The 55,537-nt window shown below is 67.2% G+C and carries 50 protein-coding genes and 1 tRNA gene (1 of these 51 cut by a window edge); 19 read left to right on the top strand and 32 right to left on the bottom strand.

The features are described from left to right. Positions 1 to 473: 473 nt before the first annotated feature. From queF to yaaA, 4 genes are read right to left on the bottom strand one after another with little or no spacing between them, the layout of a single operon-like run. Positions 474 to 1,331, bottom strand: coding sequence for an NADPH-dependent 7-cyano-7-deazaguanine reductase QueF (queF, locus tag AC1DYD_RS11240; protein WP_478172818.1), 858 nt, complete (start codon positions 1,329 to 1,331; stop codon positions 474 to 476). Continuing rightward, complete coding sequence (locus tag AC1DYD_RS11245; protein ID WP_478172819.1) at positions 1,328 to 2,221, bottom strand: alpha/beta fold hydrolase; 894 nt, start codon at positions 2,219 to 2,221, stop codon at positions 1,328 to 1,330. Before AC1DYD_RS11245 ends, queF begins: the two co-directional genes overlap by 4 nt. A 10-nt stretch (positions 2,222 to 2,231) precedes the next feature. Further along, on the bottom strand, positions 2,232 to 3,074 hold the full coding sequence (locus tag AC1DYD_RS11250; protein WP_478172820.1) for a 2OG-Fe(II) oxygenase: 843 nt from the start codon (positions 3,072 to 3,074) through the stop codon (positions 2,232 to 2,234). Next, complete coding sequence (gene yaaA / locus AC1DYD_RS11255; RefSeq protein ID WP_478172821.1) at positions 3,071 to 3,880, bottom strand: peroxide stress protein YaaA; 810 nt, start codon at positions 3,878 to 3,880, stop codon at positions 3,071 to 3,073. The genes AC1DYD_RS11250 and yaaA overlap by 4 nt, the downstream gene beginning before the upstream one ends. Positions 3,881 to 3,968: 88 nt before the next feature. Between yaaA and AC1DYD_RS11260 the strand changes: the two genes are divergently transcribed. From AC1DYD_RS11260 to galU, 3 genes are all read left to right on the top strand, one after another. Continuing rightward, positions 3,969 to 4,946 carry an MBL fold metallo-hydrolase gene (locus AC1DYD_RS11260; protein WP_478172822.1) on the top strand — a complete coding sequence of 326 codons (978 nt, stop codon included), beginning with the start codon at positions 3,969 to 3,971 and terminating at the stop codon, positions 4,944 to 4,946. A gap of 89 nt (positions 4,947 to 5,035) precedes the next feature. Then, positions 5,036 to 7,906 (top strand): valine--tRNA ligase, encoded by a 2,871-nt coding sequence (locus AC1DYD_RS11265; protein WP_478172823.1) that lies wholly within the window; start codon positions 5,036 to 5,038, stop codon positions 7,904 to 7,906. A gap of 93 nt (positions 7,907 to 7,999) precedes the next feature. Beyond that, a complete protein-coding gene (galU, locus tag AC1DYD_RS11270; RefSeq protein WP_478172824.1) occupies positions 8,000 to 8,890 on the top strand; it encodes a UTP--glucose-1-phosphate uridylyltransferase GalU in 891 nt (296 codons plus the stop codon). Here galU and AC1DYD_RS11275 read toward each other — a convergent pair. Genes AC1DYD_RS11275 through cysM form a run of 4 tightly spaced genes read right to left on the bottom strand, consistent with a single transcriptional unit; the run spans position 8,871 to position 11,691 of the window. Next, the gene (locus tag AC1DYD_RS11275; RefSeq protein ID WP_478172825.1) at positions 8,871 to 9,980 is read right to left on the bottom strand and encodes an SGNH/GDSL hydrolase family protein; all 1,110 of its coding nucleotides are present in this window, start codon (positions 9,978 to 9,980) and stop codon (positions 8,871 to 8,873) included. The genes galU and AC1DYD_RS11275 overlap by 20 nt on opposite strands. 15 nt (positions 9,981 to 9,995) lie before the next feature. Further along, positions 9,996 to 10,223, bottom strand: coding sequence for a sulfurtransferase TusA family protein (locus tag AC1DYD_RS11280; RefSeq protein WP_478172826.1), 228 nt, complete (start codon positions 10,221 to 10,223; stop codon positions 9,996 to 9,998). Between the two features lie 26 nt (positions 10,224 to 10,249). After that, positions 10,250 to 10,780 (bottom strand): NUDIX domain-containing protein, encoded by a 531-nt coding sequence (locus AC1DYD_RS11285; RefSeq protein WP_478172827.1) that lies wholly within the window; start codon positions 10,778 to 10,780, stop codon positions 10,250 to 10,252. Positions 10,781 to 10,788: 8 nt separating this feature from the next. Next, complete coding sequence (cysM, locus tag AC1DYD_RS11290) at positions 10,789 to 11,691, bottom strand: cysteine synthase CysM (protein WP_478172828.1); 903 nt, start codon at positions 11,689 to 11,691, stop codon at positions 10,789 to 10,791. Between the two features lie 40 nt (positions 11,692 to 11,731). Here cysM and AC1DYD_RS11295 point away from each other — a divergent pair. Both AC1DYD_RS11295 and AC1DYD_RS11300 read left to right on the top strand, forming a co-directional pair. Next, positions 11,732 to 11,816, top strand: a tRNA-Leu gene (locus tag AC1DYD_RS11295). 310 nt (positions 11,817 to 12,126) lie between these two features. Next, the gene (locus AC1DYD_RS11300) at positions 12,127 to 13,095 is read left to right on the top strand and encodes a sigma-54 interaction domain-containing protein (RefSeq protein WP_478172829.1); all 969 of its coding nucleotides are present in this window, start codon (positions 12,127 to 12,129) and stop codon (positions 13,093 to 13,095) included. 98 nt (positions 13,096 to 13,193) lie between these two features. Here the strand turns inward: AC1DYD_RS11300 and AC1DYD_RS11305 are convergent, their stop codons facing one another. Further along, on the bottom strand, positions 13,194 to 14,126 hold the full coding sequence (locus AC1DYD_RS11305; RefSeq protein WP_478172830.1) for an NAD-dependent epimerase/dehydratase family protein: 933 nt from the start codon (positions 14,124 to 14,126) through the stop codon (positions 13,194 to 13,196). Positions 14,127 to 14,165: 39 nt separating this feature from the next. Between AC1DYD_RS11305 and AC1DYD_RS11310 the strand changes: the two genes are divergently transcribed. Beyond that, complete coding sequence (locus tag AC1DYD_RS11310) at positions 14,166 to 15,230, top strand: CDP-6-deoxy-delta-3,4-glucoseen reductase (protein WP_478172831.1); 1,065 nt, start codon at positions 14,166 to 14,168, stop codon at positions 15,228 to 15,230. A gap of 10 nt (positions 15,231 to 15,240) precedes the next feature. Further along, positions 15,241 to 16,224, top strand: a complete 984-nt coding sequence (locus tag AC1DYD_RS11315) for a Bug family tripartite tricarboxylate transporter substrate binding protein (RefSeq protein WP_478172832.1) — start codon at positions 15,241 to 15,243, stop codon at positions 16,222 to 16,224. A 133-nt stretch (positions 16,225 to 16,357) separates the two neighbouring features. On the opposite strand, the gene AC1DYD_RS11320 is transcribed toward AC1DYD_RS11315, so the two are convergent. The 8 genes from AC1DYD_RS11320 to AC1DYD_RS11355 all read right to left on the bottom strand — a co-directional run bounded on the left by AC1DYD_RS11320 (position 16,358) and on the right by AC1DYD_RS11355 (position 25,423). Then, positions 16,358 to 17,074 carry an ABC transporter ATP-binding protein gene (locus AC1DYD_RS11320; RefSeq protein ID WP_478172833.1) on the bottom strand — a complete coding sequence of 239 codons (717 nt, stop codon included), beginning with the start codon at positions 17,072 to 17,074 and terminating at the stop codon, positions 16,358 to 16,360. After that, positions 17,074 to 17,844, bottom strand: coding sequence for an ABC transporter ATP-binding protein (locus AC1DYD_RS11325; protein ID WP_478172834.1), 771 nt, complete (start codon positions 17,842 to 17,844; stop codon positions 17,074 to 17,076). The genes AC1DYD_RS11320 and AC1DYD_RS11325 overlap by 1 nt, the downstream gene beginning before the upstream one ends. Before the next feature lie 14 nt (positions 17,845 to 17,858). Continuing rightward, positions 17,859 to 19,040, bottom strand: coding sequence for a branched-chain amino acid ABC transporter permease (locus AC1DYD_RS11330; RefSeq protein ID WP_478172835.1), 1,182 nt, complete (start codon positions 19,038 to 19,040; stop codon positions 17,859 to 17,861). Between the two features lie 10 nt (positions 19,041 to 19,050). Further along, on the bottom strand, positions 19,051 to 19,980 hold the full coding sequence (locus AC1DYD_RS11335) for a branched-chain amino acid ABC transporter permease (protein WP_478172836.1): 930 nt from the start codon (positions 19,978 to 19,980) through the stop codon (positions 19,051 to 19,053). Between the two features lie 242 nt (positions 19,981 to 20,222). Beyond that, positions 20,223 to 21,515 (bottom strand): replication-associated recombination protein A, encoded by a 1,293-nt coding sequence (locus AC1DYD_RS11340; RefSeq protein WP_478172837.1) that lies wholly within the window; start codon positions 21,513 to 21,515, stop codon positions 20,223 to 20,225. Positions 21,516 to 21,586: 71 nt separating this feature from the next. Continuing rightward, complete coding sequence (lolA, locus tag AC1DYD_RS11345) at positions 21,587 to 22,219, bottom strand: outer membrane lipoprotein periplasmic chaperone LolA (protein ID WP_478172838.1); 633 nt, start codon at positions 22,217 to 22,219, stop codon at positions 21,587 to 21,589. A gap of 17 nt (positions 22,220 to 22,236) precedes the next feature. Then, the gene (locus AC1DYD_RS11350; protein WP_478172839.1) at positions 22,237 to 24,621 is read right to left on the bottom strand and encodes a DNA translocase FtsK; all 2,385 of its coding nucleotides are present in this window, start codon (positions 24,619 to 24,621) and stop codon (positions 22,237 to 22,239) included. 127 nt (positions 24,622 to 24,748) lie between these two features. After that, positions 24,749 to 25,423, bottom strand: a complete 675-nt coding sequence (locus AC1DYD_RS11355; RefSeq protein WP_478172840.1) for a Crp/Fnr family transcriptional regulator — start codon at positions 25,421 to 25,423, stop codon at positions 24,749 to 24,751. A 166-nt stretch (positions 25,424 to 25,589) separates the two neighbouring features. Between AC1DYD_RS11355 and trxB the strand changes: the two genes are divergently transcribed. From trxB to rpmG, 3 genes are all read left to right on the top strand, one after another. Further along, positions 25,590 to 26,537, top strand: coding sequence for a thioredoxin-disulfide reductase (gene trxB / locus AC1DYD_RS11360; protein WP_478172841.1), 948 nt, complete (start codon positions 25,590 to 25,592; stop codon positions 26,535 to 26,537). Between the two features lie 287 nt (positions 26,538 to 26,824). Continuing rightward, positions 26,825 to 27,058 carry a 50S ribosomal protein L28 gene (gene rpmB, locus AC1DYD_RS11365; RefSeq protein ID WP_028251282.1) on the top strand — a complete coding sequence of 78 codons (234 nt, stop codon included), beginning with the start codon at positions 26,825 to 26,827 and terminating at the stop codon, positions 27,056 to 27,058. An 11-nt stretch (positions 27,059 to 27,069) separates the two neighbouring features. Then, entirely contained in the window at positions 27,070 to 27,243 is a 174-nt protein-coding gene (gene rpmG / locus AC1DYD_RS11370; RefSeq protein ID WP_007830291.1) for a 50S ribosomal protein L33, read from the top strand. 128 nt (positions 27,244 to 27,371) lie between these two features. On the opposite strand, the gene AC1DYD_RS11375 is transcribed toward rpmG, so the two are convergent. The 3 genes from AC1DYD_RS11375 to AC1DYD_RS11385 form a co-directional block, all read right to left on the bottom strand. Next, positions 27,372 to 28,586 carry a DesA family fatty acid desaturase gene (locus AC1DYD_RS11375; protein ID WP_478172842.1) on the bottom strand — a complete coding sequence of 405 codons (1,215 nt, stop codon included), beginning with the start codon at positions 28,584 to 28,586 and terminating at the stop codon, positions 27,372 to 27,374. A 130-nt stretch (positions 28,587 to 28,716) separates the two neighbouring features. Beyond that, positions 28,717 to 29,988, bottom strand: a complete 1,272-nt coding sequence (locus tag AC1DYD_RS11380; RefSeq protein WP_478172843.1) for an RsmB/NOP family class I SAM-dependent RNA methyltransferase — start codon at positions 29,986 to 29,988, stop codon at positions 28,717 to 28,719. A gap of 123 nt (positions 29,989 to 30,111) precedes the next feature. Then, positions 30,112 to 31,977, bottom strand: a complete 1,866-nt coding sequence (locus AC1DYD_RS11385) for a M48 family metallopeptidase (RefSeq protein ID WP_478172844.1) — start codon at positions 31,975 to 31,977, stop codon at positions 30,112 to 30,114. Between the two features lie 35 nt (positions 31,978 to 32,012). Between AC1DYD_RS11385 and AC1DYD_RS11390 the strand changes: the two genes are divergently transcribed. Beyond that, entirely contained in the window at positions 32,013 to 32,252 is a 240-nt protein-coding gene (locus AC1DYD_RS11390) for a DUF1653 domain-containing protein (RefSeq protein WP_478172845.1), read from the top strand. A 22-nt stretch (positions 32,253 to 32,274) separates the two neighbouring features. On the opposite strand, the gene purN is transcribed toward AC1DYD_RS11390, so the two are convergent. Next, on the bottom strand, positions 32,275 to 32,859 hold the full coding sequence (gene purN / locus AC1DYD_RS11395) for a phosphoribosylglycinamide formyltransferase (RefSeq protein ID WP_478172846.1): 585 nt from the start codon (positions 32,857 to 32,859) through the stop codon (positions 32,275 to 32,277). Positions 32,860 to 33,002: 143 nt separating this feature from the next. On the opposite strand from purN, the gene AC1DYD_RS11400 reads away from it, so the two are divergent. The 3 genes from AC1DYD_RS11400 to AC1DYD_RS11410 all read left to right on the top strand — a co-directional run bounded on the left by AC1DYD_RS11400 (position 33,003) and on the right by AC1DYD_RS11410 (position 36,855). Beyond that, positions 33,003 to 34,184, top strand: a complete 1,182-nt coding sequence (locus AC1DYD_RS11400; protein ID WP_478172847.1) for an acyl-CoA dehydrogenase family protein — start codon at positions 33,003 to 33,005, stop codon at positions 34,182 to 34,184. A 94-nt stretch (positions 34,185 to 34,278) separates the two neighbouring features. Then, complete coding sequence (locus AC1DYD_RS11405) at positions 34,279 to 35,394, top strand: acyl-CoA dehydrogenase family protein (RefSeq protein WP_478172848.1); 1,116 nt, start codon at positions 34,279 to 34,281, stop codon at positions 35,392 to 35,394. Between the two features lie 81 nt (positions 35,395 to 35,475). Then, entirely contained in the window at positions 35,476 to 36,855 is a 1,380-nt protein-coding gene (locus AC1DYD_RS11410; protein ID WP_478172849.1) for an alpha/beta fold hydrolase, read from the top strand. A gap of 18 nt (positions 36,856 to 36,873) precedes the next feature. Here the strand turns inward: AC1DYD_RS11410 and AC1DYD_RS11415 are convergent, their stop codons facing one another. After that, positions 36,874 to 37,431, bottom strand: a complete 558-nt coding sequence (locus AC1DYD_RS11415; protein WP_478172850.1) for an HNH endonuclease — start codon at positions 37,429 to 37,431, stop codon at positions 36,874 to 36,876. A gap of 165 nt (positions 37,432 to 37,596) precedes the next feature. Here AC1DYD_RS11415 and AC1DYD_RS11420 point away from each other — a divergent pair, with 165 nt between their 5' ends. The 4 genes from AC1DYD_RS11420 (at position 37,597) to AC1DYD_RS11435 (ending at position 43,804) form a co-directional block, all read left to right on the top strand. Next, positions 37,597 to 38,634 (top strand): bifunctional riboflavin kinase/FAD synthetase, encoded by a 1,038-nt coding sequence (locus AC1DYD_RS11420; protein ID WP_478172851.1) that lies wholly within the window; start codon positions 37,597 to 37,599, stop codon positions 38,632 to 38,634. 108 nt (positions 38,635 to 38,742) lie between these two features. Further along, the gene (gene ileS, locus AC1DYD_RS11425; protein WP_478172852.1) at positions 38,743 to 41,586 is read left to right on the top strand and encodes an isoleucine--tRNA ligase; all 2,844 of its coding nucleotides are present in this window, start codon (positions 38,743 to 38,745) and stop codon (positions 41,584 to 41,586) included. Next, positions 41,586 to 42,083 carry a signal peptidase II gene (gene lspA / locus AC1DYD_RS11430; protein WP_478172853.1) on the top strand — a complete coding sequence of 166 codons (498 nt, stop codon included), beginning with the start codon at positions 41,586 to 41,588 and terminating at the stop codon, positions 42,081 to 42,083. The genes ileS and lspA overlap by 1 nt, the downstream gene beginning before the upstream one ends. Positions 42,084 to 42,148: 65 nt before the next feature. Beyond that, positions 42,149 to 43,804: a Na/Pi cotransporter family protein gene (locus AC1DYD_RS11435; RefSeq protein WP_478172854.1), complete on the top strand. Its 1,656-nt coding sequence runs from the start codon at positions 42,149 to 42,151 to the stop codon at positions 43,802 to 43,804. Between the two features lie 50 nt (positions 43,805 to 43,854). On the opposite strand, the gene AC1DYD_RS11440 is transcribed toward AC1DYD_RS11435, so the two are convergent. From AC1DYD_RS11440 to AC1DYD_RS11460, 5 genes are all read right to left on the bottom strand, one after another. Continuing rightward, a complete protein-coding gene (locus AC1DYD_RS11440; protein ID WP_478172855.1) occupies positions 43,855 to 44,841 on the bottom strand; it encodes a quinone oxidoreductase family protein in 987 nt (328 codons plus the stop codon). Between the two features lie 190 nt (positions 44,842 to 45,031). Beyond that, positions 45,032 to 45,829 (bottom strand): SDR family oxidoreductase, encoded by a 798-nt coding sequence (locus tag AC1DYD_RS11445; protein ID WP_478172856.1) that lies wholly within the window; start codon positions 45,827 to 45,829, stop codon positions 45,032 to 45,034. 16 nt (positions 45,830 to 45,845) lie between these two features. Continuing rightward, entirely contained in the window at positions 45,846 to 46,763 is a 918-nt protein-coding gene (locus AC1DYD_RS11450; protein ID WP_478172857.1) for a DMT family transporter, read from the bottom strand. Positions 46,764 to 46,864: 101 nt separating this feature from the next. Further along, positions 46,865 to 48,478, bottom strand: a complete 1,614-nt coding sequence (locus AC1DYD_RS11455; protein WP_478172858.1) for a gamma-glutamyltransferase family protein — start codon at positions 48,476 to 48,478, stop codon at positions 46,865 to 46,867. Between the two features lies 1 nt (position 48,479). Further along, entirely contained in the window at positions 48,480 to 49,451 is a 972-nt protein-coding gene (locus AC1DYD_RS11460; RefSeq protein WP_478172859.1) for a Bug family tripartite tricarboxylate transporter substrate binding protein, read from the bottom strand. Between the two features lie 97 nt (positions 49,452 to 49,548). On the opposite strand from AC1DYD_RS11460, the gene AC1DYD_RS11465 reads away from it, so the two are divergent. Next, the gene (locus tag AC1DYD_RS11465) at positions 49,549 to 50,475 is read left to right on the top strand and encodes a LysR family transcriptional regulator (protein WP_478172860.1); all 927 of its coding nucleotides are present in this window, start codon (positions 49,549 to 49,551) and stop codon (positions 50,473 to 50,475) included. Between the two features lie 51 nt (positions 50,476 to 50,526). Here AC1DYD_RS11465 and AC1DYD_RS11470 read toward each other — a convergent pair whose 3' ends face one another. The 5 genes from AC1DYD_RS11470 to AC1DYD_RS11490 all read right to left on the bottom strand — a co-directional run. Continuing rightward, positions 50,527 to 52,038, bottom strand: a complete 1,512-nt coding sequence (locus AC1DYD_RS11470) for a tripartite tricarboxylate transporter permease (RefSeq protein ID WP_478172861.1) — start codon at positions 52,036 to 52,038, stop codon at positions 50,527 to 50,529. A 10-nt stretch (positions 52,039 to 52,048) separates the two neighbouring features. After that, positions 52,049 to 52,537, bottom strand: coding sequence for a tripartite tricarboxylate transporter TctB family protein (locus AC1DYD_RS11475; RefSeq protein ID WP_478172862.1), 489 nt, complete (start codon positions 52,535 to 52,537; stop codon positions 52,049 to 52,051). A gap of 102 nt (positions 52,538 to 52,639) precedes the next feature. Then, complete coding sequence (gene tfpB, locus AC1DYD_RS11480) at positions 52,640 to 54,421, bottom strand: type IV pilus assembly ATPase TfpB (RefSeq protein WP_478172863.1); 1,782 nt, start codon at positions 54,419 to 54,421, stop codon at positions 52,640 to 52,642. A 122-nt stretch (positions 54,422 to 54,543) separates the two neighbouring features. Continuing rightward, positions 54,544 to 55,287, bottom strand: coding sequence for a class I SAM-dependent methyltransferase (locus tag AC1DYD_RS11485; protein ID WP_478172864.1), 744 nt, complete (start codon positions 55,285 to 55,287; stop codon positions 54,544 to 54,546). Continuing rightward, a protein-coding gene (locus tag AC1DYD_RS11490) for a DNA-deoxyinosine glycosylase (protein WP_478172865.1) crosses the window boundary here: on the bottom strand, positions 55,284 to 55,537 show its 3' portion. The gene runs 280 nt beyond the window's last position; the window shows 254 of its 534 coding nt (coding positions 281-534); the start codon falls outside the window, past its right edge; its stop codon occupies positions 55,284 to 55,286. Before AC1DYD_RS11490 ends, AC1DYD_RS11485 begins: the two co-directional genes overlap by 4 nt.

Raw genomic sequence — 55,537 nt, forward strand, 5'->3', positions numbered from 1 at the left:
ACGATCACCGCAAAACAACTTCTTGTTTTACGCTTGCTTCGCTGCGATCAGCGGAGCCTTCGATTATGACACGGTTTTTTAAGAACCGGCAAACTTTTTTCGCTTTCTTCGACTCTTGCAATCAACTTCACTCGGAAGTCACTGCAATCACCGTTTTCTGCGGAGCCTTCGATTATGACACAGTTTTTAGAACTTCGTCAAACCCGTAGGCTTTTTTCTTCCCCCGCCGTCTGCTTCGATCACCGCACCACCCAAGGAAAGCACCGCGCCGTCGTTTTCAGCGGAGCCTTCGATCATGACACAGCTTTTGATCGTTGCGCCAGCCTCGAGGGCCTTTTTTCTTTTCTGCCGCCTGGCTTTGGTGACTGCGCCTCCCRCAGGAGGATCAACCACCGAGTCATCTCAGCAGAGCCTTTAATTATGGCACGGTTTTCAGGGTTTTCCCGCCCTTCGACTCTTTTCTGCGAAACGCCCTACTGCCTCGCCGTGCGCGTGTTGGCGGGAAGCGCCTGGGGCCAGCTGGTGCGGAAGGGATTGATGTCCAGCCCGCCGCGCCGCGTGTAGCGCGCGTAGACCGCCAGCTGGGTCGGCTGGCAACGCTTCCAGATGTCCGTGAAGATGCGCTCGGCGCAGGGCTCGTGGAATTCGTTGTGGTTGCGAAAGCTCACTATATAAGCGAGCAGGCCGGCCTGCTCGATCGGCGGGCCGTTGTAGCGGATCTGCACGCTGCCCCAGTCGGGCTGGCCGGTCACCAGGCAATTGCTCTTGAGCAGGCGGCTGCTCAGGGTCTCGGTCACGGGCGGCTGGGTCAGGTCGCTCGACAGCAGTTCGGGGGCCGGCTGGTAGTGCGTGCACTCGATGTCCAGGCGATCGAGATCGAGGCCATCGAGTTCATGGACCGGCTCGAGGTCGAAAGCATCGGGCGCCAGCAGCCTGACCCCGATGCCGGCCGAGCGCTCGCTGCCGCGCCACAAGGCCTCGCCGAGGTCGGTCCGCAAGCGCTCCCGCACCGCCTGCGCATCCGTGAACACGGTGCTGTTGAAGCTGTTCAGATAGAGCTTGAAGGATTTGCTCTCGATGATGTTGGGCGTTTCGCAGGGAATCGTGAAGTGCGCGATCGCCACTTGCGGCTTGCCGCGCGGATTGAGCCAGCTCAGCTCGAAGGCGGTCCAGAGGTCGGCGCCGAAGAATGGCAGCCTGTCGCCAGCGATGCCCATGGCCTCGCGTTGCGCCGCCCGCGGGATCGGGAACAGGAGGCTGGCGTCGTACTGGTCGACGTAGGCGGAAGCACGGCCCAGCTGCGATTGCTCCGGGGTGTTGTCGAGGCTCATGGGCGGCTCTGGGCGTGGTCGAGGAAGGGAAGGATGTGTTGCATGAGGATGTCGACCACCGGCGGCGGAAGGTCGTGGCCCATGCCCGGAATCGAGACGAAGCGGGCACCCGGAATGCGCCGAGCCGAGTCCCGGCCGCAGGCGATCGGCACCAGCGCGTCGGCCTCCCCGTGCAGCACCAGCGCCGGACTGGCGATGCGCGGCAACATCTCGGAACGGTCGCTGTCGGCGACGATCGCGAGCATCTGCCGCACCACGCCGGCCGGCCGATAGGCGCGGCGCATGGCTCGCCGGATGCGATCGGCGACCACTTCATCGTCTTGCGGATAGGCCGGGCTCTGGATCCGCCGCACCATGCTCAGGCTGTGGGCCACCAGCGCCGCCTCGGTCCGGCTCGGCGGGCGCCGCAGCAAGGCAGCCGCGACGTCGGGACGCGGGCCCGGCAGCTTGCGGGCACCGCTCGAGCTCATGATGCTCACCAGGCTGGCCGTGCGCTGCGGCGCACTGGCCGCAAGGCGCTGGGCGATCATGCCGCCCATCGAGGCGCCGACCACGTGGGCGCGCGGGATACCCAGCGCGTCGAGCACGCCGAGCGAGTCGTTGGCCATGTCCTGCAGGCTATAGGCCGAGCGCACCGGCAGCCCGATGCGCTGGCGCACGCTCTGCCAGAGCAGGCTGCCGGCACCGGCCTCGTCGAAACCCTGGCTCAGGCCGATGTCGCGGTTGTCATGGCGCACGACCCGGAAGCCCGCATCGACCAGCGCCTGGACGAAATCGTCGGGCCAGCCGATCAGCTGCATGCCGAGTCCCATGACCAGCAGCGCCACCGGCCGCCCTTCCCCGCCGCTGTCCTCGACCTCGATCTGAATCCCGTTGGCTGTGATCTTCATGGCGGCGGCGTCAGGTGAATTCGCGCTCGCGCAGCCACTTGGTCGCGACCCACTTCTCGCCGGCCAGCACCGGCGCGCCGCCGTGCAACGTTCGGGTCGAGGGGTCGGGCCGGTCGTAGCCGAAGAAGACCCCGGTGCCGCGCTTGGGCGCGACTTCGAGGCCGACGTCGGGGAAAGTCGTGGCGCCGCCCTGCTCGGGCTCGTACAGGTACATCACCAGCGTCGCCACGCGCTGGCCGCCCCGGCGCAGGATGGTCGGCGTGCCGGGCTCGGCCGGATCGAAGTAGTCGTAGTGCGGGCGATACTGGGCGCCCGGCGCATAGCGCAGCACCTGCAGGCCCTCGCCGAATTCGACCGGCCATCGAAGCAGCGTCGAGATGCGCTGCTCGAGACGGGCGACGATGGGGTTCTCGCCGCGCTCGAAGAACATGCCGTCGCTGGTCCGATCGATATTGAGCGCTTCGCCACCGGTCTGCGTCTCGACGGTGAGCGAGCGCGCGAGGCGCTGGCGCGCGGCAGCGATCAGGCCTTCGCATTCCTCGTCGGACAGCAGGTCGCCGAAGACGATGACCCGCGGATGGCGCATCGTCTGCAGCACTTGCACGCGGCGATCGCCGGCGTCGACATAGAGCGGGGAGGCCGACAGGTCGGGGCCCGGCAGGCCGGGGCGGGAAGGATCCGCGGCGGGCTCGGCCGCACCTTGCACCTCGATGCCCAGCAAGGCGGCATCGGCGGCATCGTCATGCCAGCCGGCGGCGCGCATCGAAGCGCGCAGGCTCGGCACCGAATGACCGGCCGCGAGCTGGGCCGCGACCCATTCGCGCAGCTCGGGGCTGATGGCCTGGCCGGTCATGCGGGCCTCCGCCGGAACACCATCCGATCCGGCTTCGACGCCGCGGCGTCGAAGGCATAGCCCTCGAGGTCGAAATTCTCCAGCGACCTGGGCGTGGCCGCCTTGTGCAGTGCGGCCCAGCGCGCCATCAGGCCGCGCGCCCGCTTGGCGAAGAAGCTGATGATCTTGTAGCGTCCAGGATCGCCCTTGGCACCCGTCCCAGCCTTCCATTCCTCGAACACGCACTCGACCACGCGGGCCTTGAGCACCCGCTGGTCGACCGACTTGAAATACTCCTGGGAGGCCAGATTGATGACCACCGGCGTGCGGTCGGCGGCCAGCCGCCCGTTGAGATGCTCCGCGATGCGCGGTCCCCAGAAGGCATAGAGATCCTTGCCGTGGCGGTTCTCGAGTTGCGTGCCCATCTCGAGCCGGTAGGGCTGCAGCAGATCGAGCGGGCGCAGCACGCCATAGAGGCCGCTGAGGATGCAGACGTGCGCCTGCGCCCAGGCCAGCTGCCCGGCATCGAGGGACTTGGCGTCGAGCCCGCCGTAGACGTCGCCGTCGAAGGCCAGCGCGGCCTGTTTCGCATTCTTCGCACTGCCCTTCGAAGCCCAGGCCGCATAGCGCGCCACATTGAGCGCCGACAGCTTGTCCGACAGGTGCATGAGTTCGGCGATCTCCTGTGGCGATTTCTCGCGCAGGATCCGGATCAGTTCGGCTGCGGGGCTCTTCGGGCCTTCGAAGCGGGCTTGCGTGGCAGGCACCGTCTCGGGCACCGGCGTGTCGTAGTCGAGTGACTTGGCAGGGGAAAGCAGGAACAGCATCGTCGAATTATCGGCCGCCCGCGCCAAAGGCCGCGGCCCGGTATAGAGTGCGCCTGCATTCTCAACCCCATTCGTCTGGAGATCCGCGATGAAGGCTGCTTCCCTGTGCCGAACCGCTGCATTCGTGCTGGCGGCCAGCTGTGCCGGCACGGCGTTCTGGAGCCCGACCGCGGCCCATGCCGCGGCGCCGCTCGCCAAGGAACCGGCGCCGGGCTTCTACCGCGTGATGGTCGGCGATTTCCAGGTCACGGCCCTTTCGGACGGCACGGTCGCGCTGCCGGTGGACCAGTTGCTGACTCGCACCACCCCGGCCCAGGTGAAGAAGATCCTGGCCCGCTCCTACCTTCAGAGCCCTCTGGAAACCTCCGTGAACGGCTATCTGATCAACACCGGCAGCAAGCTGGTGCTGGTGGACACCGGTGCGGCGGGCCTGTTCGGGCCCACCCTGGGCAAGCTGGTGGCCAACCTGAAGGCGGCCGGCTACCAGCCCGAGCAGGTCGATGAGATCTACATCACCCACTTCCACCCGGACCACATCGGCGGCCTGATGGCGGGCGACAAGCCGGCCTTCCCCAACGCGACCGTGCGCGCCGACCAGCACGATGCCGATTTCTGGCTCAGCCAGGCCAACATGGACAAGGCGCCGGCCGACGCCAAGGACTTCTTCCGGGGCGCGATGGCGTCGCTGAATCCGTACATCGCGGCCGGCAAGTTCAAGCCCTTCGACGGCGACACCGAACTGATGCCCGGTATCCGGGCCCAGGCCGCCCGCGGCCATACGGCCGGCCACAGCCTCTTCGTCGCCGAGAGCAAGGGCCAGAAGATCGTCTTCTGGGGCGACCTGATGCACGTCGCGGCGGTCCAGTTCGAGAACCCCTCGGTCACGATCCAGTTCGACACCGACTCCAAGGCGGCCGCGGCACAGCGCCGCAAGGCCTTTGCCGACGCCGCCCGCCAGGGCTACCTGGTGGCGGGTGCCCACCTGCCCTTCCCCGGCATCGGCCGCCTGCGGGCTCAGGGCTCGGGCTACGTCTGGCTGCCGGTGAACTACGCGCCGCCGCAGTGAGCACGGCGCCCGCGCAGTCGAATAAAATCCCCTGACCTTCACCCCCACAAGCGGCATCCTGCGGGATGCCGTTCGTCTTTTGCAACGCCATGAGCGACACCCTGCCCCAACCCGGCCTCGAGAGCCTTTCCAAATCCTTCGAACCCGTTGCCATCGAGGCGCACTGGGGACCCGAATGGGAGCGCCGCGGCTACGCCGCCGCCGGCTACCGCGGGACGCAGAAGCCCAAGGAAGGCGCGTCCTCGTTCGCGATCCAGCTGCCGCCGCCGAACGTCACCGGCACGCTGCACATGGGCCACGCGTTCAACCAGACCATCATGGACAGCCTGGCGCGCTACCACCGCATGGCCGGCGCCAACACGCTGTGGGTGCCGGGCACCGACCACGCGGGCATCGCGACCCAGATCGTGGTCGAGCGCCAGTTGCAGGAGCAGAAGATCAGCCGCCACGACCTGGGGCGCAAGAACTTCGTCGCCCGGGTCTGGGAATGGAAGCAGCAGTCTGGCAACACCATCACCCAGCAGATGCGCCGCATGGGCGACACGGTGGACTGGAGCCGCGAATACTTCACGATGGACGAAGACCTGTCGAAGGTCGTCACGCAGACCTTCGTGCAGCTGTATGAGGAAGGGCTGATCTACCGCGGCAAGCGGCTGGTCAACTGGGATCCGGTGCTGAAGACCGCGGTCAGCGACCTCGAAGTCGAGAGCGAGGAGGAAGACGGCTTCCTCTGGCACATCGCCTATCCGCTGGAAGACGGCTCGGGCACGCTCACGGTCGCGACCACGCGGCCCGAGACCATGCTCGGCGACACCGCGGTGATGGTCCATCCCGAGGACGAGCGCTACAAGCACCTGATCGGCCAGCGCGTGAAGCTGCCGCTGGCCGACCGGCTGATCCCGGTGATCGCCGACGACTACGTCGACCGCGAATTCGGCACCGGTGTCGTCAAGGTCACGCCGGCGCACGACCCGAACGACTATGCCGTGGGCCAGCGCCACAAGCTCGAGAACCTCTGCGTGCTGACGCTGGACGCCACCATCAACGACAACGCCCCGGAGAAATACCGCGGGCTCGATCGCTTCGTCGCCCGCAAGGCCGTGGTGGCCGATCTCGAGGCGCTGGGCCTGCTGGTCGACACGAAGAAGCACAAGCTCATGGTGCCGCGCTGCGCCCGCACCGGCGCGGTGGTCGAGCCGATGCTGACCGACCAGTGGTTCGTCGCCATGAGCAAGCCCGACGCCAACGGCCAGTCGATCGCCCAGAAGGCGATCGAAGCCGTGCGCTCGGGCGAGGTCAGCTTCGTGCCCGAGAACTGGGTCAACACCTACAACCACTGGATGGAGAACATCCAGGACTGGACCATCTCGCGCCAGCTTTGGTGGGGCCACCAGATCCCAGCCTGGTACGACGCCGAGGGCAAGGTCTACGTGGCGCGCAGCGAGGAAGAGGCGCAGGCCCAGGCACCGGGCAAGACGCTCGTGCGCGACGAGGATGTGCTCGACACCTGGTACTCGTCGGCGCTGATTCCGTTCTCGTCGCTGGGCTGGCCCGCGAAGACCGAAGACCTGGATCTTTACCTGCCCTCGACCGTGCTGGTCACGGGCTACGACATCATCTTCTTCTGGGTCGCCCGGATGATCATGATGACCAAGCACTTCACGGGCAGGGTGCCGTTCAGGCACGTCTACATCCACGGCCTGGTGCGCGACTCGCACGGCAAGAAGATGAGCAAGTCCGAGGGCAACGTGCTCGACCCGGTCGACCTGATCGACGGCATTGCACTGCCCGAGCTGCTCGACAAGCGCACCCAGGGCCTGCGCAAGCCCGAGACGGCGCCGGCGGTGCGCAAGAACACGCAGAAGGAGTTCCCGGACGGCATCCCGGCCTTCGGCGCCGACGCGCTGCGCTTCACCTTCGCCTCGCTGGCCTCGCTGGGCCGCAACATCAACTTCGACGCCAAGCGCTGCGAGGGTTACCGCAACTTCTGCAACAAGCTCTGGAACGCCACCCGCTTCGTGCTGATGAACTGCGAAGGCCAGGACTGCGGCCTGCGCGAGCACACCAAGGAAGAATGCGCGGTCGGCGGCCCGGCCCACGGCTACCTGAAGTTCAGTCAGGCCGACCGCTGGATCAGCTCGAAGCTGCAGCGCGTCGAGGCCGAGGTGGCCAGGGGCTTCGAGGAGTACCGGCTCGACAACGTCGCCAATGCGATCTACCAGTTCGCCTGGGACGAGTTCTGCGACTGGTACCTCGAGATTGCCAAGGTCCAGATCCAGCAGGGCGATGCGGCCCAGCAGCGCGCCACGCGCCGCACGCTGATCCGCACGCTCGAGACCCTGCTACGCCTGGCGCACCCGGTGATCCCCTTCATCACCGAGGAACTCTGGCAGAAGGTGGCGCCGGTGGCCGGCCGCGCGGGCGAGTCGGTCATGATCGCCGCCTACCCGAAGAGCCAGCCCGAGAAGATCGACGAGGCCGCCGAGGCCCACGTGGCACGGCTCAAGTCGCTGGTCGACGCCTGCCGCACGCTGCGCGGCGAAATGAACGTCTCGCCCGCCACCCGCATGCCGCTGTACGCGGTGGCCGACGATGCCGCCAGCAGCGCCTTCCTGCGCGACGCGGCGCCGGTGCTGCAGGCGCTGGCCAAGCTCAAGGAGGTGAAGGTGTTCGACGACGCGGCGGCCTGGTCGGCCGCGGCCGAGGCAGCGCCGGTGGCGGTGGTCGGTTCGGCGCGCATCTGCCTGCACATGGAAATCGACAAGGCCGCGGAAAAGGCCCGGATCGGCAAGGAGCTTGCGCGAATCGAGGGCGAAATCGCCAAGGTGAATGCCAAACTCGGCAACGAGGCCTTCGTCGCCAAGGCGCCACCTGCGGTGATCGAGCAGGAGCGCAAGCGGCTGACGGACTTCAGCGTCACGCTCGATCGGCTGCGCGACCAGCTTGTCCGCCTCGGCTGACAGACTGGCGGCAGCCGCGGCCTTTAGTATCCCGGGTGGGCGCCTCGCGGTGCCCACCTCCCCCCTTTCATCCTCCAGATCAGACGAAAGCCCATGTCCCACACTTCGACGCGCATTCGCAAGGCCGTGTTTCCCGTAGCAGGCTTTGGCACCCGATTCCTACCGGCCACCAAGGCCCAGCCCAAGGAAATGCTGCCGGTGGTGGACAAGCCGCTGATCCAGTATGCGGTCGAAGAGGCCTATGCCGCGGGCATCCGCGACATGATCTTCGTCACCGGCCGCAACAAGCGCGCCATCGAGGACCACTACGACACCGCCTACGAGCTCGAATCGCAGCTCGAGGCCAGCGGCAAGGTCGAACTGCTCAACATCGCCCGCTCGGTGATGCCCGAGGACATGACCTGTTCCTACGTGCGCCAGCCGCGCATGCTGGGCCTGGGCCACGCGGTGCTGTGCGCCGAGCACCTGATCGGCGACGAGCCCTTCGCAGTGCTGCTGGCCGATGACCTGATGGTCGGCCCGGCCAACGGCGAACCGGTGCTGGCCCAGATGACGCGGGTCTTCGATCGCCTCGGCGGCTCCCTGCTGGCCGTGCAGGAGGTGCCCCTGGCGCACGTCAAGCGCTACGGCATCGTGGCCGGCGACACGGTCGAGTCCGGGCTGGTCAAGGTCAATCGCATGGTCGAGAAGCCCAAGCCCGAGGAGGCGCCCTCGCGCCTGGGCGTCGCCGGCCGCTACATCCTCACGCCGGGCGTGTTTGCCGAGATCCGCAACCAGCCCAAGGGCGCCGGCGGCGAGATCCAGCTGACCGACGGCATCGCCGCGCTGATGAAGAAGGAATCGGTGCACGCCTTTTCCTACGAGGGCACGCGCTACGACTGCGGCAGCAAGGAGGGCTTCCTGCAGGCCACGGTCGAGCTGGCCCTGGCACACCCGGAAGTGGGTGCGTCGTTCCGCGACTACCTCAAGAGCCTGGCGCTCTAGGCGAATCGAACAACGGCGTCAGGAAKCGCACGACCTCCGCATCGCTGATCGGCGTCAGCTTGAGGCCGAAAGCCTCGTTGAGGCGTGCCACCAGCGATTGCGCCCACAGGGTGTTCAAGGCCACGCCGGGATGGAGGTCCGCCACCATGGCGTTGTGCGGCTCGTCGCCGGCGGTGTTCGTGATGCGCAACGCCGATCCGATCGACACCGTCCTGTAGGCGGGCTTGCCCTTTGCGTCTCGCCCGCCCCATCGTTCGTCGAACCAGGCGAAATCGTCAAAAAAGGCCAGGCGCGGATCGCCCTTGGCCAAGCCTCGGACAGCGCCGTTGAAGGCATCGAGCGCCGTCCTGATGTTGGCGGTTTCAGCGGCCGACTGCCAACGATCGAACTTGTCGGGGTCGTCCGCCGTGTTGGTGATCCCGACCAGCAGGATGCGAGTCTTTGGGTGGGACGCATGGATCAGCGCGACGGCGCGGCCGATCTGCTCGGTGCAGTAGGCCGTGACAGACCGCGGTTCGGCCGCGGACGGGTCACGCGCCTGCAGATCGACAAGGCCGCTCCAGTTGTTGAGACCGACCCGGATCACGACCACGCCGCGGCTCCATCGCTTCGGATCCTTGTCCATCAACGCCACCAGCGGCGGCGCTTGGTGCCGTCGACCCTCCATGAGGTCGTAGCAGGTGGCGCCGGAGTTGGCGAAGTTGTAGAGGTAATCTTCCTTCTTCGGCGCCCGCCCCCCCTCGCGCCCAATCCATTCGAGCGACTGTGCCACCGCCGCGGAACGCCCCCAGCGCCCCCAGGGCCCGAGGTCAAGTTCCTGGCCGCGCAGCCGGGCCAGCACCTCCGTCCATTGAAAGGTTCGGCCGCGCAAGGCCCCGCCGCGCTCGGGCGAGCCGTCGGGAAAAGCGATGCGATCCTGGTAGGAGTGGCTGTTCGAATCGCCCAGCACGGCAAGCGGAATCGCAGCGGAGGGCGCAGCGGCATCGCCAACGTTAGAAGCCATTCCATCGCTCCAGCGGATCAAGACGAACACGACGGCCAGCAACGCCAGCGAGGAGGCCCCGAGGGCCACGCGAATGCCTCGTCTCATGGCGCCTCGCATGGGTCAGCGGCGCCGCAGCACGTGGATGAAATCGCCGCCGACCGTCTGCTGGTCGACCAGGTCGTTGCCGGTCTGGCGGGCGAATGCCTGGAAATCGCGCACCGACCCCGCATCGGTCGACACCACCTTCAGCAGCTCGCCGCTGTGCATCTCGTTGAGCGCCTTCTTGGCCTTCAGGATGGGCAGGGGGCAGTTGAGGCCGCGGGTATCGAGCTCTTTATGGATTTGCATGGCCGTTCCTTGAGACTGCGGCGATTTTAGGAGGCTGGCCGCGGCCACTCGATGAATTCGGGTTCATGACCCCGCGTGCGAAGCCAGTCGGCCAACGCGTAGCCCGTGCCCGCGGGCCAGCAGCGCAGCGCGGGCAGGTCGTAGAGCCGATAGTCCACCAGCTCGGGCGAGAGCCGCACCTCGCCGTCGGCGACGGCATGGAAGGCGATGATGATCTGGTTCATGCGCTGGAAATCGTAGACACCCACCAGGTTCAACTCGCTCGCATCGAGATTGGTCTCTTCCTTGATCTCGCGCGCGATGCCTTCCTGGGGCGTCTCGCCGGCCTCCATGAAGCCGGTGATCAGTGCATACATCTTGTGCGGCCAGGCCGCATTGCGTGCCAGCAGCACCTGGCCGCGGTATTCGATGATCGCGGCCAGCACCGGCGTCGGGTTGTTCCAGTGCGTCCAGCCGCAGGCCGGACAGCGCAGGCGCGACTTCGGGCCGCCATCCTCGGCGAGTTCGATGTGAGTCAGCGGCGTGGCGCAGTCGGCGCAGAACTTGGGTTGGGGCATGATTCTTCTCAAGCCGGAAAGACACCCGTCGACAGGTAGCGATCGCCCCGGTCGCACACCACGAAGACGATGGTCGCGTTCTCGACCGTCCTGGCGATCTCGAGCGCCACCCAGAGCGCGCCCGCGGCCGAGATGCCGCCGAAGATGCCCTCCTCGCGCGCCAGCCGGCGGCACATCTCCTCGGCGTTGTCCTGGCTCACGTTGACCACCTGGTCGACCCGGCTCGGTTCGTAGATCTTCGGCAGGTACTCCTGCGGCCACTTGCGGATGCCCGGGATGCGCGAGCCTTCGTCCGGCTGGGCGCCGACGATGCGCACCGCCGGGTTCTTCTCCTTCAGGAACCTGGACACGCCGGTGATGGTCCCGGTGGTGCCCATCGCGCTCACGAAGTGCGTGATGCGCCCGCCGGTGTCGGCCCAGATCTCGGGGCCGGTGGTCTCGTAGTGGATGCGCGGATTGTCGGGATTGGCGAACTGGTCGAGCACCCGGCCCTTGCCCTGCTGCATCATCTGCTCGGCAAGATCGCGCGCGTACTCCATGCCGCCGCTCTTCGGGGTCAGCATGAGTTCGGCGCCGAAGGCCTTCATGGTCTGGGCGCGCTCGACCGACAGGTCCTCCGGCATGATCAGGACCATGCGGTAGCCCTTGATGGCCGCCGCCATCGCCAGCGCGATGCCGGTGTTGCCGGAGGTCGCCTCGATCAGGGTGTCGCCGGGCTTGATCTCGCCGCGCTCCTCGGCGCGCTTGATCATCGACAGGGCCGGCCGGTCCTTGACCGATCCGGCCGGGTTGTTGCCTTCGAGCTTGCCGAGAATCACGTTGCCGCGCTGCGCATTGGCTGCCGCGTCGATGCGCTGCAGCGTGACCAGCGGCGTCTTCCCAATCGCGTCTTCAATCGTCGGATATTGCATGGAGCCACTGTGCCATAATTTTGGGCTGCCTTCCTTCCGTGCCCGGGTGGTGAAATTGGTAGACGCAGGGGACTCAAAATCCCCCGCCGCAAGGCGTGCCGGTTCGATTCCGGCCCCGGGCACCATGGGTCGCGCCATGAATCCCCGCACGCGCGCGGGTCGCATTCGCGCATTGGCCGCGAACGCTTAAATCTTGTGGCCTAGAAGACGGGCCCCCGCCACCAGTCAACGAATACTTAGGGCCACTTTCTCGAGGCAAGGCCCGCCTGTCCCGTACGCCGTCAGTGATATTGCACTTCATTGCGAGCCGAGTAGATTCGCCCTCGAAGGCCGGCTGTTGGCCCTCACTTTCGAAGACCCCGAATCGCCACCTCGCCTCGCGTCCTCATGCCGCAACCCATTCCAAAGCCAGCCCCGTGTGCATCGGAAGGATGGATGCGACGCCACGACGAGATCGTCGGCGCGTCGGCGGCTCACCAGCGGATGGTCGCGCAGCTCGAGCGGATCGCAGCGACCGAGGCACCCGCGTTGATCGAGGGCGAGACCGGCTCGGGCAAGGAACTCGCCGCCCGTGTGATCCACTACGGCGGCATGCGCAGCGCCCGGCCCTTCGTGCCCGTCAACTGCGGCGCCTTGCCCGAAACGCTGATCGAATCGGAACTCTTCGGCCACGAGCGCGGCGCCTTCACCGATGCGCGCCAGGCACGCGCCGGTCTGGTCGCCGAAGCCAACGGCGGCACCTTGTTCCTCGACGAGGTCGATGCACTGAGCGGCAAGGCCCAGGTGACGCTGCTGCGCTTCCTTCAGGACCAGCGCTACCGGCCGCTGGGCACGGCACGCGAGCTCAGCACCGATGTCCGGGTGGTGGCTGCCTCCAATCGCCCGCTGGCGGCGCTGGTCGCCCAAGGCGCATTTCGCGCCGACCTGATGTACCGGCTCAAGATCCTCCATCTGGTGCTGCCGCCGCTGCGGGAGCGCGTCGGCGACATCGACCTGCTGGCTTCGCATTTCATCCGCCGCTTCAGCGCCAAGTACGGCTTGCCCGCAAAGACGCTGTCGGCGCAGGAACTCCAATGGCTGCGCAGCCAGGCATGGCCCGGCAACATCCGCGAGCTCGAGAACTGGGTCCATCGGGAGTTCCTGATGGGCGGCGGCATCCCGGTGCGCCATGAGCCGTCGCCGCGGGCAGAGCCCGCGATGGCCGACGAGTGGGACGACAGCGGCCTCGTGCGCTTCCAGCTCGCGAAGGCCGAGGCCGTTCGCCTTTTCGAGCAGGACTACCTGCAGCGCGCGCTGCGCCAGGCCGAGGGCAATGTCACGCGTGCCGCGCAGATGGTCGGCAAGGAGCGGCGCGCCTTCGGCAAGCTGCTGAAGAAATACGGCATCGAGCGCGACGCCGCCTGACGAGGCGCCGGCCCCAACGCCGCGTCACTGCATGTACTCGCTGCCCCCGAGCGGTGCAGTCCGCCTTGGGGCGGCCCTGGGGCCTGCAGCCGGATGTTTCAGCGCTCCGATCGCAGTCCCGTGGCCACGGTCGGATAAAGCAGGCGCACGCGCAGTTCGCGCTTCAACCGCGTGTTGTCGAGCCGCCGCGATTCACCCATGAAGCTCAGCAGCGACAGCGGCAGCTGGGCCTGCGCCTCGTCGCGCGCGATCCGCGGCGGCAGCGGCAGTCCATAGAGACGGGCCGCCAGGTCGATGTAGTCGCCCATCCTGATCTCGCTGTCGTCACTGGCGTGGAACACGCGCTGCGGCCCGCCGCGCCAAAGCGCCGCGACGCAGGTGCGGGCCAGGTCGTCGGCGTGGATGTGGTTGGTGTAGACGTCGTCCTCGGCCCGCAGCACCGGCGTGCCCCGGCGCAGCCGCTCGCGCGGGGTGCCGCCCTCCCGGTCGGGCGCATAGATGCCGGGAATGCGCAGGATCCGCACGGCGACACCGGCGCGGCCCAGCCAGCGCACCGTGCGCTCGGCATCGACGCGGCGATGCGCACGCGGCGTATCGGGCCGCAGCGCGCGCGTCTCCGAAATCCGGGCCCCGCCGCAGTCGCCATAGACACCGCTGGTCGAGCCGTAGACGAAGGCCGAGGGCAGCGATCGCAGCCGCAGGGCGCGTGCCAGCGCCAGGCTGCGCGCATCGCGCCACCATTGCGCGCCCTCTTCGACGCGGGCCGGCGGGGCCAGGTGCAGCACCCGCGTGGCGAGTCCCGAGAGTCGCCGCAGCGAAGCCGGCTGGTCCAGGTCCGCCACGATCGGCGTGATGCCTGCCTGGCGAAGCAGGGACACGCGCCCGGGCGAGGAAGTCAGCGCGACCAGTTGCACGCGGCCCCGCAGCAGCCGGGCCGCGCGAAGCCCGACGTCGCCGCAACCGACCACGAGCACGCGCTCGCGCCGGAAGCGCGAAGGCCTCGCACCGAGGGGGCTGTTGATTGAGGGCAAAATCCGTTCTCCCTTTTGAGCAGAGAACGAAGAATACCCATGACCAGCGCAGCGCCGAGCGAAGCGGGCTTTCAGATCACGGTAGAGCCGAGCGGGCGCCATTTCGCGGCCCTGGCCGACGAGACCATCCTGGCCGCCGGCATCCGCCAGGGCATCGGCCTCCCCTACGGCTGCAAGGACGGCGCCTGCGGGTCCTGCAAGTGCAAGAAGCTGTCGGGCACCGTCAGCCTGGGCCCGCACCAGAGCAAGGCCCTGAGCGCCGAGGAACAGCTGGCCGGCTACGTGCTCACCTGCTGCGCCCGGGCCGAGAGCGACGTGGTGCTCGAATCGCGCCAGGTCACCGAGGCAGGCGCCTTCCCGATCCGCAAGATGCCGGTGCGGGTGCAGGCGCTCGCGAAACAGTCGCACGACGTGATCCTGCTGCGCCTGCAGCTGCCCGCGGGCGAGCCGCTGCAATTCCATGCCGGACAGTACGTGGAGTTCATCCTGCGCGACGGCACGCGTCGCAGCTACTCGATGGCCAACGCGCCCCATACGCTGCAGCAGGCCGGCACCGGTCTCGATCTGCACATCCGGCACCTGCCGGGCGGCAAGTTCACCGACCATGTCTTCGGCGCCATGAAGGAAAAGGAAATCCTGCGCATCGAAGGCCCCTATGGCAGCTTCTTCCTGCGCGAGGACTCCGACAAGCCGCTGATCCTGCTGGCTTCGGGCACCGGCTTCGCGCCGATCAAGGCACTGCTGGAGCACATGAAGTTCAAGGGCATCGAGCGCCCGGCCACCTTGTACTGGGGCGGCCGTCGGCCAGAGGATCTGTACATGGACGACTGGGTGCGCGCCCAGCTGCAGCAGATGCCCAAGCTGCGCTACGTGCCGGTGGTCTCCAACGCGGTGCCCGAGGACGACTGGCACGGCCGCACCGGCTTCGTCCATCGCGCCGTGCTGGAGGACTTCGACGACCTCTCGGGCCACCAGGTCTATGCCTGCGGCGCACCGGTGGTGGTCGACGCCGCCAAGCACGACTATGTCGCGCAGCGCGGCCTGCCGGAAGAAGAGTTCTATGCCGACGCCTTCACCACCGAGGCCGACAAGGCCCTGCCCTGAGACACACCCGATGGAATCCCTACAAGCCAGACACTTCCTGCTGATCCTCCTGTCGGCCGCCGCCCTGCTGGCCACCGGCCAGGCGAGCGCGCAACAACAGCGGCCGATCCGGCTGATCGTGCCCTATGCCGCGGGCGGGCCGATCGACGTCACGGCGCGGGTGCTGGCCGAGCGCGTCAAGGACTCGCTGGGCACCGTCATCATCGACAACAAGCCCGGCGCCGGCGGCAACATCGGTGCCGACGCCGTGGCCAAGGCCGCGCCCGACGGCCTGACGATCGGCATCGCGGCCACCGCCACCAACGCGGTCAACCCCTGGCTCTACGCCAGGATGCCCTTCAACGCCGCGACCGACTTCGCGCCGGTGACGCAGATGGTGCGGGTGCCCAACGTGCTGGTCATGAATGCCGAGACCGCGCAACGGCTGAAGATCAACACGCTGGCCGACTTGATCGCCTACGGCAAGGCCAACCCGGGCAAGCTCAACTACGGCAGCGGCGGCAACGGCAGTGCCGGGCACCTGGCGGGCGAGATGTTCAAGAAGGAAGCCGGCATCTTCGCGGTCCACATCCCGTACAACGGCGGCAACCCGGCGCAGCTCGCGCTGCTGTCGGGCCAGGTCGACTTCAATTTCGACAACCTGGCAACGGCAGCGCCGAACATCCGCTCGGGCAAGCTGAAGGCGATCGCGGTCACGACCGCGAAGCGCAGCAGCGCGCTGCCGGAGGTGCCGCCCGTGGCAGACACGCTCAAGGGCTTCGCGATCGACACCTGGTGGGGCCTGGTGGCGCCGGCCGGCACGCCGCCCGACGTGGTCGCCAAGCTCAACCACGCCTTCGTCGCCGCGCTCGACTCGCCGGAGACCAAGACCCGCTTCGCATCGCTGCTCGCGGAACCGGTCGCCAGCACGCCCGATCAGTTCGGCGCCTTCATGAAGAGCGAACTGGCCAAGTACGAAAAAGTCGTGAAAGCGACCGGCGCAAAGGTCGACTGACCACGCCGACGCGGCCGGCGAAGCCTGGCCCCTTCGTGAAACACCGCGGAACCGGCTTTGCCGGGCCGCTGGTGTTGCCCCCGGTAGGGGGTGGGCGGGCTACACGAAGTGAGCCCAACCTGGGGGCGAGCAACTACTCCCCAAGGTACGCAGCGCGTACCTTGGGGTCGCTGAGCATGATCTTGGCGTCGCCGCTCATGGTGATCAGGCCCGACTCCATCACGTAGCCGCGGTCGGCCAGCTGCAGTGCGCGGCTGGCGTTCTGCTCGACCAGCAGCACCGTGACACCCTGGTCGTAGACCTGCTTCACGACCTCGAAGATCTTGTCGACCATGATCGGCGACAGGCCCATCGAGGGCTCGTCGAGCAGCAGCACCTTGGGGCGCGCCATCAGCGCGCGGCCCATGGCGAGCATCTGCTGCTCGCCGCCCGACATGGTGCCGGCCAGCTGCGTGGCGCGCTCCTTCAGCCGCGGAAAGGTTGCGAAGACGCGATCGATGTCCTTCGCGATCTCGGCCTTGTCCTTGCGGATGTAGGCGCCGATCTGCAGGTTCTCGGTGATCGTCATGCGCGTGAACACGCCGCGGCCCTCGGGCACCATCACCAGGCCCTCGCCGACCAGGTCCCAGGCGCCGCGGCCCTTGATGCTCTTGCCGAGGAACTCGATGTCGCCGCCGAGGAAGGGCAGCGTGCCGGTGATGGCCTTCATGGTGGTGGTCTTGCCAGCACCGTTGGAACCGATCAGCGACACCAGCTCGCCCTCGCGGACCTCGAAGTCGATGCCCTTGACGGCCTGGATGCCGCCGTAGGCGACCTTGACGCCGCTCACCTTCAACAATGTCTGTGCCATCAGTGTCCTCCCGTGCCGAGGTAGGCCTCGATCACTTTTTCGTTCTTCTGTACGTCCGCCGGCGTGCCCTCGGCGATCTGCTTGCCGTAGTCCAGCACCGTCACGCGATCGCACAGGCCCATCACCAGCTTCACGTCGTGCTCGATCAGCAGGATGGTGCGGTTGTCCTTGCGGATGCGGTCGATCAGCTCGCGCAGCAACATCTTCTCGGTCGCGTTCATGCCGGCCGCCGGCTCGTCGAGCGCGATCAGCTGGGGGTCGGTGGCCAGCGCGCGGGCGATCTCGAGCCGCCGCTGGTCGCCGTAGGACAGCGTGCGGGCCTTGTAGTCGGCGAACTTGCCGATGCCGACGTACTCGAGCAGCTCGTGCGCGCGCTCGGCGATCGCAGCTTCCTCGGCCTTGAATCCCGGCGGGCGGAAGATCGCGCCGAAGACGCCCGAATGGGTGCGCACGTGGCGCCCCACCATCACGTTCTCGAGCGCGGTCATTTCCGCGAACAGGCGGATGTTCTGGAAGGTGCGCGCGATGCCGGCCTTGGCGACCTCATGGACCGCGGTCGGCTGGTAGGGCTTGCCGGCCAGCTCGAAGCTGCCGCTGTCGGGCGCGTAGAGCCCGGTGATGACGTTGAAGAAGGTGGTCTTGCCGGCGCCGTTGGGGCCGATCAGCCCGTAGACCTGGCCGCGCAGGATCTTGATGCCGACATCGGAGAGGGCCTGCAGGCCGCCGAAGCGCTTGGAAATGCCGCGGACGTCGAGGATGGTTTCTGTCATGTTGCGTCCCTGGCTCACGGATTGATCGACATCGGACGCGAGGCGGCACCGGGCACTTCATCGGCCGGCGTCTCGATCCCCGGCGCTGCCGCCGGCATGCCCGAGGCCGGCTGCACGCCCCTGCGTGCCAGCGACTTGCCGTGATCCGGCGAGGGCCAGAGGCCGCGCGGCCGCACCAGCATGATGATGATCATCGCCAGCGCGATGAACAACTGGCGCAGGATCGAGGCGTCGAGCCGGCCGCCGGTCATCGACTGCAGCGGCGCGGCGACGTAGCGCAGCACCTCGGGCAGCGCGGACAGCAGGATCGCCCCCAGGATCACACCCGGCAAGTGGCCGATGCCGCCCAGCACCACCATCGAGACGATCATCACCGACTCCATCAGGCTGAAGGACTCGGGCGAGACGAAGCCCTGGAAGGACGCGAACATCGCGCCGGACACGCCGCCGAAGCTGGCACCCATGGCGAAGGCCAGCAGCTTCATGTTGCGGGTGTTGATGCCCATCGCCTTGGCGGCGATCTCGTCCTCGCGGATCGCCATCCAGGCGCGGCCGATGCGCGAGAGCTGCAGCCGGTGCGAGATGAGGATCGTGAAGACCACGAACATCAGGAACAGGTAGTAGTACAGCGTGACCGACGAGATCGTGAAGCCGTCGAACTTGAGCGACTTGCCCAGGTTGAGGCCCCAGAAGTGCACCGGATCGATCGCCGTGATGCCCTTGGGCCCGTTGGTGATGTTGACCGGATGGTCCAGGTTGTTCAGGAACACCCGGATGATCTCGCCGAAGCCGAGCGTCACGATCGCCAGGTAGTCGCCGCGCAGCTTGAGCGTCGGCGCGCCCAGCAGCGCGCCGAACAGGCCGGCCACCAGCAGCGCCAGCGGCACCACCACCACCAGCGACACGTGCAGCCCGTTCGGGAACATCGCCTTGATGGCCGGGAAGGTGTCGGTCAGGTGCGGCGACCCCAGCAGCGCGAACAGGTAGGCCCCGATCGCGAAGAAGGCCACGTAGCCGAGGTCGAGCAGGCCGGCATAGCCGACCACGATGTTGAGGCCGAGCGCCAGCATCACGTAGAGCAGGGCGATGTCGCAAATCCGGACCCAGGCATTGCCCTGGGTCTGCAGCAGCAGCGGCAGTGCGAGCACCAGAACGATGCCCACGGCGTACAGGAAGGTGTTCTTGCTGTTCTTCATCGCGTGCTCCTCAGGCCCGGTCCGCCACACGCTCGCCGAGCAGGCCCGAGGGCCGTAGCGTGAGCATGATGATCAGCACGATGAAGGCGAAGATGTCGCTGTAGTGGCTGCCCAGCACATCGCCCGTCAGCGCCCCGATGTAGCCCGAGCCGATGGCCTCGATCAGCCCCAGCAGGATGCCGCCGACCACCGCCCCGGCGAGGTTGCCGATGCCGCCGAACACCGCCGCCGTGAAGGCCTTGAGCCCGGGGATGAAGCCCATCGCGTGCTGCGCGATGCCGTAGTTGGACGCGTACATCACGCCCGCGACCGCCGCCAGCACGGCGCCGATGATGAAGGTGGCCGAGATCACCATGTCCGGGCGGATGCCCATGAGGGCGGCCACGCGCGGGTTCTCGGCGGTGGCGCGCATCGCGCGGCCGAGCTTGGTGTAGTTGACCAGCCAGGTGAGGATCGCGAGGCAGATCGCCGTCACGCTGAGGATCATCACCTGGGTCGGCGAGATCACTGCGCCGCCGATGTGGATCGGCGTGGTCGACAACAGGTTCGGATACGCCTTGTTGGTCGGCTTCCAGATGATCATCGCCAGCGTCTGCAGCAGGATCGACATGCCGATGGCGGTGATCAGCGGCGCCAGCTTGGGGCTGTTGCGCAGCGGCCGGTAGGCCACCTTCTCGATCACGAAGTTGAGCGTGGCGGCGACCACGCAGGCGATCAGCAGCGCGATCAGCAGGATCAGCCAGCCCGGCGTGCCGGGCATCGACTCCTGCATGAGGCCGATGATGCTCCAGCTGGTCAGTGCCCCGACCATCAGAACTTCCCCGTGCGCGAAATTGATGAGGTTGATGATGCCGTACACCATGGTATAGCCCAAGGCTATCAAGGCGTACATGCTGCCCAGAACCAGACCGTTGATGATCTGCTGCAGCAAGATGTCCATAACGAGAATCCCTTTTTGTGTTGACGCCCTCGAGAGGCGCCCGGCTGACCCGGCGCACTGGATAGGGCGCTAGGCTTCACTTAGCAAAAAACCCGCCAGCATGTGTCGACGGCGGGTTTGTGGCGGGATTGTAATTTCGCGGGAGCGCCCATCTGGTGCGCTTTCGACGGGGTTTTCCCGCTGGCGCACATTCGAAGTGCAGCGGTGGCGCAAGGAAGTATCGGCGCCGATGCAGGGCGGTATCAGCCTGCAGCGTCCTTGTTCCGATTTCGCAGTTCGCGCAGCTTTTCCGCAATGCGGATTTCGAGCCCCCGTTCCACCGGGCGGTAGAAGCCGGGCGCATCGAGGCCGTCGGGAAGATAGGTCTCGCCGGCAGCGAATCCGCCCTCCTCGTCATGCGCATAGCGATAGCCCTTGCCGTAGTCGAGCTGCTTCATCAGCGTCGTCGGCGCGTTGCGCAGATGCATCGGCACCGGCCGCGTGCCGTCCGACTTGATGAAGGCCTTGACCTCGTTGTACGCCTTGTAGACTGCGTTCGACTTCGGCGCCACCGCGAGGTAGACCACGCACTGGGCCAGCGCCAGTTCGCCTTCCGGGCTGCCGAGCCGCTCGTAGACCTCGGCCGCATCGAGCGCGAGCCGCAGCGCGCGCGGGTCGGCCAGGCCGATGTCCTCGCTCGCCATGCGCACCAGCCGGCGCGCCATGTAGCGCGGATCGGCACCGCCGTCGAGCATGCGCACGAACCAATACAGTGCCGCATCGGGGTCGCTGCCGCGCACCGACTTGTGCAGCGCCGAAATGGTGTCGTAGAACTGCTCGCCGCCCTTGTCGTAGCGCCGCAACCGCTCGCCGAGCACGCGCAGCAGCCAGGCATCGGTGATGTTGTCGAGCTTCTCGGCGCCGGCGGCGACCGCCAGCGTCTCCAGCGTATTGAGCAGTCGCCGGGCATCGCCGTCGGCATAGGCGACCAGGCGGTCGACCGCCTCGGCGGCGATCGCCGGCACCGCCTGGATGTCCTGCGCCCGTTCGACGATCTTCTTGAGATCGGCCTCGGCGAGCGGCTGCAGCACGTAGACCGCGGCCCGCGACAGCAGCGCCGAATTGACCTCGAAGGAAGGGTTCTCGGTGGTCGCGCCGATGAAGGTGAACAGGCCCGACTCGACGTGCGGCAGGAAGGCATCCTGCTGGCTCTTGTTGAAGCGATGGACCTCGTCGACGAAGACGATGGTGCGGCGCTGCTCGAGTCCGTCGCGTGCCGAGAGGGCGCGCTCGACCGCGTCTCGGATGTCCTTCACGCCGCCGAGCACTGCGCTGATGCTCAGGAACTGGGCATCGAAGGCGTCCGCCATCAGGCGCGCGATGGTCGTCTTGCCGACGCCGGGCGGGCCCCAGAGGATGCACGAATGCGGCTGGCCGGACTCGAAGGCGATGCGCAAGGGCATGCCGGGGCCCAACAGGTGCTGCTGCCCGATCACCTCGCCGAGGGTGCGCGGGCGAAGACGTTCGGCAAGGGGAGTGTGGGTACGGGTGGCCATCGGAAACATAGTGTCGCCCCGGATCCTAGCCGTGCGGGCTTGAGATGCCCGCGCAAGGCGCCGAAGGCGCGCTACTGGCGAATCACGTCGGCACCGACCGGCACCTTGAACTGGAAAGTCGACGGCGGCAACGACGGGTTGACCTCGACCTTGCCGAACTTGAGCACCGAGCGCTGGCCGAAGCTGTCGAGGATCTCGAGCGCCGACAGCGCTTCGCCCTGGAAGCCGAGCTGCACACTCTGGAGTTGCCCGTCCTTGCTCTTGGGCGTTGCCTTGACCCACTGCAATCCGTCGCGCTCAGGTCCGGCTTCGAGCGTGAAGTCGGCCTGCAGCGCGCGCAGGTCGGGCGCCGCCGCGATCAGCGCCGCGGGCGTGGAACCCAGCGCCTGCGCCTGCTTGCGCTGCGTGACCTGATTCAGGTCGGCATCGTAGACCGACAGCGTCTCGCCGTCGGCGACGATGCTCTGGACGAAGGGCTTCTCGTAGTCGAACCTGAACTTGCCCGGCCGCTGGAATTCGAAGCGGCCGGTCGAGACCTTGGGGCGCGACGCCTGGCCGTCCTTCGGCGGTGCCGTCACGGTCTGGGTGAACCCGGCGCGACCCGACTTCACGGTCTTCACGAAGGCCTCGAGGCTCTCCATGCCGCCGGCCCACGCACCGGCCACGGTCACGGCGAACAAGGCGCCCACGACCAGCTTCTTCATCGTCATCTTCGACCCGTTCATTCCGTCCTTGCAGGCACCAGGATCTCGCGCTGGCCGCTGCCGCTCATCGCGCTCACCAAGCCCGCGTTCTCCATGTCCTCGACCAGCCGCGCCGCGCGGTTGTAGCCGATCTTCAAGTGGCGCTGAACCAGCGAGATGCTGGCCTTGCGGTGCTTCAGCACGACCTCGACCGCCTGGTCGTACATCGGGTCCTTCTCGCCGCCCTCGCCGCCGCCCTCGCCCAGCACGTCGCCGTCGCCATCGACGGTACCGCCTTCGAGCACGCCCTCGATGTAGTCCGGCTCCCCTTGCGACTTGAGGTAGGCGACCACACGGTGCACTTCCTCGTCGCTCACGAAAGCGCCATGGACGCGCACCGGCAAGCCGGTGCCGCTCGGCATGTAAAGCATGTCGCCCATGCCCAGCAGCGCCTCGGCGCCCATCTGGTCGAGGATGGTGCGGGAGTCGATCTTGCTCGACACCTGGAAGGCGATGCGGGTCGGGATGTTGGCCTTGATCAGGCCGGTGATCACGTCCACGCTGGGCCGCTGGGTCGCCAGGATGAGGTGGATGCCGGCCGCCCGCGCCTTCTGCGCCAGCCGGGCGATCAGCTCTTCGATCTTCTTGCCGACCACCATCATCAGGTCGGCCAGTTCGTCGATCACGACCACGATGTGCGGCTCGCGTTGCAGCGGCTCCGGACTGTCGGGCGTCAGGCTGAACGGGTTGTAGATGAACTCCTCGCGCGCCTTCGCCTCGTCGATCTTGACGTTGTAGCCGGCCAGGTTGCGCACGCCGAGCTTGCTCATGAGCTTGTAGCGCCGCTCCATCTCGGCCACGCACCAGTTCAGGCCGTGCGCGGCCTGCCGCATATCGGTCACCACCGGTGCCAGCAGGTGCGGGATGCCTTCGTAGACCGACATCTCGAGCATCTTGGGGTCGATCATCAACAGGCGCACGTCACGCGCCTCGGCCTTGTACAAGAGGCTCAGGATCATCGCGTTGATGCCGACCGACTTGCCGGAGCCCGTGGTGCCCGCCACCAGCACGTGAGGCATTTTCGCCAGGTCGGCGACCACCGGATTGCCGATGATGTCCTTGCCCAGGCCCATCGTGAGCATCGACTTGCCCTCGTTGTAGACCTGCGAGCCGAGGATTTCGCTGAGCTTGATCGACTGCCGCTTGGCGTTCGGCAATTCGAGCGCCATGTAGTTCTTGCCCGGGATCGTCTCGACCACCCGGATCGACACCAGCGACAGCGATCGCGCCAGGTCCTTGGCAAGTCCGACGATCTGCGAGCCCTTGACGCCGGTGGCCGGCTCGATCTCGTAGCGCGTGATGACCGGACCCGGCGAGGCCAGCACCACGCGCACCTCGACGCCGAAGTCCTTGAGCTTCTTCTCGATCATCCGGGAAGTCATCTCGAGCGTGTCGGGCGACACGGTTTCCTGGCGCATCTGCGCGGCGTCGAGCAGGTCGACCTGCGGCAGCTTGCTGTCGGGCAGTTCGCGGAACAGGGGCTTCTGGCGTTCCTTTGCCACGCGATCGCTCTTCGGCACCTCGGCCAGCGCCGGTTCGATCTGGACCGGCGGCGACGGTGCGCGCCGCTTGGGCCGAGGCAGGATGCGCAGCTCTTCATCGGGCACCTCCGGCTCGGGCCCGGTGTCGACCGCGGACAGTTCCTCGCGCTCGCGCACCGCCTGCTTGCCCATCGCGATGTCCTGCGCGATCTCGCGCTTTTCGCGCCGCGACTCGAACAGCGAATACAGGCGCGTGCCGATGCGTTCGGCGATCTGGCCCCAGGAGAAGCGGAACACCAGCGCCGAGCCGATCACGCCGCCGGCGATCGCGATCAGGGCCGAGCCGGTGAAGCCCATCCACTTGACGCTGGCCGGCCCGACGAGGTAGCCGAGCACCCCGCCGCCATGCCCCGGCAGGCGGAACTCGAGCCGATACAGCCGCGACCATTCGAGCACCGCGCTGGCGCAGAGCAGCAGGATCAGCCCGAACCAGAAGGCCAGGCGGCTGCGGTTGAAAGGTCCGCGCGGCGTCTGTTCGCCCGCCGCCGCCTCGCCGCCCCGCATCCAGCCGGCCAGCGAGGACAGCCAGACGCGCAGGCCGGCCGCCAGGCACCACCAGACCGAGTAGCCGGCCAGGAAATAGCTGGCATCGGCCAGCCAGGCGCCGATGCGGCCGCCCCAGTTCTTGACTTCGCCGCCGGTGCCCGAGGTCGACCAAGCGGCGTCCGAGGGCGTGAAGCTCAGCATCGCGAGCAGCCAGAACAGCAGCACCACGAAGCCGGCGATCAGCGTGATCTCGTGGGCGAATCGCATCGCGCGCAGTCGCACCGGCTGCGGCTCGCCCGATGAGGAGTTTTGAAGAGTATTGAGCGAATAGGTCATGAAAGGCACGCCGTGCAGCCCGCGGGGGCGGGCTGGAGATCCGGCAAAACTACAACGAAAACGCCCACGGCCGCATTGTCGGGGCGGGCGACGTCGTGGCCGGCCCGCGACGCCGCCGGCCAGCCTGTCAGGTGAGCGATGAAAGTCGTTCCTTGACGATCATCGAGCCATCGATCTGCGTCTGGACGAAGCCACGCTCTTCGAGATCCTTCATGACGCGGCTGACCATCTCGCGCGAGGCGCCGACCATCTTGGCCAGATCCTGCCGCGAGATCTTGTCGCGCACCTTGAGGTTGCCTTCGCCATCGTCGACCGCGAATTCGAGCAGCGAACGGGCGACACGGCCATAGACGTCCATCAGTGCCAGCGACTCGATCTTGCGATCGGCATGGCGCAGGCGCGCCACCAGGCCACGCATGATGTTGTAGGACATCGAGGAATTCTCGGGCAGACAGCGCGCGAAGGCCTCCCGGTCGAGCATCAGGACGTCGGTCTGGATCTCGGTGCGCACGGTGGCCGAATGCGGCTCATCGTCGATCATGCTCATCTCGCCGACGTAGTCGCCCGGCTGCAGAGTGGCGAGGATGACCTCCCGCCCGCGGCTGTCGGTGCTCATGACGCGGGCCCGCCCGGTCAGGATGATGTAGAGCGCATCCGACTTCTTGCCCTGTTCGACCACCACCTCGGCACGCTTGAAACGCTTCTTGACGATCGCGTCGGCGATGCTCGCGGACTGGGCAGGTGTCAGCGCTGCGAACAACGGCACGCGACGGAGCAATTCAAGATTGGACAGCATCGACATTCATCAATCCCCGATTTGGCGCGATTGCATCATCGATGGATTCATACAATCGCGCCCATTGAAAGGAGCCGCCATCCGGGCTTGAACCGAACGGTGATACTCCATATCTATAAAACACCCTGAAAATGTACACGCTGCTGCAGCGTCAATCCTAGGTTTTCTACTCATGTCATCCACTCCGCACGCTAAGGTTCTCATTCTCGGCTCCGGCCCGGCCGGTTATACCGCGGCAGTCTACGCCGCCCGCGCCAATCTCGAACCCATGCTGATCACCGGCATGGCCCAGGGCGGGCAGCTCATGACGACGACCGACGTCGACAACTGGCCGGCCGATGTCCACGGCGTGCAGGGGCCCGACCTGATGCAGCGCTTCCTGGAGCACGCCGAGCGCTTCAAGACCCGAATCGTCTTCGACCATATCAACAAGGTCGACTTCAGCAAGCGCCCCTTTACCCTGACCGGCGACAGCGGCACCTACACCTGCGACGCGCTGATCATCGCCACCGGCGCCTCGGCCAAGTACCTGGGGCTCGAATCCGAGCAGCACTTCATGGGCCGCGGCGTCTCGGGCTGCGCTACCTGCGACGGCTTCTTCTACCGCGAACAGGAAGTCTGCGTCATCGGCGGCGGCAACACCGCGGTCGAGGAAGCGCTGTACCTGTCGAACATTGCCAGCAAGGTCACGCTGGTGCACCGGCGCGACAAGTTCCGCGCCGAGCCGATCCTGATCGACAAGCTGCACGCCAAGGTCGCCGAAGGCAAGATCGAGCTCAAGGTCCACAACACGCTGGACCAGGTGCTGGGCGACGATTCGGGCGTGACCGGCATCCGGCTCAAGAACACCCAGACCGGCGCCACCGAGGATCTACGGCTCAAGGGCTGCTTCATCGCCATTGGCCACCACCCCAACACCGACATCTTCCAGGGCCAGCTCGAGATGAAGGACGGCTACATCCTGACCCGCTCGGGCCTGCAGGGATTCGCGACGATGACCAGCGTGCCGGGCGTGTTCGCCGCCGGCGACGTGCAGGATCATGTCTATCGCCAGGCGATCACCAGCGCCGGAACCGGCTGCATGGCCGCACTGGACGCCCAGCGCTTTTTGGAACAATAGCTCGCCCCCAGGTTGCCCGCACTTCGTGTCGGGCGCCCACCCCCTGCCGGGGGCAACACCAGCGGCCCGGCGAAGCCGGTTCCGCGGTGTTTCACCAACGGGCCTGGCTTCGCCGGCCTGTTTGGATGCTTTTGGCATATAATCCAAGGCTTTGCCGAATTTGACGCCCTGCGTCGGTCGGTGATATCGGGGTACCGCCACCCGTTTCTGGCGAGGTCAAGCTGCAAACCACCCACGCAACCCTGCTGCGTTGCTTTGGTGCCAGCTGTTCAAGAAAGAGTGTCCACATGGCACGCGTCTGCGAAGTCACGGGCAAAGGCCCGATGGTCGGAAACAATGTTTCCCACGCCAACAACAAAACCAAGCGCCGGTTCCTGCCGAACCTGCAATACCGTCGTTTCTGGGTCGAAACGGAAAACCGCTGGGTTCGCCTGCGGGTTTCGAGCGCTGCCCTGCGCCTGATCGACAAGAACGGCATCGACGCCGTGCTCGCAGACCTGCGCGCACGCGGCCAAGCCTAAGGAGCTGAATCATGGCAACGAGCAAAGGCGGACGCGAGAAGATCAAGCTGGAATCCACCGCGGGTACCGGCCATTTCTACACGACCAGCAAGAACAAGAAGACGATGCCTGAAAAGATGTCGATCATGAAGTTCGACCCGAAGGCGCGCAAGCACGTCGAATACAAGGAAATCAAGCTGAAGTAATTCGGCGCTTTCCAATAAAAAACCCGCTGCGATCCAGCGGGTTTTTTGTTGCCTGCCTCGGCCTTCCTTGCGGGCACAAAAAAGCCGGCTCGGAAGCCGGCTTTTCACGAGACGCGAATGCGCGGTCGTTATCCGCGGGCGGCCCGCAGACGGGTCGAAAACTCGCGCAAACCGGCAATGCCACTGGCCTCGGCGCGGTGGCACCAGGCCGCCAGGTCGGCAGCCAACTGCTCACGCGAATGCGAGGTGTTGAGCCACAGCTGGCGCAGCTCTTCGCGCATGGTCACCATCTTGTCGAGCACCGGGTGGGCGGCACGTGCCTGGACCAGGTTCGAGCGCACGGCAGCGGGCACCTTGTCGTCGTCGCGGTGCAGCCAGTTCTTGGCCGCCTTGAGCGCCGACAGGTCGGCCCCCTTGGCCTTGAGCTGTGCCAGCTCGACGCGGGTGGCGCGGCGCATTTCGCGCGCATAGCCGGCCATCACTTCGTAGCGGTTGGCGATCACGGCCTCGAGGGTCTTCTCGTTGGCCACCGGCACCACGTCGCCCATCTGCATCTTGGGCGGCAGCTTCTTGACCTTGGCCCAGCCGATCTTCTGCATCAGGCTGATGTAGACCCAGCCGATGTCGAACTCGTACTTCTTGACCGAGAACTTGGCCGAGGTCGGGTAGGTGTGGTGGTTGTTGTGCAGCTCTTCGCCGCCAATGATGATGCCCCACGGAATCAGGTTGGTGCTGGCATCGGCGGCTTCGAAGTTGCGGTAGCCCCAGTAGTGGCCGATGCCATTGACGACGCCGGCGGCCCAGAACGGAATCCAGAGCATCTGGACGGCCCACACGGTCAGGCCGAGCATGCCGAACAGGGCGACATTGAGAATCAGCATCAGGCCCACGCCCTGCCAGCTGTAGCGCGTGTACAGGTTGCGCTCGATCCAGTCGTCGGGCGTGCCGTGGCCGAAACGCTCCATCGTTTCCTTGTTCTTCGATTCCTTGCGGTACAGCTCGGCGCCGCGCCACATGACTTCGTCGATACCCTTGACCTGCGGGCTGTGGGGGTCGTCCACGGTTTCGCACTTGGCGTGGTGCTTGCGGTGGATGGCCACCCATTCCTTGGTCACCATGCCGGTGCCCAGCCAAAGCCAGAAGCGGAAGAAATGCGAGGGGATCGGGCCCAGATCCATGGCCCGGTGCGTTTGCGTCCGGTGCAGGAAGATCGTGACCGCCGCGATCGTGATGTGCGTGGTGACGAGCGTGTACAGCACGACTTGCCACCATGTGAGGTCCCACAAGCCGTTTCCGAGCCAATCGATGGCCGCGCTCAGTACGGCAGAGTCAGGAAGCAACATTGAAATCAGTACTCCATGGCCACACGAAGGTGCAGCCTCTAGGTAACACGCGATTTTAAAGGTTGGGGCCTGGAAAGGGGCCTAAATCCTTGATTTATCGCAAGTTTTCCCACGCTTTGGAGCCTGCGGCCTATTTTCGGTTCCACACGGCGGCAAAAAAGCCGTCGGTGGCGTGGCGATGGGGCCAGAGCCGAAGGTAGCGCGTCCCGCTTTCGCCGCCCGCGCACAGGGTCTCGGCGCCCGCCACCTTGAGGCCGGCCAGCAGTTCCGACGCGTCCTGCAGCTCGAAATCCGGGTTGGCGGCGCCGAAGGCCTCGGCGATGGCCTCGTTCTCTTCCGGCAGCACGCTGCAGGTGGCGTAGACCAGCCGGCCACCCGATTTCACCAGCCGGGCCGCACTCTGCAGGATCGCCGCCTGCTTGACCGTCAGTTCCTGCACCGATTGCGGCGACTGGCGCCATTTCAGGTCCGGATTGCGCCGCAGGGTGCCGAGCCCCGAACACGGCGCGTCGACCAGCACCCGGTCGATCTTGCCGGCCAGCCGCTTGATGCGGTCGTCGCGCTCGTGGGCGATGGCCGCCGGATGCACGTTCGACAGGCCGCTGCGGGCCAGCCGCGGCTTGAGGGCGTCGAGGCGATGGGCCGAGGTGTCGAAGGCATAGAGCCGCCCGGTGTTGCGCATGGTGGCGCCGATGGCCAGGGTCTTGCCGCCGGCGCCGGCGCAGAAATCGACCACCATCTCGCCGCGCTTGGCGTCCAGCAGCAGGGCCAGCAACTGGGAACCCTCGTCCTGCACCTCGACCGCACCGCGGGTGAAGGCATCGAGCTTGTTCAGAGCGGGCTTGCCGTCGATGCGCAGGCCCCAGGGCGAGAACGGCGTGGGGACCGCCTTGATCGCCGCCTTGGCCAGTTCCTTCTGGACCTCTGGCCGCTTGTCGCTGAGGGCGTTGACCCGGAGGTCGAGCGGCGCCGGCTGCTGCAGGCTTTCCACCAACGGCCAGAACTGGTCGCCCAGCTGCGCCTTGAGCGGCGCCACCAGCCATTCGGGCAGGTTGTGACGATGCCGTTCGAGCAGGTCGTCGGGCTTGACGGCATCGCAGTTGTCGAGCCAGCGCTTCTCGGTGTCATTGAGCGCGCTCTTGAGGAAGTCGCGCGGGCCATGGAAGCCGAGGATCGCCATCCGCCGCTCCTTCGGCCCGCTGCCGGAGGGCGACAGGTGGTCGAACAGCAGCTTCTTGCGCAGCACCGTGTAGACGGTCTCGGCCAGGGTGGCGCGCTCGCGCGGCCCGAATTCGCGATGGTCGCGGAAGAAGCGCGAAACGACCTGGTCGGCCGGGTGATCGAATTTCAGAACCAGGCCGACCAGGTCGGCGGTGGCGTCAAGCAGGGCTTTGGGGTGCATCCCCGCATTGTCTCAGTCAAGTACATGGCCCCCACGCTCCGTCACTTCGTGTACTCGCTCCCCCCCGAGGGGGCCGCAGGCCGCCTTGGGGCGGCCCGGCGCCGGCCTGGTCGCGCGCTCCCCTCAGGATGAGACGGCGGTTCGGGCCCAGATCGCGCCGAAGGCCTGGCGCTCGATCTGCTCCAGAGTCGGCGAATGGCCGGCCCACAAGACCAGCACGGCGCCCGGCAGGCCCAAGGTCTGCTCGAGCTGGCGGCACAGCTGCCAACGCTCGTCGTCGCTCATTTGCGGCAATTCGAGGAACAGCACGTAGGCGCGCCGCCAAGGGAATTCGCGCAGGTTCTTGCGTACCAGCCAGGCCCGCCAGACCGGGATGCAGCGCACCAGATCGGCCCGCAGTTCGCCGAGCTCGAACTCGCTCAGGTCGTGGCGCGCGATCTGGGCGAAGAAGGGCGTGGCGGTGATCTCTTCCCAGGCGCGTTGCTCGGCCTCCTCCGCCGTCCTGGCCCGCTCGCGCCAGAGCTTGAGCGCGCGCTCGTCGTGCCCGCCGGCATCCGGGTCCTCGAGCAGGCCGACCGCCGTCTTGGCGGCCCACCAGCGGCTGGCCATGCTCGATTCGTGCAGGCGCTCCAGCACCGCGAGGCGCGCGCCGCGGTCGCGGGCCGGCAACAGCTGCGCCAGGCCGCGCAGGGCGCCCGGATGGTTGTCGGTCAGTTGCAGGGCGCGCTCATAGAGGCCGCGAACCTCGGCCGATGCATCGAGCCGACGCGCGCAGTCGGCCCACTCGACCATCTCGTCGGCGTTGTTGCGGCCGGCGCTGGCGGCCAGGACGGCGACCCGCTCGCGCACCCGGACCAGGTAAGCATGGTGCTGCTTCCAGTCGTTGGCATGGTCTCGGCGCCATTCGCTGTCGAAATGGGCGGTCCATCGGGGTGCATCGGCGAGCATCCCCAGCGCCGATTTCGCCGACCAGGACGGCAGGACGGGCTTCTCTTCGAGCGCTTCGAGCCGATCGCGCAGCACCGGGTGGGTGTCATCGACATCGCTGACGCTGCGTAGCGCGCCGCGCAGCGCCGAGCGCGCGAAATCCGGCGCCATCGGCGCGCGCAGCTGCGGCGCCATCGCCGAGAACGGGCCGACCGGGATCGGCTCGTCGACCGCCCGCGACCAGTGCGCGGGCCAGAAATTCTCGGCGTACCAGGCGCTCTTGACCACGATCTCGGTCAGCGCGCCGGCCACCACCCGGGTGCCGAGAAGGCGAGCAGCGACGCGATCGGCCTCGTACTCGTCCTGCCGCGCCAGCGCGAAGGTCTTGGCGGCGAAACGCGGAAAGTACCAGCGGAAGAAGGCCTGCGAGGCGAAGGCCATCACGCCCTCGTCGCGCTGGAAGCTGGCGTCCAGCTTGAGCCACGACATCCGCGTGCGATAGATCCAGGCGCTCAGCTTGCCGTGATTGCCGCGCAGATGCCCGTATTCGTGGGCCAGCACCGACAGCAGGCGCCGGCGGTCCAGCGCCATCAGCAGCGGCAGGCCGACGCTGAGATGGTTGACCGCACCGCCGAAGAGCCCGAAGCGCGGCAACTGCCGGATGCTGGCGTTGAACTCGCTGTCGAGGTAGACGCGGTGCACCGGCGGGCCGTCGATCCGTTTCCGAATGCGGTCCAATGCCTCGAACAGCGCTGGCGCGTCCTCGCGCTCCAGGGCCACGCCCTCGGGCTCGTCGAAGCTCACCCACAGGGCGCGCAGCGTGGCCCACAAGAGGCCGAGCGCGAACAGCAGCAGCCAGCCACGGCTGAAGTTGAAGCGCCCGCCGTGTGCCAGCCCGCCGACCACCCAGGCGATGATGCCCATCGCCAGCGCCAGGCAGGCGATCACCCAGAGGTAGCCCAGGGCGGCGAAGATCGCGACGCCGCGCCGGTAGCCGCTGCTGTCGTCGGCGCTGGCATGCTCGCTCAAGCGCACGAGATGAACAAAATCCGCCCTATCCATCCCGACCTTTCAGTTCCACCAAGGAAACACACAGCGTGAACGACGACGACCTGCCACCCCTGATCGAGACCCCGCCCGGGCGCTACCGCCACTACAAGGGCGGCGAGTACGAAGTCCTGGGCACCGTGCGGCACAGCGAGACGCTGGAGCCGATGACGCTCTACCGCGCGCTCTACGGCGAGCGCGGGCTCTGGGTGCGCCCGGCCGCCATGTTCGGCGGCCGCGTGGACATCGACGGCTCGTCACGGCTGCGCTTCGCGAGGCTCGAAGAATAAAAACCAGACTCCGCGGATTGTGTCATTCTGTTTCTCTGAGCCAAGCCGCAATCGCTTGCGGGTAAACCCGATGTTCGTGCACCAGAACGCGTTCCGCCAGGCTTGCGGCGGTGTCGTCGGGCAGCACCGGCACCACCGCCTGCGCGAGGATCGGCCCATGGTCGAGTTCGACCGTCACCTGGTGCACCGTGAGCCCCGCCACCTTGCAGCCCGCCTCGATCGCACGCTGGTGGGTATGAAGCCCCGGGAACGCCGGCAGCAGCGACGGGTGGATATTGAGCAGCCGGCCGGCGTATCGGGCCACGAAGCCCGGGGTCAGGATGCGCATGAATCCGGCCAGCACGACCAGGGCGGGCGCATGCGCGTCGATGGCCTCGGCCAGCGCGGCGTCGAAATCCTCGCGGCTGGCGAAGTCCTTGTGCGGAACCACCGTGGTGGCGACGCCGTGGGCGCGGGCCCATGCGAGGCCCGCAGCCTCCGGCTTGTTGCTGATGACGGCGGCGACCCGGGCATCGAAGCGGGCGGCCCAGCGCTCCTGCTCGGCGGCCCGCACGATGGCCGCCATGTTCGACCCGCCGCCGGAGATAAGGATCACAATATTCTTCATCGGACGCGGGATTATCCGTGCTGCTTTTCCGAGGCTGCATTGTCGCGGCGCGGACACCCCGGAAGCGCACGACCGTGCTAAAACCGGCGGTTCCGGAGACACGCCGCGTCCGTGGCGGTTCGATTCAACACAGCGAGGCACGCATGGATTTGAGCTTCACGCCCGAAGAACAGAAGTTCCGCGAAGATATTCGCGCCTGGGTCAAAGAAAACCTTCCCCAAGACATCTCGCACAAGGTGCACAACGCGCTCGAACTGACGCGTGACGACCTGCAGCGATGGGCCAAGATCCTCGGCAAGAAGGGCTGGCTGGGCTACGGCTGGCCGAAGGAGTTCGGCGGCCCCGGCTGGACCGCGGTCGAGAAGCACCTGTTCGAGGAAGAGGCCGCGCTGGCCGGCGCGCCGCGCATCATCCCCTTCGGCCCGGTGATGGTGGCGCCGGTGATCATGGCCTACGGCAATGCCGAGCAGCAGAAGCGCTTCCTGCCCGGCATCGCGAGCGGCGAGGTCTGGTGGAGCCAGGGCTACAGCGAACCGGGCTCGGGTTCCGACCTGGCCTCGGTCAAGACCAAGGCCGAGCGCCAGGGCGACAAGTACATCGTCAACGGCCAGAAGACCTGGACCACGCTGGGCCAGTACGGCGAGTGGATCTTCTGCCTGGTGCGCACCAGCAACGAAGGCAAGCCGCAGACCGGCATCAGCTTCCTGCTGGTCGACATGAAGTCCAAGGGCGTCACGGTGCGCCCGATCAAGCTGCTCGACGGCGGCTACGAGGTCAACGAGGTCTTCTTCGACAACGTCGAGGTGCCGGCCGAAAACCTGATCGGCGAGGAGAACAAGGGCTGGACCTACGCCAAGCACCTGCTCTCGCACGAGCGCACCAACATCGCCGACGTCAACCGCGCCAAGCGCGAGCTGGAGCGGCTCAAGCGCCTGGCCAAGAGCGAAGGCGTCTGGGAAGACACCCGCTTCCGCGACGAGATCGCCAAGCTCGAGGTCGACGTGGTCGCGCTCGAGATGCTGGTGCTGCGGGTGCTGTCGGCCGCCACCTCGGGCAAGAACTCGCTCGACATCGCGGGCCTGCTCAAGATCAAGGGCAGCGAGATCCAGCAGCGCTACTCCGAGCTGATGATGCTGGCCGGCGGCCCCTATTCGCTGCCGCTGATCCGCGAGGCGATGGAAGCCGGCTGGCAGGGCAACTTCCCGGGCGGCCACCCCCAGCTGGCACCGCTGGCCTCGACCTACTTCAACATGCGCAAGACCACCATCTACGGTGGCAGCAACGAAGTGCAACGCAACATCGTCGCGCAGACCGTTCTCGGCTGAAGCCGTAGAACGGCCTGCGCTGCGCGCTGAATGTTTGACTCCCCCGCACCCCCTCCGGGAGGGGGCTCCAGCGAGGCTTACGCAAGGATTTGATATGGACTTCAATTTTTCGGACGACCAGCAGCAGCTTCGCGACGCCGTCGCCAAGTGGGTCGAAAAAGGCTACGGCTTCGAGCGCCGCCGCGCCAACGAAGCGGCCGGCGGCTTCTCGCGCGAGGCCTGGGACGAACTGGCCGAGCTCGGCCTGGGCGGCCTCTACATTCCCGAGGACGAGGGCGGCCTGGGCATGGGCCCGGTCGAAGGCATGGTCGTGATGGAAGAGCTGGGCCGCGGCATCGTGCTCGAGCCGCTGGCGCAATCCTTCATCGCCGGCGCGCTGCTGGCCGGACATGCCGATGCCGACACCAAGGACAACTGGCTGCCGCGCATCGCCGGCGGCCAGGCCCTGGTGGTGCTGGCCTACCAGGAGCGCAAGGCGCGCTACCGGCTCGACGTCTGCGAGGCCAAGGCAGAGAAGGCCGGCGACGGCTTCAAGCTGCATGGCACCAAGAGCCTGGTGCCGGCCGGTGACGAGGCCGATGCCTTCCTGGTGCCGGCGCGGCTCGAAGGCCAGATCGCGCTGTTCCTGGTCGAACGGGCCGCCGACGGCGTCGCCGCCCGCGGCTACGGCACGCAGGACGGCAGCCGCGCAGCCGAAGTCGTGTTCGACGGCGCGGCCGCCACGCTGCTGACCCGCGACGGCCTGGCCGCACTCGAATACGGCGTCGACATCGGCATCGCGTCGACCTGCGCCGAAGCCGTCGGCGTGATGGACCAGACGCTCGCGGCCACGGTCGACTACATGAACACGCGCAAGCAGTTCGGCGTCGCGATCGCCACCTTCCAGGCGCTGCGCCACCGTGTCGCCGACATGAAGATGCAGCTCGAGCTGGCCCGTTCGATGAGCTACTACGCCAGCCTGAAGCTCAACGCACCGGCCGCCGAGCGCCGCCTGGCGCTGGCCCGCGCCAAGTACCAGCTCGGCGTCTCGATGCGCTTCGTGAGCCAGCAGTCGGTGCAGCTGCACGGCGGCATCGGCGTGACCGACGAATACATCGGCAGCCACTACTTCCGCAAGCTCACGCAGCTCGAGATGACCTTCGGCGACAGCCTGCATCACCTCGGCGAAGTGTCGGCCCGCATGCAGGACACCGCGGGAGTGTTCGCCTGAACATCCACAGCTGTCCGACCCGATAGCCCCTCGCGCCCGCCGGCCTCGCCGGCGGGCGTTTTCATTGGAGAAAGTCTTTCCATGTACGCTCGCCGCCAACTGATCGCACTCGGCCTTTCCACCGCCATGCTCGCTGCCTGCTCCACCCCTCCCTCGGCCAGCGAGCGGCCGCCGATCGTGTTCGTGCACGGCAACGGTGACTCGGCGGCCCTCTGGCAGACCACGATCTGGCGCTTCGAGTCGAACGGCTGGCCGCGCGAGCGCCTGATCGCGCTCGACCAGCCTTTCCCGCTGGCGCGCGACGACGACGGCGTGGCCCAGCCGGGCCGTAGCTCGACCGCCGAATCGATGGCCTTCCTCCAAGGCGAGGTCGACCGGGTGCTGAAGCGCACCGGCGCCACGAAAGTAGTGCTGATCGGCAACTCGCGCGGCGGCAACACGATCCGCAACTACGTGCAGAACGGCGGCGGCGACCGGGTGGTGAGCCACGTGGTGCTCGGCGGCAATCCGGCGCACGGCATCTGGGCCGTCAAGGGGCGGCTGGAGGGCAGCGAGTTCTCCGGATTGAGCCCTTTCATGCAGCGGCTCAATGCGCCGAAGAACACCGAGGGCCACGAAGTGACGCCCGGCGTGAAATGGCTCACGCTGCGCTCGGACAACAACGACAAGTACGCCCAGCCGGACGGCCTGTGGATCGGCAGCCAGGGCCAGCCGACACGGATCGGATTCGACGGGCCGGCGCTCAAGGGGGCCACGAACCTGGTGCTGCCGCGCGTCGATCACCGCGAGACTTCGTTCTCGCCCGCCGCCTTCGAGGCCACCTGGCGTTTCCTCACCGGCGAGGCGCCGCGCACCCTGCAACCGATGCCTGAAGCCTCCGTGGCACTGTCCGGCAGGGTCACGGGACTGGGCCTCGACCCGGCCAACCCGGCCAGCGGCAGCTTTCCCAACAACCTGGCGCTGACGGGCGCCCGCCTGTCGGTGTTCGCCATCGACCCGGCCACCGGGACCCGGCAGGGGCCGGCGGCCTGGGAACAGACCATCGGTCCGGACGGCCGCTGGGGACCCTTCACGGGCCGACCGGACACCGCCTGCGAGTTCGTGATCGCGGCGCCCGGCTACGCCACCACGCACATCTACCGAAGCGCCTTCCCACGTTCGAGCGGCATCGTCCAGCTGAGCCCGGAACGGATCGCGCAGGCCGACCGCGATGCGCGGGCGCTGGTGATCTTCACACGGCCACGCGGTTATTTCGATGCCGAACGGGACCGGCTTCGCTTCGTTGGCCAGACCACCCTGCCCGGCGTCCCGCCGAAGGGAGCGGGCGTGTCGAGCGCGAAGATCAAGCTCGACAGCGAGGCACCGCGGTCGGTGGAAGCCGAATTCAACGGCGAAAGAGTGGTCGGGCGGACCTGGCCCGCCGCGCAAGGCGAGATCAGCGTCCTCGAGCTGACCTATTGACGCGCGCCCGCTGCGCGACTACCCGTGCAGCCGGGAGCTCTGCGGCAGGTGCGCCATCAGGAACTCCATCTGGTCCGCCAGGATGCGGCGGTTGCGCAGGATGAAGTCCTCCCACAGGCTGGGCACATAGGGCGCATAGAGCAGCGCCATGCCGGCCTGCTCGGGCGTGCGGCTGCTCTTGCGATGGTTGCAGGGCCGGCAGGCCGTCACCACGTTCATCCAGGTGTCGATGCCCTTCTGGGCGAACGGGATGATGTGCTCGCGCGTGAGTTCTTCTTCGTGGAAGTGCCCGCCGCAATAGGCGCAGATGTTGCGGTCGCGCGCGAAAAGCTTGCTGTTGGTGAGTCCCGGGCGCTGCGTGAAGGGATTGATGCGCGGCACGCCCTTGGTGCCGATGATGCTGTTGATCGCGATCTGCGACTGCTGGCCGGTGACCGCGTTGTGGCCGCCACGGAATACAGCCACCTGCGCGCCCACCTCCCACCGGACCTCGTCGGAGGCGTAGTGGATCACCGCCTGTTCGAGCGAAATCCACGATTGGGGCAGCCCTTGGGCCGACAGCTTCAAGACCTTCACCAGACGCCTCCTCAAGCAAAGAGAACCACTGAAAGACCAGGACATGACGCTCGCCCGATGGGCTTGCGCACGACGCAGTGCGTCACAATATACCGGCTTTGTGACAAAAAGGCCCTGATGTGCCCATTCCATGGGCGCAAAGTGCTATCAAAAAGATACCAGACGATGCAGGTTTTCCGGGGTTTCAGGCATCCGGGCGTGGCTCCGGCCTGTGCCCTGACCATTGGCAATTTCGACGGTGTGCACCGTGGCCACCAGGCGATGCTGGGGCTGCTCAACACCGAGGCCCGCCTGCGCGGGCTGCCGAGCTGCGTGTTGACCTTCGAGCCGCACCCGCGCGACTACTTCGCGGCCCTCACCAAGCGGCCCGAGCTGGCGCCGGCGCGCATCGGCACCCTGCGCGACAAGCTCAGCGAACTCGCGGCCGGCGGCGTGGCGCAGACCATCGTGCTGCCCTTCGATGCCCGGCTGGCCTCCCGGACGCCGGAAGAATTCATCCAGCACGTGCTGATCGAGGGCCTGGGCACACGCTACGTGCTGGTCGGCGACGATTTCCGCTTCGGCGCCAAGCGGGCCGGCGACTACGCGATGCTCGATCGCGCCGGCGAGCAGCACGGCTTCGATGTCGCCCGGATGAACAGCTACGAGGTGCACGGCCTGCGGGTGTCGAGTTCGGCGGTGCGCGAAGCGCTGGCCGAAGGGCGGATGGCCGACGTCCAGGCGCTGCTGGGCCGGCCCTATGCCATCTCCGGCCACGTGGTCCACGGCCGCAAGCTGGGCCGTGCGCTGGGGGCCTCGGAACCCGGGCGCGACGATGGCTTCCGGACCCTCAACCTGCGTTTCAAGCACTGGAAACCGGCCGCCAGCGGCATCTTCGCGGTGCTGGTGCATGGCCTGGCCGCGACACCGCTGCCGGGCGTGGCCAACCTCGGCGTGCGGCCCTCGCTGGACGCCAACGACGTCAACGCCGGGCGGGTGCTGCTCGAGACCCACTGCCTCGATTGGCCCGCCGAACTCGGCAGCGAGGGGGCCTACGGTAAAATCGTCCGCGTGGAACTGCTGCACAAACTGCACGACGAATTGCGATACACCAGCCTCGAGGCCCTGACAGCGGGCATCGCGAAGGATGGCCGCGACGCGCGCGCCTTCTTTGCCTCCACCCACGCCGAGACCCATCGCCAGACCACGCGCGACCGAATTTAGAGCGGAACCGTCGCTTTCCGCCGCGTTCGGCCGCCCTGGGAAGCCAGGGGCCGCATGCCCCCCTCGATCCCCGAGCGCTGCCAGGCAGCGCAGATTTCTGGAACTCCCATGGCTGACAACAAGACCGACGGCGCCGCCGACTACCGCGCCACGCTGAACCTGCCCGACACCCCCTTCCCGATGCGCGGCGACCTGCCCAAGCGCGAGCCGGGCTGGGTCAAGGAGTGGAACGAGGAAGGCCTCTACCAGCGTCTGCGCGACGCCCGCCACGGCGCGCCCAAGTTCATCCTGCACGACGGCCCGCCTTATGCCAACGGCCAGATCCACATGGGCCACGCGGTGAACAAGATCCTGAAGGACATGATCACCAAGGCGCGCCAGCTCGAGGGCTTCGACGCGCTCTACGTACCGGGCTGGGACTGCCACGGCCTGCCGATCGAGAACGCGATCGAGAAGAAGTACGGCCGCAACCTGAGCCGCGACGAGATGCAGGCCAAGAGCCGCGCCTACGCCACCGAGCAGATCGCCCAGCAGATGGTCGACTTCCAGCGCCTGGGCGTGCTCGGCGAGTGGGACCATCCGTACAAGACCATGGATTTCGCCAACGAAGCCGGCGAGATCCGCGCCTTCAAGCGCGTGATCGAGCGCGGCTTCGTCTACCGCGGCCTCAAGCCGGTGTACTGGTGCTTCGACTGCGGCTCCTCGCTGGCCGAGTTCGAGATCGAGTACGCGGACAAGAAGTCGCAGACCCTCGACGTCGCCTTCAAGGCGCATGACCCCGCAAAGCTCGCGGCCGCCTTCGGCCTGCCGGCATTGACGAAAGACGCCTTCGCGGTCATCTGGACCACCACCGCCTGGACCATCCCGGCCAACCAGGCCATCAACCTGAACCCCGAGCTCGACTACGCGCTGGTCGACACCGAGCGCGGCCTATTGGTTCTGGCCGCCTCGCTGGTCGAGATGTGCATGAACCGCTATGCGCTCGACGGCACCGTGCTGGTCACGGTCAAGGGCGAGAAACTCGGCGGGCTGGAGTTCGAGCATCCGCTGTACGACGTCGACGCCGGCTTCCGCCGCCTGTCGCCGGTCTACCTGGCCGACTACGCGACCGCCGACGACGGCACCGGCCTGGTCCACTCCTCGCCGGCCTACGGGGTGGACGACTTCAACTCCTGCATCGCGCACGGCGTGGCGTACGACGACATCCTGAATCCGGTGCAGGGCAACGGCTCGTACGCGCCCGACTTCCCGCTGTTCGGCGGCCAGAACATCTGGAAGGCCGTGCCGGTCATCATCCACGCGCTGCGCGATGCCGGCCGCCTGCTGGCGACCGAGCAGATCAGCCACAGTTACCCGCACTGCTGGCGCCACAAGACGCCGGTGATCTACCGCGCGGCGGCCCAGTGGTTCATCCGCATGGACGAGGGCGAAGGCGTGTTCACCAAGGACAAGGCGCCGCAGACGCTGCGCCAGACCGCGCTGGCCGCGATCGAAGAGACCACCTTCTATCCGGAGAACGGCAAGGCGCGGCTGCACGACATGATCGCCAACCGGCCCGACTGGTGCATCAGCCGGCAGCGCAGCTGGGGCGTGCCGATCCCCTTCTTCCTGCACAAGGACTCGGGCGAGCTGCATCCGCGCACGATGGAGATCCTCGACCAGGCCGCGGCCATCGTCGAGCAGGGCGGCATCGAGGCCTGGAGCCGCGTGACCACCGAGGAGATCCTCGGTGCCGAAGACGCGCCGCTCTACACAAAGAGCACCGACATCCTCGAGGTCTGGTTCGACTCGGGCTCGACCTTCTATCACGTGCTGCGCGGCACCCACCCGAACGTGCACCACGCCACCGGTCCCGAGGCCGACCTGTACCTCGAAGGCCATGACCAGCATCGCGGCTGGTTCCACTCGTCGCTGCTGCTCGCCAGCGCGCTCGAAGGCCGCGCGCCCTACCGCGGCCTGCTGACGCACGGCTTCACGGTCGACAGCCAGGGCCGCAAGATGAGCAAGTCGCTCGGCAACGGCATCGACCCGCAGGAAGTGAACAAGAAGCTCGGCGCCGAGATCACCCGCCTGTGGGTGGCCGCGAGCGACTACTCGGGCGACATCGCGGGCGACGACAAGATCCTGGCGCGCGTGGTGGATGCCTATCGGCGGATCCGCAATACGCTGCGCTTCCTGCTGGCCAACACCAGCGACTTCGACATCGCGAAGGACGCGGTGCCGCTCGGCGAGTTGCTCGAGATCGACCGCTATGCGCTCGCCCGGGCGGCGCAGTTCCAGGCCGAGATCCTCGCGCACTACAAGGTCTACGAATTCCACCCCGTGGTGGCCAAGCTGCAGGTGTACTGTTCCGAGGACCTCGGCGCTTTCTACCTGGACGTGCTCAAGGACCGGCTCTACACCACCGCCCCCGGCTCGCACGCGCGCCGCAGCGCCCAGACCGCGCTCTGGCACATCACGCAGGCGATGCTGCGCTGGATGGCGCCGTTCCTCAGTTTCACGGCCGAGGAAGCATGGAAGTTCTGCGGCGACGGCCGCTCGATCTTCGTCCAGACCTACAGCGACCTCGGCACGCCCGACGAAGCGCTGCTGGCGAAGTGGACCCGCCTCCGCGAGATCCGCGATGCGGTCAACAAGGAGATCGAGACCGTGCGCACCGCCGGCCAGGTCGGCTCCTCGCTGCAGGCCAACGTGACGATCACCGCACCGGCCGACGACCATGCACTGCTGGCTTTGCTGGGCGACGACCTGAAATTCGTCCTGATCACCTCGGCGGTCGAACTGGCCGCCGGCGACGCGCTGTCGGCACAAGTGACGGCGAGTGCCGCGGCCAAGTGCGAGCGCTGCTGGCACTGGCGCGACGACGTCGGCCATGACCCGGCCCACCCGGGCCTGTGCGGCCGCTGCACCAGCAACCTGTACGGCGCCGGAGAGCAAAGGATGCTCGCCTGATGGCCCGCAAACCTTCGGGCAAGTCGGGCCTGGGGATCTGGCCCTGGCTCGGCCTCGCGCTGGTGATCGTGATCGTCGACCAGTTCACCAAGACGCTGATCCTGGGCTACTACAAGTACGGCGACGTGACCTACGTCACCAGCTTCTTCAACGTGGTCCGGGCCCACAACACCGGCGCGGCATTCTCGTTCCTGGCCGATGCGGCCGGCTGGCAACGCTGGTTTTTCACCGCCATCGGGGTCGCGGCGGCGGTGTTCATTATCTGGATGCTGAAGTCGCATGCCGGCCAGAAGCTGTTCTCGTTCTCGATGGCCGCCATCCTGGGCGGCGCCGTCGGCAACGTGATCGACCGGATGATGCACGGCTACGTGGTCGACTTCCTCGACTTCCACATCGCCGGGCGCCACTTTCCGGCCTTCAACGTCGCCGACAGTGCCATCACCCTCGGCGCCATCTGCCTGATCCTCGACGAACTCCGGCGCGTCCGAAGGAAGTAGCCGCGGCCACAGGCAGGCAGGCGGGGTGAATCCGCCGGGGGCTTGGTCTATAGTCCCCTGCTTCCATGAAGCATCTGTTGAATTTGCTTGCGGCGGTGGCGCTGCTGGTATGGGGCACCCATCTCGTTCGCACCGGCGTCCTGCGCGTCTTCGGGGCCAACCTGCGCAGGATCCTGGTCCACAGCATGCGCAACCGCTTCACGGCGGCCCTCTCGGGCATCGGCGTGACGGCCCTGGTGCAATCCAGCACCGCGACCTCCCTGATGACCTCGTCCTTCGTCGGCCAGGGCCTGGTGACGCTGCCGGCCGCGCTGGCCGTGATGCGCGGCGCCGACATCGGCACGGCCTTGATGTCGGTGCTGTTCTCGGCCGACCTGTCCTGGCTGTCGCCGCTCTTCATCTTCGTCGGCGTGGTGCTGTTCATCACGCGGCCGTCGAGCGTGGCCGGCCGGGTCGGACGGGTGCTGATCGGACTGGGCCTGATGCTGCTCGCACTGCAGCTGGTGGTGGCGGCCACCGGCCCGCTGTTCGAGGGCCAGGCGATGCGCGAGCTGCTGGGCAGCCTGGGCAGCGACGTGCTGCTCGAGATCACGATCGGCGCCGCGCTCTCGATCGTCGCCTACTCCAGCCTGGCGGTCGTGCTGCTGGTGGCCGCGATGGCCAGCTCGAACGTGGTGCCGCTCGATGTGGCGATGGGCCTGGTGCTCGGCGCCAACCTGGGCAGCGGCCTGCTGGCGGTGCTGACCACGGCCAAGTCGGTGGTCTCGGTGCGCCAGGTCACGGTCGGCAACCTGGTCTTCAAGCTGCTCGGCGTGGCGATCGCGGCGCCTTTCGTCGGCCTTTGGCTGCGCGAGGTCAGGCCCTACATCTCGGACGCCACGCAATTCGTCGTGCTGTACCACCTGGCCTTCAACGTGCTCGTGAGCGTCGGCTTCATCGGGCTCACCAATTGGGTTGCCAAGCTGGTGACCCGCCTGCTGCCCGTGCCTGTCGAAGCGGCGGCCACGCAGCGGCCGCAGCACCTGGACCCCTCGGCCCTGTCGACGCCGACGCTGGCCATCTCGAACGCCGCGCGCGAGGCGCTGCACCAGGCCGACGTGGTCGAGACCATGCTGATCGGCGTGCTCGGCGTGATCCGCAACAACGACCTGCGCCTGGCCCAGGAGCTGCGCAAGCTCGACGACACGGTCGACCAGCTGTACTCGGCCATCAAGTACTACATGACGAAGATCTCGCGCGAGGCCCTGGGCGAAGAGGAGAGCCGGCGCTGGACCGACATCATCAGCTTCACCATCAACATGGAGCAGATCGGCGACATCATCGAGCGCGTGATCATCGACATCGAGGACAAGAAGATCAAGCCGCAGCGCAATTTCTCCGAGGCCGGCATGCGCGAGATCGTCGAACTGCACGAGCGCCTGGTGGCCAACCTGCGGCTCAGCATGAGCGTCTTCCTGAACGGCAGCGTGCGCGACGCCCAGAGGCTGCTCGAGGAGAAGGCGCGCTTCCGAGACCTGGAACGCGCCTACGCCACCACCCATCTCGGGCGCCTGTCGGACCAGACCACGCTGAGCATCGAGACCAGCTCGCTGCACATCGACCTGATCAGCGACTTGAAGCGCATCAACTCGCACATCTGCTCGATCGCCTACCCGATCCTCGAGTCGGCCGGCGCGCTGGCCCCGACCCGCATGCGCGAATCGCGGCTGAATGCACTTTAGCTCGCCCCCAGGTTGCCCCGCACTTCGTGTCGGGGCAACCTGGGGGCGAGCTACAAAGTGAAGATCGTGCAGCCAGTGGTCTTGCGCGCCTCGAGATCGCGGTGCGCCTGCTGCACGTCGGCCAGGGCGTAACGCTGGTCGATCGGGATCTTTACGGCGCCGCTCTCGACCACCGCGAACAGCTCGTCGGCCATCGCCTGCGTGCTTTCGCGCGTGGCGATGTGCGTGAACAGGGTCGGACGCGTGACGTAGTAGGAGCCCTTGGCCAGCGTGCCGAGGTTGAAGGCCGCCACGGGGCCCGAGCCGTTGCCGAAGACCGCCAGCAGGCCGAAGGGCCGCAGGCAGGCCAGCGAGCCCTCGAAGGTGTCCTTGCCGACCGAGTCGTAGGCCACCTTGACTCCCATGCCACCGGTGATCTCCTTCACGCGCTCGGCGAAGTTCTCGGTGCTGTAGTTGATCGCGTGTGCAGCCCCGTGGGCCAGCGCGAGCCGGCACTTGGCATCGGTGCCGGCGGTGCCGATCAGTTGGAGTCCCAGCGCCTTGGCCCATTGGCAGGCGATCAGTCCGACGCCGCCGGCCGCGGCATGGAACAGGATGAAGTCGCCGGGCTGCAGGCCTTCGGCGGGCAGCGTCTTCTTGAGCAGGTACTGCGTCGTCAGGCCCTTCAGCATCATCGCGGCGCCGGTCTCGAAGGAGATCGCCTCGGGCAGCTTGCAGACGTTCTTGGCCGGCATGACGCGCAGCTCGCAATAGGAGCCGGGCGGTGCGCTGGCATAGGCCGCGCGGTCGCCGGCCTTCAGGTGCGTGACGCCCTCGCCCACCGCCTCCACCACGCCCGAGGCTTCCATGCCGAGCTGCAGCGGCATCGGGAACGGATAGAGACCGCTGCGCTGGTAGGTGTCGATGAAGTTCAGGCCGACCGCCTTGTGGCGGATCCGGATCTCGCCCGGGCCGGGATCTCCGACCTCGACCTCGACAATCTTGAGTTCCTCGGGACCGCCGTTGCGGTCGATGCGCACTGCCTTGCTCTTGCTCATGGGGTTGGCTCCTGATACGGCACGAAATGCCAAGCTGCCTATGCTGCCACGCCAACGACTCGCCGTGTCGTGGCCAGCGCAGCCAGGCCCGTTGGTGAAACACCGCGGAACTGGCTTCGCCAGGCCGCTGGTGTTGCCCCCGGTAGGGGGTGGGCGCCGGACACGAAGTGCCGGCAACCTGGGGGCGAGCCTAATACGTTCCGGGATAGGCCCCGCCGTCGGCCAGCACGTTCTGGCCGGTGACGTAGGCGGCATGCACGCTGCAGAGGAAGGCACAGATGGCGCCGAATTCCGCCGGCGTGCCGAAGCGGCCCGCCGGTATGTTCTTCTGCCGGCTGGCGCGGATGGCGTCGATGTCCTGGCCGGTCTTCTTGGCCGCCCCCCCCAGCGTGCCCTTGAGCCGGTCGGTGTCGAAGGAGCCCGGCAGCAGGTTGTTGAGCGTCACGCCCTTGGCCGCGAGACCGGTACGCGCAACGCCGGCAATGAAGCCGGTGAGCCCGCTGCGCGCGCCGTTGCTGAGGCCGAGGATGTCGATCGGCGCCTTCACCGAGCTCGAGGTGATGTTGACGATGCGCCCGAAGCCGCGCGCCGCCATGCCGTCGACCGTGGCCTTGATCAGCTCGATCGGCGTCAGCATGTTGGCGTCCAGCGCCTTGATCCAGGCCTCGCGGTCCCAGTCGCGGAAATCGCCGGGCGGCGGGCCACCGGCATTGGTGACCACGATGTCGTAGTCGGCGTGCGCAGCGAAGGCCGCGGCACGGCCATCGGGGGTCGTGATGTCGGCCGCCACATGCTTGACGAAGGGCTTGGCCGCGCTGGCCGCCGCCGTGGCCTGCAGGCTCCTTGCCGCCACCTCGAGCGCCTCGGCGCCGCGCGCCACGACCACCAGGTTGACGCCCTCGCGCACCAGCGCTTCGGCGCAGCCGTAGCCCAGTCCCTTGCTGGCGCCGCACACCAGTGCCGTCCTGCCTGCGATTCCCAGATCCATGTTGATTCCTTCGGGCTCAGCGCCCCATTCGCGTGAAGACAAAAATGCCGGTGATGACCAGCACCGTGCCGGCCGCGATCCAGGCGGTGAAGGGCTCGCCGAGCAGCAGCACCCCCATCAGGATCGTCGACATCGGCCCGACCATACCCGTTTGCGCCGCCATCGCGGGGCCGATGCGCTCGATCGCCATCATGACGGCGAGGACAGGCACGGCGGTGCACAACGTGGCGTTGAGCACCGACAGCCAGATCACCTCGGTCGCCACCTCGAAGGCCGCGCCCATCGGCCGCAGCAGCAGGAACTGGGCGATGCACAGCAGGCAGGCCACGCTGGTGGCCAGCCCGACCAGCCGCAGAGAGCCGAGCCGCTTGACGAACTCGCCGCTGGCGACCAGGTAGATCGCATAGCTCACCGCGCTCAGGAACACCAGGAAGGCGCCCCACGCGGCCGCCGCGCTCTGGCCCAGGCTGAGCTCGTGGCCGAACACCAGGAGCACGCCCGAATAGCTGATGGCCATGCCGGCGAACTGCCAGCGCGTGATGCGCCGCCGGTAGACGATCCAGCCGAACAGCAGCACCAGCGTCGGATTGAGGTACAGGATCAGCCGCTCGAGGCTGGCCGTGACGTAGGCCAGCCCGGCGAAGTCGAGGAAGCTCGACAGGTAGTAGCCCGAGAAGCCGAGCCCGACCACGCCAAGCCAGTCGCGCCGCGTGAGCGCCGGCTTGCCGCGCCCCGCCCACCACGCCATGAGCGCGAACAGCGGCAGCGCGAACAGCATGCGCAGCATGATCAGCGTCACGGCATCGACGCCGTAGCGATAGGCCAGCTTGACGATGATCGCCTTGCCGCTGAAGGCGATCGCGCCGAAGGTGGCGAGCGCCAGTCCCGGCGCGAGGCTCTTGCGTGCGGCCAGGTGGGCCCCACGCTCCGTCACTGCGTGTACTCGCTGCCCCCCGAGGGGGCCGCAGGCCGCCTTGGGAGCGTCCCGGCGCCGGCCTGAGCCTCGCTGTCGGAGATCCTCCCGTCCCAGGCCATCTAGAACCCGGCAGCCAGGCCGTCGCGGCGCGCGTCGCTGGCCGCAACGTAGCCTTCGACCGCCGGGTCTCCCGCGCGCCAGATGAACTGGCCGGCACCGAAGTCCTGGTAGGAGTCGTTGATGACGTCGACCTTGTGGCCGAGCGCGGACAAGCCTTGCACGGTGGCCGGCGCCATCGCCGCCTCGACGTTGATCTCGAGCCCCGCGTTGAAGCGCCAGCGCGGCGCATCGCAGGCCGCCTGCGGGTTCTGCTGGTAGTCGAGCATGCGCACCAGCGTCTGCATGTGGCCCTGCGGCTGCATGTTGCCGCCCATCACGCCGAAGCTCATCACCGGCGCGCCGTCCTTCGTGAGGAAGGCCGGGATGATGGTGTGGAACGGGCGCTTGCCGGGCGCCACGAGGTTCGGGCTGCCGTCTTTCAGGCTGAAGCCGTGGCCGCGGTTCTGCAGGCTGATGCCGAACTCGGGCTCGACGCAGCCCGAGCCGAAGCCCATGTAGTTGCTCTGGATGAAGCTCACCATCATGCCGCTCTCGTCGGCCGCCGTCAGGTAGATGGTGCCGCCCTTGACCGGGTTGCCCGCCTTGAAGTCCTGCGCCTTGTTCACGTCGATGAGTTTGGCACGCGAGGCGAGGTAGGCGCCATCGAGCATTTGCAGCGGTGTCACCTCCATCGACGATGGCTCGGACACGTAGCGGTAGGTGTCAGCGAAGGCCAGCTTCATGGCCTCGATCTGCAGGTGCTGCGAGCGCACGGAGTCGACCGGGATCGAGCCGATGTCGAAGTGCTCGAGGATGCCCAGGGCGATCAGCGCCGCGATGCCCTGGCCGTTCGGCGGAATCTCGTGCAGCGTGTGGCCGCGGTAGTCCTGGGCGATCGGCTCGACCCACTCCGGCTTCCAGTTGGCAAGGTCGCTCGCCTTCAGGCTGCCGCCGTTCGCGCGCGAGAACTTCTCCAGCGCCGCAGCGATTTCACCGCCGTAGAAGGCATCCCCCCGGGTCGCCGCGATGGCCTTGAGGGCGCGCGCCGCGGCCGGAAAGCGGAACAGCTCGCCGACCTCCGGCGCCCGGCCCCAGGGCAGGAAGCTCTGCACGAAGCCAGGCTGCGACCGCAGGATCGGGGTCGCGGCGGCCCACTTCTGCCGCACCACCGGCGGCATCAGGTAGCCGCGCTCGGCGATCTCGATCGCCGGCGCCATGAGGTCCGCGAAAGGCAGCTTGCCGAAGCGCTCGGACAACGCGACCCAGCCGCCCACTGCGCCCGGCACCGTGACCGAATCCATGCCGCGCATCGGCGGCGTGGCGGCGTCGGCGCCGTGCTTCTTGCGGAAATAGTCGGGCGTCCAGGCCGCGGGCGCGCAGCCCGAGGCATTGAGGCCGTGCAGCTTCTGGCCGTCCCACAGGAGGCAGAAGGCATCGCTGCCCAGGCCGTTGCTGACCGGCTCGACCAGCGTCATGACCGCCGCGGTCGCGACCGCGGCATCGACCGCGTTGCCGCCTTGCTGAAGGATGCGCAGGCCGGCCTGGGCCGCCAGCGGATGCGAGGTCGATACGACGTTGCGGGCGAAGACCGGGATGCGGGTCGAGGTGTAGGGGTTGGCGTAGTCGAATTTCATGTCAGTCCCCTGTGATCTTGCGTTCGGTGATGATCTTCTTCCACTTGGCGGCGTCTTCCGCCACCATGCTCGCGAGCTGCGCCGGCGTGCTGGTGGTGGGTTCGATGCCCAGCCGTGCCAGCTTGTCGCGCACTTCCGGGTCGCTCAGCGACTGGTTGGCGGCGCTGTTGATGCGGGTCACGAGATCGGCCGGCAGGCCCTTCGGGCCGTAGAGGCCGAACCAGGTATTCGACTCGAAGCCCGGCAGCACCTCGGCGATCGGCGGCAGTTCCGGCGCCAGCGGGCTGCGCTTCAGCGTCGTCACACCCAGCGCCCGCAACCGGCCGTCGCGCACGTGCGGCATGCCGGTCGGCAGCGAATCGAACAGCACGTCGACCTTGCCCGTGATCAGGTCGGGAATCGCCAGCGCGGTGCCCTTGTACGGGATGTGCGTGACGAAGACGCCGGCCTGCGACTTGAAGAGCTCGGCCGTGAGCTGCACGATGGTGCCGTTGCCGCTCGACGCGTAGTTGAGCTTGCCCGGGTTCTTCTTCGCGTAGTCGATCCACTCGCGCACCGTCCTGGCCGGCGAGTTGTTGGGCACCAGCATGATGCTGGGCGCATCGCCCACGTGCGCGATCGGGGTGAAGTCGTGCACCGCGTCGTAGGGCAGCTTCGGGTTGATCGCCGGGCCGATGGAGTGCGTGCTGGTGGTGGCCAGCAGCAGGGTGTAGCCATCGGGCGCCGCCTTGGCCGCGGCGTCGGAGCCGATCGCGCCGCCGGCGCCGGGCTTGTTGTCGATCACCAGCGTGGTGCCGAGCTTCTCGCCCATCTTCTGCGACAGCGTGCGCGCGAACAGGTCGGTGGCGCCGCCGGCCGGGAAGGGCACGATCAGGCGGATCGGCTTGCTTGGATAGCCTTGTGCCAGGCTGGCGGGCGATGCGGCCACGCAAAGCACGGCGGCACAGGCCTGAAGGAACCGGATTCGTTTCATGGGCTGGATTCTGTCCCTGTGGAGATGAAATCGAATGCTATGCAAGGGCAGGACATCAAGCCAGATAATCCGGCTTATCGAACTATAAATACGGCTCATGACGAGGAACGCCACCGAAGAGATCTCCCTGCAACAGCTCCGGGCCCTGTCGGCGGTGGCCGAAACGAGCAGCTTCACCCTGGCTGCGGAGGCGCTGCAGCTCACGCAGCCGGCGATCAGCCATTTGATCAAGCGCATGGAGCACGAGCTCGGGCAGCCGCTGGTGGTGCGCGGCCGCCGCATCCGGATGACCAATGCGGGCCAGATGATGGTCGATACCGCCGTGCGCGCGCTGCGCCTGATCGATGAGTCCGTCGACGCCTGCCGGTCGCAGTCCGAACTGCGGGAGGGGCGCGTGGTACTGGCGGTGGGCCATCTCACGGCCGGCGCCCTGCTGCCGCCGCTGCTGGGCCGTTTCTCGCAGCAGCACCCGGCGCTGGCGACGGCGCTGATGGACAGCACGGCCGAGCAGATGATCTCGCGCATCCTTTCGCAGGAAGCCGACCTGGGCTTCGGCTCGGACATCGGCCAGAAACACTCGGAGCTGGCCACAGAGCCGCTGTTCAGCGAGCGCATGGCACTCTTCGTGCGCGAGGACCATCCGCTGGCCCAGCGGGTGGTGATCGATGCCAGGCACCTCGATGCATTGCCCTTCATCCACGTCAATCCGGATGCCAACATCTGGCGCTCGGTCAGCCGCCAGCTGTCGAGCGTGGCCAACGTGTACCCGCGCGTGGTGCACCACGTGTCGATGCTGTCGACCGCCTTCGGCCTGATCCAGGCCGGCGCCGGCGTGGCGCTGCTGCCGCGCTATGTGGAAGTCCTGATGCCCGGCAACCTGCGTGCGGTGGCGGTGACGCGCCCGACGCTGGAGTACCCGGTGGTCGCGGTGCGGCTGGCCAAGCATCCGCTCAACCCTGCGGCGATGGCCTTCCTCGCCATGGCCCGGCAGCATATGAAGCCGCCTCGGGCACCCAGGCCCTGAAAGCGAAAACGGCAGCCGAGGCTGCCGTTCTTCAGGGGTGCGAGAACCGGGTCAGTCCTCGACGAAGGCTTCTTCCCGCTTCGATTTCACAGCCGGGAGCAACACGATGATCAGCAGCAGCAACGCCGCCGCCAGCAGGCCCGCCGAGATCGGCCGCGTCACGAAGACGATCCAGTCGCCGCGCGACAGCAGCAGCGCACGGCGCAGGTTCTCTTCCATCATCGGCCCGAGGATGAAGCCCAGCAGCAGCGGCGCCGGCTCGCATCCCAGCTTGAAGAAGGCGTAGCCGATGAAGCCGAAGGCCGCCACCATCCAGATGTCGAAGGTGTTGTTGTTGGTCGAGTACACGCCGATCGCGCAGAACAGCACGATCGCCGGGAACAGGTACTTGTAGGGCACCGACAGCAGCTTGATCCACATGCCGATCAGCGGCAGGTTCAGGATGATCAGCATCGCGTTGCCGAGCCACATCGAGGCGATCAGGCCCCAGAACAGCTCCGGGTTGCTGGTCATGACCTGCGGGCCGGGCTGGATGTTGTGGATCGTCATCGCGCCGACCATCAGCGCCATCACCGCGTTGGGCGGAATGCCCAAGGTCAGCAGCGGGATGAAGGAGGTCTGGGCGCCGGCGTTGTTGGCCGATTCGGGCGCCGCCACGCCGCGGATATTGCCCTTGCCGAAGGGCACTTCGCCCGGATGCAGCTTGGTCTTCTTCTCGATCGTGTAGGCCGCGAAGGCCGCCAGCAGCGCACCGCCGCCGGGCAGGATGCCGAGCGCCGCGCCGAGCGCCGTGCCGCGCAGCACCGCGGGCGTCATGCGCTTGAAGTCTTCCTTGGTCGGGAACAGGCCGGAGACCTTGGCGGTGAACACTTCGCGGTCTTCTTCGGGCCGCGACAGGTTGGCGATGATTTCGCCGTAGCCGAACACGCCCATCGCGATGGCGACGAAGCCGATGCCGTCGGTCAGTTCGGGGATATCGAAGCTGAAGCGCGCCACGCCCGAATTCACGTCGGTGCCGACCAGGCCCAGCAGCAGGCCCAGCACGATCATCGCGATCGCCTTGAGCAGGGAGCCCGAGGCCAGCACCACGGCGCCGATCAGGCCGAGGATCATCAGCGAGAAATACTCGGCCGGGCCGAACTTGAAGGCCAGTTCGGTCAGCGGCGGCGCGAAGGCGGCCAGGATCAGCGTGCCGACGCAGCCGGCGAAGAAGGAGCCCAGGCCGGCCGCGGCCAGCGCGGGGCCCGCCCGCCCCTTGCGCGCCATCTGGTAGCCGTCGATGACGGTCACCACCGAGGACGATTCACCCGGCAGATTGACCAGGATGGCGGTGGTGGAGCCGCCGTACTGGGCGCCGTAGTAGATGCCGGCCAGCATGATCAGCGCGGAGACCGGCGGCAGCGCGTAGGTCGCCGGCAGCAGCATCGCGATGGTGGCGACCGGGCCGATGCCCGGCAGCACGCCGATCAGCGTGCCCAGGATACAGCCGACCAGACAGTACAGCAGGTTGGTGAAGGTGAACGCGACACCGAAGCCGAGAGAGAGGTTGTTGAGAAGTTCCATTTGCCAGTCCTCAGCCCGTGATGAAGGTGGGCCACACCTGGATTTGCAGCTTGAGCGCCCAGATGAAGGCGACGTAGCTGCCGACGGCCAGCACGCTGGCGAGGATCAGCACCTTGGGCAGGTTGAACTCGCTGCCCGCCAGGCTGGAGATGATGACCAGCGCGTAGATCGCGATGATCATGCCCATCGCCGGCACGCCCACGCTCGGCAGGCCGCCGAGCAGCACGCCGAAGGCGAGGTTGGCGCCGAGAATGTAAGCCACCTGCTTCCAGGCCCACTTGCCGATCATCTCGCCGTCCTCGGTCTCGACCGTGAGGCCGGTGAACATGATCACCAGGCCGATGACGGCCATGAGGATGCCGAGCATCAGCGGGAAGTAGCCGGGGCCCATGCGGGCGCCGTTGCCGACGCTGTAGGTCGTCGCTCCCCATGCGAAGGCGACTCCCACGACGGCGAACATCACCCCCGAGAAGAAGTCTTTCTGACTCTTGATTTTCACGAACAGTCTCCACGAAAAAACTCGATCGGAGATTGTGTGGTCAGGTGGCAGTCAGCTCGATGTGGATTCCACCTATCGGGGATTCAGGGTAATCCCTGAAGCCTACTCCAGGGGCGGGGTCGCGCTCAGCACTTCCTCGATGGTGGTCACGCCCTCCGCCACCCGCAACGCGCCCGCCAGCCGCAGCGGCCGCATGCCGTCGACCACCGCCTGCCGGCGCAAGCCGACGAGGTTCGGCTCCTTGGTGACCAGCGCCTTGAACTCCTCGCTGATGCTGAGCAGCTCGTACAGCCCCATGCGCCCCATGTACCCGGTCATGCGGCAATCGACGCAGCCGACCGGCTTGTAGGCCCGCACCGAGCCGTTGATCTGCCAGGGCTTGACGAACTCGGCCAGCTTCTCGCGCGTGATCGACGCGTCCGGCTCCTTGCAATGCGGGCACAGCGTGCGCACCAGCCGCTGGGCCAGCACGCCGAGCATCACGGCGTTGATCAGGTAGGAGGGCACGCCGAGCTCCATCATCCGCGTGATCGCGCTCGGCGCGTCGTTGGTGTGAAGGGTGCTGAAGACCAGATGGCCCGTGAGTGCCGCCTGCACCGCCATCTCGGCCGTGGCGAGGTCGCGGATCTCGCCCACCATGATGATGTCCGGATCCTGCCGCATCAGCGCCCGCAGGCCCTCGATGAAGCCGAAGTCGAGCTGGTGTTGCACCTGCGTCTGGTTGAACGAGGGCTCGATCATCTCGATCGGATCTTCGACCGTGCTGACGTTGACCTGCTCGGTGGCGACGCGCTTGAGCGTCGAATACAGCGTGGTGGTCTTGCCCGAGCCGGTCGGCCCGGTCACCAGGATGATGCCGTGCGGCCGCGTCACCAGCTTCTCCCAGCGCTGGGCGTCGTGCTGGGCGAAGCCGAGGGCGTCGAGGTCCTTGACCGCGGTGTCGGGGTCGAAGATCCGCATCACCATCTTCTCGCCGAAGGCGGTGGGCAGCGTCGACAGCCGCATCTCGACCTCGTCGCCGCGCAGGTTGCGGGTCTTGATGCGGCCGTCGAGCGGGCGCCGCTTCTCGACCACGTCCATGCGGCCGAGCAGCTTGATGCGCGCCACCATCGCGTTCATCACGCCCATCGGCATCTGGTAGGCCGGGTGCAGCACGCCGTCGATGCGGAAGCGGATCACGCCCTGGTCGCGCCGCGGCTCGAGGTGGATGTCGCTGGCGCGCTGGTCGAAGGCGTACTGCCACAGCCAGTCGACCACCTGCACCACGCTCTGGTCGTTGGCGTCGAGCTGCTTGTTGCTCTTGCCGAGCTCGACCAGCTGCTCGAAGCTGGCGCCGCCGGTGTTGCCGCCGGCCTTCTGTGCCGCCCGCACCGATTTGGCAAGAGCGAAGAATTCGGCCGTGTAGCGCTGAATGTCGGTCGGGTTGGCGACCACGCGGCGCACCGCGCGGCGCGACTGGCGCTCGACCTCGGCGATCCAGTCGGTCAGGAAGGGCTCGGCCGTGGCCACCACCACCTCGCTTGGCGTCACCTGCACCGGCAGCACCTTGTGCCGCTCGGCATAGGCTGCGCTCATCGTGTCGGCCACCTTGCCGACATCGACCTTCAGCGGATCGATGCGCAGGTAGGCGAGCCCGGCCCGGCCGGCCAGCCACTGCGTGAGCATCTCGAGATCGAGCGGCTTGCCGTCGCTCTCGCGTGTCATCGCGACGTTGGCCAGCCGCACCAGCGGCGCCTGGCGGCTCTCGGCCTGGGCGCAGCGCGCCAGCGTGCGCTTGGCCTCGACCGGCGAGATCAGGCCGTCCTTGGCCAGCCATTCGATCAGGTGGCGCAGGACCAGCGGGCCTTCGTGGCGCGGCGAAGAGGGCAAGACGACAGCATTCATATCGAACTCAAAGCGAAGTTTGTTCCAGAAACACCGTGGAACCGGCTATGCCGGGCCACTGGTGTTGCCCCCGGCGAGGGGGTGGGCGGGCTACACGAAGTGAGCCCAACCTGGGGGTGCGCTCACTCCATCGGTTTGAATACCCGCAGCCACTTCGGTGCAGGCAGGCCCCAGCGAGTCTGGATGCTTTGGGCCCGATCGGCAAGCGCGGGGCGCTTCGGACGGCTGGCGCTCGCCTGGGCCAGCACCACCGTGTTGCCTTCGCGCGTCGGCTTGAAGGCCCAGACCGCCTCGGCGCCGAAGGCGGCCGTGATCTTCTCGAGGCTGCGCTCGTAGCTCGAGGAGCGGCCGAAGAGATTGACCGTCATGGCGCCGTCCTCGGTCAGCAAGGCGCGGCAGTCGGCATAGAAGTCTTCGCTGTCGAGTACCGGTGCGGCCGCCTCGTGGTCGTACAGGTCGACCTGCAGCGCATCGACCGTGCCGAGCCAGCGCGGCTTGCGAATCTCGGCGGCGGCATCGGCGACCACGACCTCGAGCTTGGCATCGTCGGCCGGCAGCTTGAACCAGCCTCGGCAGGCCGCCACCACCTGCGGATTGAGCTCGACCGCGGTAGTGCGCATGCGCAAGGTCTTGCGACAGAACTTGGTCAGGCTGGCGGCACCCAGGCCGAGCTGCATCGCGTGACGCTGGGCAACGCCGGCCGGATCGGCGAACAACAGCCAGACCATCATGCGCTGCACGTATTCGAGCTCGATCTCGAAGGGCGCATCGAGCTTCATCGAGCCCTGCACCCACTCGGTGCCGAGGTGCAGATAGCGGACATCGCCCCAGTCGGAAAAATTGACCTCGGGAAGGGAGACTTTCATGGAATGACCAGATACCTTTCAAACACCTCGCGCCAGGCCTGGACCTTGCGATCGAAGCTCCAGCTCGCATTGGCCGGGCTCGACGACGGCAGCCGATGCACCGGCACCCCGATCGCCCGCGTGTGCCGCGCGTGCCGGAAGCTCTCGCCGCCGTTGTGCGCGATGGCCGCGAGCCAGGGCAGCCGCAGGCTCGCGATGTCGTTCGCCACCGGGTCGCGGATCGCCGAATCGAGGCTTCCCTCGCGCTCGC

The organism is Variovorax sp. P4_B11, assembly GCF_056402355.1.

Bases quoted from the DNA above. Each gene is read 5' to 3' on its own strand.
- AC1DYD_RS11440 (WP_478172855.1), bottom strand. From the start codon at position 44,841: ATGAGCAAGAGCAAGGCAGTGCGCATCGACCGCAACGGCGGTCCCGAG.
- AC1DYD_RS11410 (WP_478172849.1), top strand. From the start codon at position 35,476: ATGTACGCTCGCCGCCAACTGATCGCACTCGGCCTTTCCACCGCCATG.
- AC1DYD_RS11310 (WP_478172831.1), top strand. From the start codon at position 14,166: ATGACCAGCGCAGCGCCGAGCGAAGCGGGCTTTCAGATCACGGTAGAG.
- rpmG (WP_007830291.1), top strand. From the start codon at position 27,070: ATGGCAACGAGCAAAGGCGGACGCGAGAAGATCAAGCTGGAATCCACC.
- AC1DYD_RS11325 (WP_478172834.1), bottom strand. From the start codon at position 17,844: ATGACAGAAACCATCCTCGACGTCCGCGGCATTTCCAAGCGCTTCGGC.
- AC1DYD_RS11300 (WP_478172829.1), top strand. From the start codon at position 12,127: ATGCGACGCCACGACGAGATCGTCGGCGCGTCGGCGGCTCACCAGCGG.
- AC1DYD_RS11465 (WP_478172860.1), top strand. From the start codon at position 49,549: ATGACGAGGAACGCCACCGAAGAGATCTCCCTGCAACAGCTCCGGGCC.
- AC1DYD_RS11330 (WP_478172835.1), bottom strand. From the start codon at position 19,040: ATGAAGAACAGCAAGAACACCTTCCTGTACGCCGTGGGCATCGTTCTG.
- AC1DYD_RS11405 (WP_478172848.1), top strand. From the start codon at position 34,279: ATGGACTTCAATTTTTCGGACGACCAGCAGCAGCTTCGCGACGCCGTC.
- AC1DYD_RS11320 (WP_478172833.1), bottom strand. From the start codon at position 17,074: ATGGCACAGACATTGTTGAAGGTGAGCGGCGTCAAGGTCGCCTACGGC.
- purN (WP_478172846.1), bottom strand. From the start codon at position 32,859: ATGAAGAATATTGTGATCCTTATCTCCGGCGGCGGGTCGAACATGGCG.
- lolA (WP_478172838.1), bottom strand. From the start codon at position 22,219: ATGAAGAAGCTGGTCGTGGGCGCCTTGTTCGCCGTGACCGTGGCCGGT.
- AC1DYD_RS11385 (WP_478172844.1), bottom strand. From the start codon at position 31,977: ATGGATAGGGCGGATTTTGTTCATCTCGTGCGCTTGAGCGAGCATGCC.
- AC1DYD_RS11445 (WP_478172856.1), bottom strand. From the start codon at position 45,829: ATGGATCTGGGAATCGCAGGCAGGACGGCACTGGTGTGCGGCGCCAGC.
- cysM (WP_478172828.1), bottom strand. From the start codon at position 11,691: ATGCAATATCCGACGATTGAAGACGCGATTGGGAAGACGCCGCTGGTC.
- AC1DYD_RS11350 (WP_478172839.1), bottom strand. From the start codon at position 24,621: ATGACCTATTCGCTCAATACTCTTCAAAACTCCTCATCGGGCGAGCCG.
- AC1DYD_RS11375 (WP_478172842.1), bottom strand. From the start codon at position 28,586: ATGTTGCTTCCTGACTCTGCCGTACTGAGCGCGGCCATCGATTGGCTC.
- AC1DYD_RS11340 (WP_478172837.1), bottom strand. From the start codon at position 21,515: ATGGCCACCCGTACCCACACTCCCCTTGCCGAACGTCTTCGCCCGCGC.
- yaaA (WP_478172821.1), bottom strand. From the start codon at position 3,880: ATGCTGTTCCTGCTTTCCCCTGCCAAGTCACTCGACTACGACACGCCG.
- lspA (WP_478172853.1), top strand. From the start codon at position 41,586: ATGGCCCGCAAACCTTCGGGCAAGTCGGGCCTGGGGATCTGGCCCTGG.
- tfpB (WP_478172863.1), bottom strand. From the start codon at position 54,421: ATGAATGCTGTCGTCTTGCCCTCTTCGCCGCGCCACGAAGGCCCGCTG.
- AC1DYD_RS11380 (WP_478172843.1), bottom strand. From the start codon at position 29,988: ATGCACCCCAAAGCCCTGCTTGACGCCACCGCCGACCTGGTCGGCCTG.
- AC1DYD_RS11400 (WP_478172847.1), top strand. From the start codon at position 33,003: ATGGATTTGAGCTTCACGCCCGAAGAACAGAAGTTCCGCGAAGATATT.
- galU (WP_478172824.1), top strand. From the start codon at position 8,000: ATGTCCCACACTTCGACGCGCATTCGCAAGGCCGTGTTTCCCGTAGCA.
- AC1DYD_RS11260 (WP_478172822.1), top strand. From the start codon at position 3,969: ATGAAGGCTGCTTCCCTGTGCCGAACCGCTGCATTCGTGCTGGCGGCC.
- AC1DYD_RS11245 (WP_478172819.1), bottom strand. From the start codon at position 2,221: ATGAAGATCACAGCCAACGGGATTCAGATCGAGGTCGAGGACAGCGGC.
- rpmB (WP_028251282.1), top strand. From the start codon at position 26,825: ATGGCACGCGTCTGCGAAGTCACGGGCAAAGGCCCGATGGTCGGAAAC.
- AC1DYD_RS11455 (WP_478172858.1), bottom strand. From the start codon at position 48,478: ATGAAATTCGACTACGCCAACCCCTACACCTCGACCCGCATCCCGGTC.
- AC1DYD_RS11420 (WP_478172851.1), top strand. From the start codon at position 37,597: ATGCAGGTTTTCCGGGGTTTCAGGCATCCGGGCGTGGCTCCGGCCTGT.
- AC1DYD_RS11435 (WP_478172854.1), top strand. From the start codon at position 42,149: ATGAAGCATCTGTTGAATTTGCTTGCGGCGGTGGCGCTGCTGGTATGG.
- AC1DYD_RS11470 (WP_478172861.1), bottom strand. From the start codon at position 52,038: ATGGAACTTCTCAACAACCTCTCTCTCGGCTTCGGTGTCGCGTTCACC.
- AC1DYD_RS11460 (WP_478172859.1), bottom strand. From the start codon at position 49,451: ATGAAACGAATCCGGTTCCTTCAGGCCTGTGCCGCCGTGCTTTGCGTG.
- AC1DYD_RS11485 (WP_478172864.1), bottom strand. From the start codon at position 55,287: ATGAAAGTCTCCCTTCCCGAGGTCAATTTTTCCGACTGGGGCGATGTC.
- AC1DYD_RS11285 (WP_478172827.1), bottom strand. From the start codon at position 10,780: ATGCCCCAACCCAAGTTCTGCGCCGACTGCGCCACGCCGCTGACTCAC.
- AC1DYD_RS11280 (WP_478172826.1), bottom strand. From the start codon at position 10,223: ATGCAAATCCATAAAGAGCTCGATACCCGCGGCCTCAACTGCCCCCTG.
- ileS (WP_478172852.1), top strand. From the start codon at position 38,743: ATGGCTGACAACAAGACCGACGGCGCCGCCGACTACCGCGCCACGCTG.
- AC1DYD_RS11250 (WP_478172820.1), bottom strand. From the start codon at position 3,074: ATGACCGGCCAGGCCATCAGCCCCGAGCTGCGCGAATGGGTCGCGGCC.
- queF (WP_478172818.1), bottom strand. From the start codon at position 1,331: ATGAGCCTCGACAACACCCCGGAGCAATCGCAGCTGGGCCGTGCTTCC.
- AC1DYD_RS11315 (WP_478172832.1), top strand. From the start codon at position 15,241: ATGGAATCCCTACAAGCCAGACACTTCCTGCTGATCCTCCTGTCGGCC.
- trxB (WP_478172841.1), top strand. From the start codon at position 25,590: ATGTCATCCACTCCGCACGCTAAGGTTCTCATTCTCGGCTCCGGCCCG.
- AC1DYD_RS11355 (WP_478172840.1), bottom strand. From the start codon at position 25,423: ATGTCGATGCTGTCCAATCTTGAATTGCTCCGTCGCGTGCCGTTGTTC.
- AC1DYD_RS11265 (WP_478172823.1), top strand. From the start codon at position 5,036: ATGAGCGACACCCTGCCCCAACCCGGCCTCGAGAGCCTTTCCAAATCC.
- AC1DYD_RS11335 (WP_478172836.1), bottom strand. From the start codon at position 19,980: ATGGACATCTTGCTGCAGCAGATCATCAACGGTCTGGTTCTGGGCAGC.